This is a genomic window from Lactobacillus sp. UMNPBX1 (genome assembly GCF_002554085.1).
GTDB classification, from domain to species: Bacteria; Bacillota; Bacilli; order Lactobacillales; family Lactobacillaceae; genus Lactobacillus; species Lactobacillus crispatus.
This window is the reverse complement of sequence record NZ_PCZI01000012.1, coordinates 1-57,671: the sequence shown is the minus strand read 5'-3', so window position 1 is coordinate 57,671 and position 57,671 is coordinate 1. Positions and strand designations below refer to the sequence as shown.

Here is a 57,671-nt window from a genome sequence, read left to right as displayed (position 1 = left end):
GAGTATCGTGGCCAAGGTCATATTTCCCAATTAATGAAAGAAATTTTGCATGACTTACATAGGCAAGATATTCCGTTTGCTAACCTGGCACCATTTTCGGAGAGCTTTTATCGCCAGTACGGGTTTAGCAATAGTATTTATCAAAAAGAATATCGCTTTGATGGAAGCGCATTGTGTAGTTTTAAATTACCACGTTCTGGTCATATAGTGCGTGGCAAGTGGGACAATTTAGCTGTTCAAAATGGTGTGATTCAACTTTATGAACGTCAACTGCATACTGATGATGAACGTAACACGGTTATACGTGAGGCATGGTGGTGGAATAGACTTGATTCTTATTATCATCACCGCAATGTAGCCGTTTATTTTGACGCGGATGAGCGGCCAATTAGTTACTTGATTTATCGCATTAGAGACAATACTTTTTTAGCTGATGAAATGTACGCAATTACGCCGCAGGGATTACTGAGTATGTTTGGTTTTATGGGTTCGCACGCGGGCAGTGTTAAGCAATTTAAAATGAGCGTACCAGAGAAATCGTTACGAGCTGAACTTTTTCCTGAACAAAACGAACTCCAAGTTGATTTGCGTCCTTATATGATGAGTCGAATTATTGATTTTGAAAAAGTTTTGGCTTGTATGCGGCCAATGCAAGAAGGTGATTTTAATCTGGAAGTCAATAGCGATGAACAGTGTCCTTGGAATATTGGAGTTTGGCAATTAAGTAATCATGGACGTAAGGTAGCGGTAGAACGTAAGGAAGATGCATTGGTTGATTTTTCGGGATCAATTACCGCGTGGACCCAGGTGCTATTAGGTAGACTAACCATGAATGCTGCTGTTAAACTAGGATTAATTACAGATTACCGCATCAAAAAATTAGATTTCGTTAAAGGCGATGTATCATTTTATGATTATTTTTAGTTGTGAGGTTAAAAAATGAGTAAAGAAAAGAAACTCAATTTAATAAAATTATTTGGCATTGTAGTTAGTGGTTTGAATTTGATCTTTTTTGCCTTGATGGCACTTAATAAGCATGAAGATACTAAGGATAAAAGAAGAGTAGCAGAAGAAGGACACGCACCGCTGGATGAAAAATAAAATGACGGAATTAAAGATTGCATATTTTGACCAATTAGGTCGTAAGGAATTAGATCAGGCAGTGCAGCATTTTGTGTTAAAACATCCTAATGTAGATGTAAAACTACTTGCGACTAGTCATGATGGTGCTTTTGCAAAACTGAATGAAGATGAAGCAGACATAGCAATCAATGATTTGCGTGACGAGAATCTTAACTTTGATGAAACAGAATTGACTCAAGCTGGTGTAATGGCAATTTTGCCCAAGGGAATGTATCCTAATGGCATTCAAATGATTGAAAAAGACGAGCTCAATGATATGACTTGTTTTATTGTGGCTAAACCTGAAGAAGAGGTTAGTGAGCTACATTTATTTAAAGATTTGTATCAAATTGGCAGTCAATTCATCGCTTCTAACTCGGTTGAAGAAGCAGCACTGTTGGTCGCCTCTGGGTCTGGCTATTTTATTTTAAGTGAGAATACGGCTAGGTTAATTAATACTGCAGATTTGCAGCCACTTTTCTTGCTTGATCATGGTCAGTTAATAAAGCAAAAGATAATGGCTTTTTATAAGTCAAATTCAGCGTTAAGTAGTGAGTTTATAACGCTATTGCAGCAAGAATATTAATCTGTAAAGTTAAAAATATCTTGTCTAAGTACTATAAGATACTGTAAAATATATTATGAAAGCGGATTCATATATTTTATATTCTGGAGATGATTTTTATGCTAAAAAGAACTTTGTTATCTTTAACATCAATGGTACTTGTTTTAGGATTAACTGGTTTGGCTAGTCAAGTTGAGACTGTTGATGCTTCAACTTATGGTAATGGTGTACAGGTTACTATTCCAAAAAAGATGCAGGGTACTTGGTACTCTTATGATCGTAATGCACATAATGGCACAAAGATCACCTTTACTGAACATACTGTTAATGGCAAACCAATATTTACCCAGGAGGCTTCGACAATTAGTGATTACTTCAATGGTAGAATTGCTAACCAGAAGAACTTTGATAAGGTAACGCAAAACTGGATGTCTGGTAAAACTACCAAAATGAAGAATGATACATTCTATGAGATTGATCCGTGGATTACTTTTGAAAATTGGAGTCTTTATCGAGTGGTACCACAAACCATTAATGGTAAAAAGCATAACGTGCTGGTTTATTCTAGTAGATATGATGGTGGTAACTACTTCAGAAGCAAGAAATTAGCTAAAAAAATGAAGGACTACAAGTTTAAGAAAGTTAATTACACGTTATAGTTTTGTGACATCCCTTAACTAAGGGATGTTTTTTACTAATAGACGCGGTAAAATTTAGTATAATAGTGACAAAATTAATTCTTGGAGGAGAAGTTATGAAATTAAAACAAACACCAATTTTGCGTTTATATAAACTAGAAACTAATAAAGAGGATCATGCAAAGTTCGTTAAGGCAGGGCAACATAATATGCTTACTTCTCAAGAAAACGAACCAGGCACATTGTTTATGCAGACAAGTCATGACGAAGAAACTACTAATTTTGTAGTAGAATGCTATCAAGACGAAGCAAGTTATGATACTCATGCTAATTCAAAGCAATTTAAGGATTTTACTGACGTTGCTAAAGATATTTTAACTAGTCGAGTAAAGGTAGAATTGTTTCCGGAATTTATTTCTACAAAGGCAGAAAAACTAGCAGTTACCGGATCAAATGATTATGTTATTTATCTGACTGAAATTGGTGTTTCTTTAGGTAAGGGCGATGAGTTTGCTCATGCTGTAATGAAAGAAATGAAAACGGCAGTCGAAGAAGAAAAAGATATTTTGGCAATGATTGCAGGAACTGTTGCCGATCAACCAAATGAATGGTTAGCTATTGAAGTTTATCGTAATAATGAAGCTTACAAGCAGCACTTGGAAACTAAGAACTTCAAAGAGTATTTGAAAAATACAAAATATTGTGTTGAAAGTAAGAGTTTACGTAAGTTGCAACCAGATGTAATTGTTGACCAAGGTGCAATTTTCTACCAACCATAAAGAATAAGACGAAAAGAAGACCAGGCTATGTGGAGTACATAACCTGGTCTTTCTAGTTAGAGGGGAAAAAGATTTATTAACATATATTATTCTGGTTTTTAGTGGCGATGTTTTACCTTTGCTACTGCTGGTTTATTAATTAATACTGAGCTGATGGCCATTAAACCAAGCGTTAAAAATGATCCACCAATTAAGAGTAGTTTAATCAAGGTTCTCATTCCTTTCATCTTAATTGATCTTATAATAGCGAAATAATATTAAGAATTTATATGTAAAACCTAATGGATTAGTTAAGAAAATAAAACTAGAAAAAAGGCTGGTTAGCACGTAAAATAGAAATAGAGTCAAAGTCTAGTGCAACTGCGCATAAAATAAAGCAGTATCGATGGGATGTTGCTTGTTTTGGTTAAAAAATAGAGAATATGCTTGTAGCCCTTTTCGTAAATAGCGTTAATGTTGTAAAATGGAAAGTGCATTAAGTTTATTAATGAGAAAATTGATGTATTATTGCAAAAAAGGCCGTAATGGCCCTTTTTGTTGTGAAAAAACTAAAAGAATATAGGATTGGAAATGCCAGGAATAGTAGAGCAAACATTATTAGAACAACAAAATATTGATTTAAATGAAATGGTAACAATGAATCAAATGATTGATCAATTGTTGCCTAATGCAAGTAAAGAATTACAACAAAAACTAAAGATTAAAATTTATAACTTTGTGCGTACACGTAAACAACCAAGTATTACTGTGCGAAGAAGAAAATATTTTAAGCCGGCTGTTGCTAAATTAATTATTGGTAATGTACAAGATTACGCAGATGCAATTGAACGTCGTGCTAAGGAAGCCCCAGCTAAAGAGGATGCTACTGATAAGAAGCCAGCTTCTAAATCTAAGCGGGTTAGGACAATTACTAAGCGTAAGATTTTAGCTAAAGTTATAAAGAATGATAAGATTGATAAATCTATTCAAAAGAAATTAGAAGATAAGATTGCTTCAATTGTGAAGACCAACTTTATTAAGCCAGTTAACAAGCGGGGAAGTTTTTCGGTTGAAGATGGTGAAAAAGTTATAGCTGAACTTAGTCCTTTTTATCAAAATATCAAGATTGATCAAAAGTATCGCAAGAATGCTGAAAAAGCGGCTGAAAATAAGGAAACAGAAACTAAAGAAAAGCCTGAGCAACATTCTAAGGATCAGAATGAAAGTCGTGAAGGTCAATCTAAGGACTTTGAGCGTAAGAATAATCAGAAGAATAGCAATAATCGAAATAATAATCAAACGCAAAATCAACGTAAGCGACAAAATAAGCATCCTTTTGAGATCAGAAGAGAAAATAATAACCGCTCACGTAATAATCAGTCTAACCGCCGCTATAATAATCGAAATAATTATGAATTTGATGAAGCTAGCGGTTTGCGTGAACGCTACAATACAGTAATCAGAAATTACAATCAACTGGAGCAAAGATATAATGCTTTGCAAGATAAATATAATCAGGCTTTAGATGATAAAGCTAGATTGATCGAAGAAATGGGTAAGAAGAACGAAGACTTACGTCGTGTATTGATCGACGTTTTGCGAAAAATATAGTTTTTGGTAAAGAAAGAGACTAGTAGTCAATTTGAATTGATTACTAGTCTTATTTTATGTTTATGAAATATGATTTAGCTTAAAAATTAAAAAAATATGTGTAAAAAATTATTTTTGTGTGGTAATATTAAAGGACGATAAATATTTTTATTAATGATTAATGGAGGAGAAGTATGAGTTTAAAAGAGCTATTTAAAAGCAATGTGTTTCGAGCCTGCATTATTATCTTATTGTATGTTTTATACGCATTATTTGGGAGTTTTAGTGAATATTTATTTAAATATGCTCTGAATTCAATTACTGCTGGTAATTTTAATACATATGTTTATTGGCAAATAATGCAGTTTGTTTTAGCATTATTCACTTCGTTGCTTTTACCAATTACTACCGTTGTTTTCACTAGGCAGACGCAAAACTATCTGCATAAAATTCGGCAAGAAATCATGCATCATTACTATGATGAAAAAAGTGATGAAAAAGTCTCTAGTATGCAGAACCGATTAACAGCCAATTTAAAAATCTTATCAGATGATTATGCTACACCTTGGATTACTATTTTAAGTGGGATTTTAGAGATTGTGATTGCTATTGTTTTACTAGCAAGCATGAACTGGATTCTAATTTTGGTTACTGCCATTTTAGCTGTGATTACACTTTTTGCTCCTAAAATTATGGAGAAGAAAACATCAGCTGCCACAGATAAAGTAAATAAAAAGAATGAAAAGCTGTTAAATACAATTGCTCATTGGCTTGGTGGATTGCAGGAACTACGTCGTTATAGTGCATACAGTCGTTTGGTTAAGCAAATTCATCGATCAAGTAGTGATTATGTGGACGCAAGTAAGGGTAGTGCAAAATTAAGAAGTGTAAGTTATTTGATTAATGCTTTTAGCACTTCAATTGCACAAATTGGTATGAGCTTTATTGCTGGAATCATGTTTTTGCTTAATATGATTTCATTCGGTGATTTTGCAGTTGCTAGTGGTTTTGCATTTACGATTTTTTCAGCAATTTGGAATATTACTCAGTCGTTAACGCAAGTTAAGTCAACTAAGGCTTTACGCGAACAGATTACCGATTTAAGAAAGCAAGTTCCTGATGAAAATAAAGATAAAGTATCAGCCTACGGTCTTAAAGTTTCAGGATTGTCTGTAAAATACGATCAGGGGGAAACAATTTTTTATCCTGATTTTACAATAAAAAAAGGGCAGAAAGTTTTGCTTACTGGCGATTCAGGAACAGGAAAATCAACCTTGTTTAATGTTTTGTTAGGTAAGCTAAAACCTGAATCTGGTACGGTGACCTATCTAGATGAAAATGAAACTATCATTCCTGAAGGAAAAGCTAGAATTGGCAATATGCCGCAAAATCCAGTAGTTTTTCCCGCAACGATCAAAGAGAACATTACAATGTTTAACGAAAATTTGCAGGATAAGCTTCAAGATGTTGTTCAAGCAGTTCAACTCCAATCCGACTTAGCCAAAATGCCAGATGGTGTTAATACAACAATTGATCTAAAAAGTGAAAATTTGTCTGGTGGACAACGGCAAAAAGTTGTTTTAGCGCGAACGGAAATACACGAGCAATCGTTTGTTTTAATGGATGAAGTAACTAGTGCGATCGATCAAAAAGCTACCGAAAAAATCATTGATGAATTGCTCAAAACAGATCAAACTATTTTGATGATTGCTCACAACTTTACGCCAGAATTAAAAGCAAAATTTGATCAAGAAATTAAATTAAAAAGTAAGAAAGGGGATAAAGTAAGATGAATTTAAAAGCTTTTATTAAAACCAATCCAATTCGTTTCTGGTTAACTGCAATTGGTTGGATTATTATTCCTGCTTTATCAATTACCAATACTTACGTTGTACAAGAAGAGACGAATATCCTTTTAAGTCGTAATTGGACTAAGTTTATTTTAATCGATGTTCTTGCTTTTCTGATTATGTTAGTTGACTATGGTGTGAGTGCTTTAGTTGATTATCAGCAGCAGGCTCAGGTACAAGACTTAAATGATCAAGTTAGAGATAAAATTGTTAAGCGATATTATTATGACGGGAAAAAGCATACTGTTGCACAGATGCAAAATCGTTTGACTAATGATTTACAAATGCTTAACAATAACTACTTTATTAATGTCTTCTTATTGATTTATGGTGTGTCAACGATCGTTTTTGTTTTAATTTATCTTATTTTATTGAGTTGGCAATTATTGCTGGCTATTTGTTTGATGGTAGCTATTTCTCTTTTGCTGCCAAAGTTAACAGAAAAGCCGTTACAAAAAGCAACAGAATTAATTTCTGACAGCAATCAAAAATATTTAGATACATTAAATGATTGGTTATCTGGTCTGGATCAACTTCAACAATTTTTAGCTGGAGCTAAACTATTTTCCGTAATAGAAAAAACATCAAAAAAATTAGAAGATGCTAATGTTAAGCAAACGGCTTATATTAAACTGCTTAATGCTGTAAATGGAATTGTTTCCGCGGCTTTTGGTTTAGCATTGTTTGTGCTTGCTGGTTGGTTGGTTAAAAATCATCAAATTCCAATTGGTGCCTTATTGGTAGTCGGTAATTTTCGGTATTACTTAAATGGAGGAATTGATACACTTACTAACGGGTTAGGAGCAATGAAAGGTAGTAAAAAATTACTTGCCGAAGTTGATAAATCTGCTAGTGATATTCCGATGCAAGCTGAAAAAGATGTAGTTATGCCTAATGTAATTAAAACAAAAGATCTAGTTTTAAAGTTCCCTAATGGAGAAAAATTGACTTATCCTGATCTGGAGATTAAGCAAGGCGAAAAGATTTTATTAACTGGCGATTCTGGTACAGGTAAGTCTACTTTGTTTAAACTAATTTTAGGTGAACTTAAGCCTAGTGCAGGTAAAGTTGTTTATGAGGATAAGGCTGGTAAGAAAATTAATCCTGATTTGAGTAAGATAGGTTATTTACCGCAAGATCCAGTAGTTTTTCCAGCATCGATTGAAGAAAATATTACGATGTTTAATGAAAAACTGAATGGAAAAGTTAAACAAGTAATAAATGAAGTGAACTTTACTGATGATATCGCTAAGTTTACTGAAGGACTAGATGAAAAGATTAATCTTGATAAGCTGAATATTTCCGGAGGTCAAAGACAAAAAATTGTATTGGCTAGAGCAAAAGTTCACAATAGTGATATTATCTTGATTGATGAGGGAACTAGTGCAATTGATCAGAAAGCTACAATGTCGATTTTGAAGAATTTATTGAAAAGCAAAACGACGATTGTTTTTATTGCCCATAACTTTAATGAAGGAATGCATCAGTTGTTTGATCGAGAGATTCATTTGGTAAAAGAATAGTTGAAGAAAGACACCGCATTTTTAGGGATGCAGTGTCTTTACTTTAGTTTGGAAAGATGGCTTTAAACCTTTTATAGTTATTTCTAGGTAACTTCAAGGCACTTGAAAACGCTTTATAATATTATGTAGAAAGACAATAAGAAGGTGAGCACAATGAAAGACAGAATTATTGGTGGAACTCCTATTAAATTAAGTCACGTCTTAATTGGCATGATTGTAGTGATTTTTCTTTCACTGTTTTTAGCAGAATTTGGTTATCAACCTTGGTGGCTATTTCTTATTGTACTAATTTTAGGCGTATTTTTAACTTTACCTACCTGTTTTAGTTCATATTGGCAAATTGATAGTAAGAATATCACATCTATCACTTATGATAGCAACGATGCACTAAAATTGCTCCAGTTACTTGGTTTGCGTAAAAAAGATAAGCAAATCATTAATTTGTCAGAGATAAAGAATGCTTCTGTTGTTTATCTTAAAAATTTGCGTCTCAGTCCTATTGATTTTGATCTCGATTATCTAGATTTAATCTTAGATCTAAATAAAGGAACGAAGGTTACCTTATCACTTGGAAGTATTGAATATCACAAACTAGATTCTATTCTAACTTTGACGAAATAATTTCAGTAAAAGAATATCAATCTAAATCTCAACATTATTATCCATATAGCAAATAAGACTTCAAGTCATGATAGGTTAGAAGCCTTATTTTGAATGATACAATCTAATTTCTATGGAAGAGATTACCAAACCAACTATGGTTCTTTTTAGCCTCTTCTTTTCGTCGTTGTTCACGATCTTCTAACATTGCCTTAGCCAGCATATCAACTGTTTGAGTTAATTGTGCTTGATTGTCTCGTTGTTGCTTATCTCTAAATGAACTACTATTTTGATACTTATTCATTAACGTATCATCATCAAGCCATTTATCAAAGTTTTCCACGTCAAGGATAAAGCCAGTACTAGTTTGTTGTGATGCAATGTGATATTTTCTAGGCAAATATTTAAAGTAGCGATCAAGCATAGTAGAGCCACTGTTTTTCGCCGTTTGATCGGAGATTTTATTGAAAAGCTCTTTATTGATTTGAGCTTTTAGCCGGTCATCTTGTTTAATAAATAAGATATCGCTACCAATTTTTGCTTGATTGATTAACATTCCCCAGTCATTTCGACCAACGAATAGGGAATAATCGTAATTTTCTTCAAAATACTTGCTGACTTGGTTATACATATCAAATTTATCAAGTGCAGTTTTTAAAACATGCTTGATTGGATATAAGAAGTCTCTTTCAATCTTCTGCGCGTCTTCAACACTAACGTTAGTAAAGAATTTTGCTAATTCAACTTGACAATATTTAAAAAGATCATCATTTGCACGACTAAATAAGCTAGTTAATGCTGCATTACGTTGATCACTTTCACCTGAAAAAGTAGATTCAAAGCTTAAGTACCATAAACGACGCATAATTTCAGGCTTTAGAGAAAATTGTGATTTAATAGAGCTTTCTTGTCTATTCATCGTGAAAATGAATGCTGGTGAGGGATGAGTTAAATTACGATTGTTAGTAACTTCCTTGATGAATCTTTCAAAGTAAGTACGGGTTGTAAGCTCGGGACTGACATCATCAATCATTAATGGACTTACAGGACCATTTGTATATACATAGTCACTTAGCGTGTTGGTAATTGTCATATTGATATTACTCTTGCCAAAGGCATAATTCTTTGGATCCATCATTCCACTATCTAAGAAATTATGAGCACCAATTAATTTAGCGGCTAGTCTTTTCCCTAGGGTGGACTTACCAGTTCGACCTTGTCCGATTAGTGCTGTAGCAATAGGCACGTCCTCTCTAGATACGTTGCTTCCAGATAATTCATATAAATTGCGGATTTTCCAAAGCCATGGTGATTCATACAGAAACAACATAAAGTCACAAGCTTGCCAGCCTTCACCAACTTCTTTGTAAGTATTATATTCATGAGTGATATCACAGAAAAGCTGAAGTGCATTTTTTAATTGCTCTTCAGTTAAATCAGAAGTAATAACTTCAGAAGGGATGTTATCACCAATTTTAGAGGCTTGGAATAATTGACCATTATTGTAAAACTGAACAGGAACAGGGAAAAGATCTTCTTCTTTTTCAATTTGTGTTGTATCTGCTTTTGCCTTTTTGTCTTGACGAATAATGTGCTGAGTTAAGCTATATAAATCTTGCCCGATTGTATCTAGCTTACGTCTTTTATTGCCACCTTCACCAAATAAAGTAACTGTTTGTGAAGCAACAAGCTTTTCATTTTCAGATAATTTCTTTAATTCATCATCTTTGCTGTAATGGTCACGATACTTTTTGATCTCTTCAGCTGGAAGAATGATGATGTCTTTACCAGTTGAATTAGGACTATTTTTAATTTCTAGAGAAGAATCCTGCATCACATGAATGCGTAGCTCTTCTTTATCTTTGTCTTTTAAATAACCAGATAATTTTTTAGCATCAATGTATGTTGCAGCTTGATCAAGGTTATCCTGAAACATTTGTTGGTAGCAATTGAACAATGGATCAGAAGTATTGCCGTAGTCCCAAACTAATTGCTCCATATTTTTATTAACAGCCGCATCGGTAAGATTCATTGAACCCGAAAAGACGGAGTACTTGCTTTGATTTCTCATTAAATAAAGCTTAGTGTGAATCAAATTCTGTTTGGTGAAGAAAAGTTGTAAACTACCATCTAAAATGCGTTTAGTGAAGGTACTATCTTGGTGCTCGTAACTATATTCAATCAAATCACGACGCTTATTTAAAATTTGGTCAATTCTTTTGCCAATTGAATTTGATCCATTATCAGTTAGTCCAAGAATTAGTGTGATCTGGTCAAAACGTGGTAGAAGATTTTTCTCAATAAATTTAATGTTGGAAACAAAGGAAATACCTTTAAACTCAGAGAATTTATTTGATTCTCTTTGAAAATCAACTAATTGCCAAAAATCGGCATTGGAAATTAATTTTTGATCAGTATGATTGAGTATTTCTAATCCCATATGAAATCCTTTCGTGAGTATACAAATATTTGCTTTTAGTGTATCGTGAAAAATTGAATTAGAGCAAGGAAAAATTAATTTATCATTGAATTTATAAATTGGATTAAGTAAAATTTGATTCAAATAACGGTAGTAAAAAAATATATAATATGTTATTGCTTGGGAGACAATTATGACAACAGTATATTTTGTAAGACATGCTCAACCTGATTTATCAGTTCATGATGATTTAACACGTCCTTTGACAGAAAAGGGGTTGCAAGATAGAAAAAAAGTAACTGATTACTTTAGAGATAAACACATCGACCAAGCTTTTTCTAGTCCATTCAAGCGTGCAATTGATACAATTCAACCAGTTATAGACGAGAAGAAACTAACATTATCATCTATTTCTGACTTTAGAGAAAGAAAAATTGGTGATGAGTGGATTTCTAATTTTCATGAATATTGTGAAAGACAATGGGAAGATTTTGATTATAAGCTAAGAAATGGCGAATCTTTAAAAGAGACGCAGGAGAGAAATGTTGCAGCTTTGAAGCTAGTTTTGTCCAAATATCAAGATCAAACTATGATTATTGGTGGACATGGTACAGCAATTGGATCAGTAATTAATTACTATGATCCAAACTTTAAATATCAAGCCTTTGCTATGATCCAGCCAAAGAATCCATTTATTGTGAAAATGAGCTTTGATGGAGAAAAATATTTGGAGTATAAAGTAGTTACTTTTTAGTAAAAAGATAATCTCATAAAGTAAAAATGGTAAATCAAGGTACTAATAACCAGATTTACCATTTTTTTATTTGTTATATTATAGCTTATGTTAAATTTTATCCTGAGCAATGAAATTATCATAAATGGTTTTGATAACTACTTCTTCATCTTGCCGTCTGGTACCAATCATAATTGAGATTTGGGATGCACCCTGGTTAATCATTTGAATGGAGATGTTCTTTTTACCAAGAGGGTAAAGCAGGCTAGCACATAAAGTCAGCTTGTCCTTCATCCCTTCACCTACCACCATTGTGATCGCATAATCATCAATCCACTGCATTTGATCAGGATTTAGACTAGTTTGAATTTCATTACAGATAACATCAATTAACTGATCAGTTAGGACATCTTTTTTGAAAATAATGGTAATATCATCAATTCCTGATGGCATATGTTCATATGAAACGTGATGTTTTTGCAAAATTTCCATTAACTTCAAGGTGAAACCAGCACCTTTATTTAACATATATTTTCTTAAATAAAGGGCCGCGAAGTTTTTGCCTCCGGCAATACCTGTGATTGTGTGTTTAGGTATAAAGCCGTCCTCTGGTACGATCATTGTCCCAGGTTTTTCTGGAGCATTAGTATTTTTAACATTGACAGGAATTTCGCCTTGAATAGCAGGAATTAAGGCTTCATCATGAAAGACGGAAAATCCCGCATAAGATAGTTCCCGCATTTCTTGATAAGTCATTCTTTTAATTGGCTTGGGCTGATCAACGATATGGGGATTGGCTGAAAAAATAGCATCGACATCGGTGAAGTTTTCATAAAGATCAGCGTTTAACCCCCTAGCTAGAATAGCACCGGTAATGTCAGAACCACCGCGAGAGAAAGTAGCAATATGTCCTGATGGTGTAATGCCATAGAAGCCAGGAAAAATGATCTTTTCATCTTTTGCAGCCTTAATTCTTTTTAAGTTCACATAAGTTTCAGGATTGACTTCAGCATTATTAGAAGTGCCAGTGACAATTAAACCTACATCTTTTGGCTCTAAAAATCGTGCTTTAATTCCTTGATGATTTAAAATTTTAGCAATCAAAATTGCATTAAGACGTTCTCCGTGTGCTTTAAAGGTTGCCATGCGGTAGTCATTATTAGGGTAACTTAGCTTCGGCAATGTAAGTAGAAGCTGCTTAATATCCTCTAATTCTGCTTCAGGCAGCTCAAAATATTGGGCAATTAATTCATAACGCTTAAAAATACGGGTAGCGATGTCTTGATAATTATTACTCCTCAAGCTCATATATGCGTAAGTGATCATTAGATCGGTTACTTTAATATCATCCTCAGTTCTTTTGCCCGGTGCTGAGACTACAACGACTTGTCTTTCGGGATCGGCATTAATAATACTTAGGGCCTTATCTACGCTATTACCTGAGGCTAGGGAAGAACCTCCAAATTTAACAACTTTCATATCTATTTTTCCTTAACTATTATTTCAAATCTAAAATTGAACTGATTTCTTTTTCCATATCATTTGGTTCAATAATTTTTTCGGTCTTGGGTTCACGATCAAAAAGGGCACGCACACCGATTGATAATTGACCGCCTAATTCATCATGCAATTCTTTAATTGCACCGACGCCAGTTTGCATACTAGGACCACCAGTGATGGCTTCATACACCGTTTCTGGGAACTTATATGGACTGGCTGTTGAAACAATGACCATTGGGGTTTGATCGCCGGTCTTCTTTTGATATTGATTTGCTACAAAAGAGCCAACAGCAGTATGTGGATCAATTACATAGCGGTCATAATTGTAGACCCGTTTGATTTCTGATTTAACCTCTTCTTCTGTTGCAAAACCAGCTGCAAAATTTTTTTGTAATTTAGTGAAAACTTCACCGCTAACTTGATAATGACCGCGTTGAGTCAATTGATTCATTAAACTAGCGACTTCATAGTTATTTTCGTCATAAAGGTCAAATAAAAGTCGTTCCAAATTGCTGGAAACTAGGATATCCATTGCTGGTGCATTGGTTAAATGGAACTTACGTCGCTTATCGTAGACACCATTATTAAAGAAATCAGTCAATACATTGTTTTCATTAGATGCACAAATCAACTCTTTAATAGGCAAACCTAATTTCTTAGCATAATATCCAGCTAGGATGTCACCAAAGTTACCTGTTGGCACAGCAAAGTTAACTTCGTCTCCTAGTTTAATTTCTTGTCTGCGTACTAATTGTCCATAGGTGTAGAGGTAGTAAGAAATTTGCGGAACCAGACGACCAATATTCATCGAATTAGCTGAAGAAAATTGATAGCCATTAGCATTAAGTCGGTTTTTGAAAGAATCATCGTTGAAGATTTTTTTAACTTCAGTTTGAGCATCGTCAAAGTTACCTTTGATTGCAATTGCACGCAAATTGTTGCCGCGTTGGCTGAGCATTTGCTTAAGTTGAACAGGACTAACGCCACCTTCAGGATAAAAGACTATGACATCGGTACCCTTTTGATTAGCAAAGCCACGCATTGATGCCGTACCAGTATCGCCAGAAGTAGCGGTTAAAATAATAATATCTTTAGCAATCTTTTCAATTTGAACAGCTCTGGTCATTAATTGTGGCAACATTTGCAAAGCTATATCTTTGAAGGCAAGGGTAGGACCGTGAAAAAGCTCCATGTAAAAACGGTTATCGTGCTTTTCGATTGGAACAATGCTGCGATCATCCCATTGTTCACTATAAGCGCTTTGAACTGCAGTGGTGATTTGCTCCTTAGTAAAGTCATCAAAGAATAAGCTAATAACCATGGCAGCGATTTGCTTGTAGGAAAGTTTGGATAAATCTTCTAACTTAAAATTAGCTTGAGGAAAGGCAACAGGCACGTAAAGCCCACCGTCTTGAGCTAAGCCTTGAATAATTGCTTGAGGTGCAGTTAAAGTGTTTTCTTTTGAACCTCTAGTACTACGATATTGCATAAACAATCTTCCTATCTTGTGAAATATTAATATTATAACTATTGTACCTTGATTAGCACCTATGATACAATCGTAAAAATAAGAAAATCATTAAAAAGAGGATAAGATCAAATGGCCATCAAAATTGCATTGCTTGGATTAGGAACAGTTGGTTCAGGTGTTTTAAAAATAATTAAAAATAATAAAAAGAAGATTAGACAAACAAGTGGTGAAGAAATCATCATTGAAAAAGCTCTAGTACGTAATCCAGAAAAACATCGTAATTTAGCTAACGAAGTGATGCTAACTACAAATTTCGATTCGATTTTGCAAGATCCCGAAATTAAAATTGTAGTTGAATTAATAGGTGGGCTTCATCCTGCTAAGGAATATATTACTGCAGCAATCAATGCTGGAAAAAATGTAGTTACGGCCAATAAAGACTTAATGGCAACTTTTGGTTCAGAATTGATTAATTTAGCTGCAAGTAAAAAGTGTGATTTAATGTATGATGCTAGCGTTGCAGGCGGGATCCCTATTTTGCGGACCTTGGCTACCTCTTATTCCAGTGACATTATTTCCGAAATTCAAGGAATTATTAATGGTACGACGAATTATATTTTGTCACAAATGGGGGAAAAGGGACTAAGCTATGAGGAAGCGCTGAAAAATGCTCAAGAGCTGGGCTTTGCGGAGGCTGATCCCACTAACGATGTTACAGGTAAGGATGCAGCATACAAGATTGTAATATTAAGCAAGTTTGCTTTTGGTACTAAGATTAGTATTGATGATTTTACTATTCAAGGGATTAATAATCTAAAGGATTTTGACATTAAACAGGCTCAGAAGTTAGGCTATGTCATTAAGCTGATTGGGATTGCCAAAAATATTAATGGTAAATTATTTGTAGAAGTTGCTCCATGTTTGTTGCCAGAAAATGCGATTATGGCGCATATTAAAAATGAACTAAATGCTTTACAAATTAAGAGCCAAAGCCTAGGAACAGCAGTATTCACAGGCCCTGGTGCGGGTAGCTCTGCAACGGCTAATTCAGTCATGAGTGATGTGATTACTGAAATAAAAAACGTAGTGAAAAAGACCACCGGTCAGCCATTTAGTAATTTCTCCCATGTTATGCAATTAACAAGTTCGGAGGATGTGAAGTATTCCTATTATTTATCTTTCGAAGCAGAAGAGACCTTGTTTGATTTGAGTAAATTACTCTCTGATTTGGAAATTCCGGTTCGTGAGATTAAACAAGTACAATCAAGAATTGTAGTTGTAACCGAAAATATTAGTCGACAACAGCTCCAAGATTTAGCAATTCAAGATCAATATTTAAAAGCTAGCTATAAGATTTTACAGTAAAGGAAGGGAGAAAAAAATGATTATTAAAGCACCAGCTTCAACGGCAAATTTGGGCCCTGGCTTTGATTCACTTGGCATGGCTGTTTCACTTTATTTGGAAGTAGAAGTTTTAAGCTTAGCCGATCGCTTTCAGGTGGATCATGTGATGAAAGGAATTCCACATGATGAAAAAAACTTAATTGTTAAGACTGCACTAACAGTTTATCCAGGTTTACAACCGCTTCATTTACGCGTCAAAAGCAATATTCCGTTGGCTCATGGTTTAGGCAGCAGTTCAAGTGCTATTGCTGCCGGAATTGAATTGGCTAATCAAATTGGTAAGCTGGGACTATCAGATGAAGAAAAGGTTCAATTAGGAGCTAAAATCGAGGGACATCCTGATAATATTGCACCGACTATTTTGGGCGGCTTGGTTGTTGGGGCTGAAGTTAACCATCATTTTGATGCAGTTGAAGCACCACTTCCTCCATATGCGTTGGTGGCTTATGTACCCGATTATAATTTGGAAACTAAGACAGCTAGAGCAGTTTTGCCTAAAGAATTGGCTTTTGGCGTAGCTACGCATGGCTCAGCAGTTGCTAATACTTTAATTGCTAGTTTGTTTGCTCAAGACTACCCTAAAGCAGGAGAATTAATGGAACAAGATGTATTCCATGAAGTTTACCGAGAAAAACTAGTGCCAGAACTTGTAAAAGTGCGGGAGGTAGCTCATTCAAAACATGCCTTGGCAACTTATTTGAGCGGCGCAGGTTCAACGATTATGACGTGGATTGAAGATAAACATGTAGCTGGATTTTTGTCGGGCTTACGTAAACATGATTTAAAAGATGAGACATTGATCTTACATCCTGATGAACAAGGTATCCAAGTTATCCAATAAAAAAGACTGACCAAACGGTCAGTTTTTTAGTCATCAAAGGTTGCGGCAAAACTATCACCATCAACTAGCATTCTTTTAGCATTGACAGCATACCAATAAGGAATAACCTCAGTGCCATTTTCTTGCTCGAATTCGCAGTCGGCCATTTTTAAAATTTGATCTAAATTTTTAGCACTGACGTTAGGGTAGAGCTTCAGCAAAGCTTCTTGAGTAATGCCACTTTGCGTAAAGCCACTAGCGGGATAGTTGGCAGAAAAAATATCAGAAAAATCATCTAAGTCATATCTAGGCTTAAATTCTTCATCAAAGTATTTGATTTCGATGTTTTCAATTTCCATAAAGGCACCAAGCTGTTTTGCCATGTAAGGGAACTTATTAGCTAGTTGTTCAACAGTAAACCCATTATTTGCTTTAGCTTGTGCATTTGGATGCAATTTAAGCCAAGCTTCACGTATATTATGACTATCTTTTCTTTCAGTAAGAAGGTCTTTGACTTTTTGAATAGCTGCATTGTGTCTGTTCAAGGCTTTTTGCCAGTCTAGTCGATTAGGATATAGTTGTCTATAGCGTACAGACAAAGGATGGTTGATTGCGTTGTAGATAAAATTCAGCTTGTCAGTGGTATAAGAGGTTAGCTCATCGTCACGCCACATTAATTCATAGTAAGAACTCATGGAAAGACACCTTTCTATCTGGTTAGACTAATTAATAATTTAACTGAATAGTATCATTTTTGGCTCCATTTAACAAAAGTGATAAAAATGTCTATTTAGATTGGTCAGAAGCAAAACTTTTGTTAAAATTAATGTGTTTATTATTAGTATTCGCTCAAAGGACTTGACAAACTATGGATCAACTTGATAAGTTCAATCGACGCTACAATTTTCTTTCAAAATTGTCAGCTGCCTTCTTTTATTCAATTGCGGTTGCAGTTGCCCTGAACTTTTTTTGGACGCCGGGACATATGTACTCGTCAGGAATCACGGGTTTTGCGCAATTAATTAATACTGTAAGTGAAAGATATCTACCGTTTACATTATCAACATCAATGATGTACTTTCTTTTGAACTTTCCTTTATTTATATTGGCTTGGTTCAAGATAGGACATAAATTTACTTTCTTCACCATCGTTGCTGTTGTTCTAGGTTCTATCATGATGCACGCTATTCAACTTTGGCAGATGCACCTGGATCCACTGGTTTGTGCGATTTTTGGTGCTTCGATCAACGGTGTTGGAACTGGGATGGCATTAAAGAACGGTATTTCAACTGGTGGACTGGACATTATTGGTATTGTAATTAGGCAAAAAACGGGCATTAGTTACGGAAAATTTAATATTTTTATTAATTTGATTATTATCGCTGCTGCGGGATACATGTTTGGTTGGACACGTGCTCTTTATTCCGCTTTAACTATTTTTATTAATGGGCGAGTAATCGATGCGGTTTACACCCAACACCAGAAGATGCAAGTAATGATTGTTACTCAGCACCCACAGCATATTATCGATGGAATTCAGAATCGAATGCATCGTGGAATCACTATTTTGCACGATGCTGAAGGTGCATATAGTCATATTGAAAAGACAGTTTTGATTACCATTATTGATCGATATGATATGTATGATATTCGCCAAATCGTGCAAGGAGCAGATCCGTATGCTTTCATGAGTGTTAGTGAAGTTGAAAAAGTATATGGTCGCTTCAAGGAGCAAGAAATCGTTTAATGGATAGCCCTTAAACCTTGATATATAAGGATTTATAAATGAAATTTGAATCCTAGGGGCACTTTGGGAGCAAAACTATTCAAAAAGAAGCAGAAATGCTTCTTTTTTATTTGGAGTGGCTTTTTGTAATTATGGCTTTATTATTGGTCTTTGTTAAAAGTGATTAAAAATGATATTATTTCGATTGAGCGATGCTGATATATTGTGGATCATTTAGTATTCTCCACGTATGTGGAGGTCATCCCAGTTTAGGTACCATTTTTTGACGATCAAAATCGTATTCTCCACGAGTGTGGAGGTGATCCTGACAAGGTTGACCAAGCCGTTAAGACCATGCAAGTATTCTCCACGAGTGTGGAGGTGATCCTTAAAATAATTAAGGAGGGAACTCCAAATATCGGTATTCTCCACGAGTGTGGAGGTGATCCCAATTTCTTCCTTCGACATGTCCTTAAGAGCATGTATTCTCCACACATGTGGAGGTGATCCTGACAGCTCTGCTGTAGTGATCGAATCAGACAAGTATTCTCCACACATGTGGAGGCTAAATAGCTGCTCTGAAAAATATTTTCTATAGAGTGACTGTTTTTGTATATTATTTAAAAATATTGTTGATGGTGCACGGAGATTGCGTTCACTTATATAGTGAAAAGATGCTAAGAAATCTAAAATAGAATCGAGATGAATTGGTAATCTGGTAATCGTAAGAAGGACTTAGCTACTAATCGTTGTATTCAATTTTGATAACAAATTAGTTAAAGAGCAAAAAATATGAAGAATTATAAATTTAATAAGTTTATGTAAAAACAGTGTCATTAAGTTAGGCTATTGATTTTGGTGAAAAAACAATTAAAGCATCATTTGGCTTTAGACGGCCAGATTGATGCCTTTTTGGCATATTTTTCTAAATATCATTCGCGTTACACGTAAAAGCGTGTGTTGTATATAGTGAAAGGAGGCTAAGAGAATCGGAGCTAAGAGGTGACAAATATGCCGAAAGCCCAATTGCAAAGTGCAAAAGAAAAAACCACAAATCAAAGTTCACTTCAAGTTAAATCTTTGGATCCTGGTTTTTGAAATTTCCATTAATTTGGAATGAATAATTGAAGAGGGGGACCGGAACTCCCTTCCTTTTCTATATTTTCATTTTAGTAAATTGAAAGTATTTTTACAAATGAAAAATATAAAATTAACTCATACTGGCAAAAATACTAAATGGTCATTAAAGTTCTATCCTAAAAGAGCTTTGTTAACTGGTGTTTTGATTGTGATTGCTATAGCATTATTGAAAGTGATTTTTAATGGCTAAATATACAGAAGTAAATAAAAAGTGGAATGATAAAAATGAGGCCCGTAAGCTTTACATTAATAAGAGGTCAACGACGAAAAACTTTATTTTAAATCTTGCTATCGAAGATGATTTAGAACAGATTGAAAAGTATATTGAAGAAAGACGCAATAATTTGTAAAGAAATAAAATGGGATGCATCAGGTAATAAAAAGTGCATCTCATTTTTATTTGTATATAATACTAGTTAACTTAAAAAAACAATAAAATTCAAATAAAATGGAGGTATTTCAAAGAATGACAGAGAATAATAAACAAGCCGAAACCACTGATATCAAGGCAAAACCCAACTACGACACGGCAATCTTCGCTGGCGGTTGTTTTTGGTGCATGGTCGAACCTTTCGATACAGTTGACGGGGTAGAAAAAGTAGTTTCTGGTTATACTGGTGGTCATGTTGCTAATCCAACATATGAGCAAGTCTGTTCAGGTACGACTGGCCATACTGAAGCTGTTGAGATTACCTTTGATCCAGCAAAAATATCGTATGATCAATTGCTAAACTATTATTGGCAAGTAACTGATCCAACAGATGCGATGGGGCAATTCCAAGATCGTGGTGATAATTATCGACCAGTAATTTTTTATAATTCACCTGCTCAAAAAGAAGCAGCTGAAAAATCTAAGCAAAGATTACAAGCTAGTGGTAAATTTGATAAACCAATCGTAACTAAAATTGAACCAGCTAAGCCATTTTATCCAGGTGAGGAATATCACCAAGATTTTTATAAAAAAGATCCACTTAGATATGCAATGGAAGAAGCTGGTGGAAGAGCTAAGTTTATCAAGGAACATTGGGATTAATAAAAAGCAGATCATAACTGTTATAAGCTGTGACCTGCTTTTTTACTTTCAATATTTTAGATTATGTTAACTATTTCTTTAAGTTGCTTTTGATAACCTCGATTGGATTGAGCCAAGTTCCGTTGTTAACGTTCCAATTCTTACATGGAAAACCATATTTGTTTATGTAATCTTTATTTGTTTGAGTAACGCCAAGGTGTAAGTGTGAGCCAGTTAGCTTACCGATCTTTTGACCTAATTTAATCTTTTGACCAGTCTTAACATAAATGTCTTTTTTCTTATTAAAGCCTTCTTGGTAAACTTCAACGTAATTATCAGGACTAATAACCCAGATGAACCAGCCAAGGCCGTTGCCATAAGCAACCTTTTTAACAGTACCTTGATGAATTGCATATACGTTAGAATGCCCAACTTCTGAAAAACCAAAATCCCAACCATCATGAAAGTAGGAAGGTGGTGTAGTAGAACGCATATAGTTAGTTATGCCAAAAGTTTGTGCATTATACATTGGACGAACACCATTTTTCTTGTTGGCTTTAAACGGATAAGCCCACTTGAGATTCTTGGGTTGAACTTCAGTTGTATTTTGTGAGTCATCAAGCGTATCAGCAGAAGCAGTGGTGGTTGATAAACCAACGCTTGAAGTTAATAATGCAGTACCTAACAAAGAAATTATTAATTTACGAAATTCCATTATAAAAACAAACCAGATAAGTTCTGATTTTTATCTCCTCTCTTAATTCACCTAAGCTATTGTAGCTCAGCAGTTTTACGAGAAAGTTACAATTAAATTTCGATTAATAACAAAAAGTTAGTATGAGTATATGTGAATATGCTTTTGATTAGGCTAGTTAAAAGCGGATGATAAAGCAGTGTCATGGATAAAGTGTTTGGGTGAAATTCTTAATTGTGAGCAAGAAAGATTGGCAGACAAATAATATTTTTCTTTATTTGTTTAGGAGGAATCATAGCAGAATGATATTATGATTCCTCTTTTTATTTGAATATTATGTCCAGCAGATATTGTCTATTTAATAAAAATCGATATACTTGGTAGTAGGATCAAAGTGATGAAAAAATGGTGTTTGCGTATTTTCATTTGGCGCTATAAAGGGATTTGTTTACTGTATTCTCCACGTATGTGGAGGTGATCCCATGATTTGCTAGTTAAAAACATTGAAAATATGGTATTCTCCACGTATGTGGAGGTGATCCTCTTACCCTGGCGCTGGTATTAGCGATATTGCAGTATTCTCCACGTATGTGGAGGTGATCCCTACACCAGCCGCTATTGATACTAATGACGTTAGTATTCTCCACGTATGTGGAGGTGATCCTTAAGTCAAGCGATCGGAATTATCTGTGCTTGGGTATTCTCCACGTATGTGGAGGTGATCCCGATAATTATATATTTTTTGTTTGTCACGGTGTGTATTCTCCACGTATGTGGAGGTGATCCTAGGCGATTCCGCAATACTTGCGAACCTATCGCGTATTCTCCACGTATGTGGAGGTGATCCTACACCAAGGATACCAGTTTTGGTAACTTCAGTGTATTCTCCACGTATGTGGAGGTGATCCCATCACAACATTTTTAAGGAGTTACACCCATTCGTATTCTCCACGTATGTGGAGGTGATCCCACCGCCAGCATTAAACAAGGTACTCATTTTAGGTATTCTCCACGTATGTGGAGGTGATCCTAAACTTACTGGCGGAGATTTTTATTTTTGGAAAGTATTCTCCACGTATGTGGAGGTGATCCTCACTAGAATCAGATATAACTTTAACTGTATTTGTATTCTCCACGTATGTGGAGGTGATCCTTTTCGCTAGTTTTCTAAATAAGAAGCCCGTTAGTATTCTCCACGTATGTGGAGGTGATCCTGTTCGCAATTGCGAATTGCTGATCGGGCTCTTGTATTCTCCACGTATGTGGAGGTGATCCTTAAAAATCATTCATACATTGTGTGACTGCTGAAAGTATTCTCCACGTATGTGGAGGTGATCCTAGCTTGCTTTGTAGCTTGTAACGTTTTTTCGCGTATTCTCCACGTATGTGGAGGTGATCCTGCACTTGGTCCTTGCGCCTTTAAATTGCGACTGTATTCTCCACGTATGTGGAGGTGATCCCACAAAATCCAGGTACTACTTTAATCCATGGAGTATTCTCCACACATGTGAAGGTGATCCTAACTGATTTAGTGGGTGCAGTTATGGATTGAGGTATTCTCCACACATGTTGAATCTGTTACTGTCCTGGAACGTACAGAAAAATAGCTGATAAACCGCGTCACGACGGCATTTGTTAGTGATTGAAAGTGTACTTTTTTCTTTCTGAACGATTGGAATTAGTACACTTTTTCTATTTGAAGCTGGCGGGTCGAGTGTTCTATGTCCTATTTCGATAGTCGAGTAGACGATCGTTCAGTTTGGCAGGTCGTATTGATTATGGTAGTGAAAGTAGGAATAAAGATTGATATAACAGCATTTACAGAGGGCGCAAAAATCAGTCAATTTAGCGTTGAGAGTTGAGTTAACGAGTATGCTATTAAATTTTGACTGTTTCGATTAAAAAATAGAAAATCTGCACAACGGTAGTTTACTCGACGTATAATATTAATATTCCTGAAGATTATTAAGGCGGTAAACAAGATGGCAAATCGACAAATTGAAATAGAAAATAAAGCGATGAAAGAGATTCTTATCGCAATGCATAATTTGGGAGGTCAGGTTACGAGAAAACAAGTACTACAAGAACTTCGTGACGGCTCAGATGTGTTCAGTGAAAAAGAAATTGACGCAACCCGAACTTCGAAGAAAAGTGGAAAAATTTATCATCCGTTTCAATGGAAGTTTAACTTTGCGGTTAAGCATTTGATCCTTGCTGGATTCATTAATACGGAGAATGGACACGAGCTAGAACTGTCCAAAAAAGGACGCAACGTAGATATTAATAAATTTGATGCAAAAAAGGACGTCAGATCTATTTCAGAAGCTAAGTTTCCTCATCACAAATCAAAAAATGAAGTAGTTACTGATAAAATAGAAGATAATCAGGATGGCACAGATGAAATAGAAGAACCGTGGCGCCAACAGTTATTGGATGCATTAATGAAGATGAATCCCAGAAAATTTGAGCTCTTTTGCCGTGGGTTACTTACCAAAATGGGAGTAGATGTCGATGATGAAAAGGGTGTTCAATATGTAGCTGATGGTGGCATCGACGGTTTTGGTTATGTTCGTTCAGATGACTACCGGACTACACGGGTGGCCCTTCAAGCTAAGCGTTGGCAGGGTAAAGTATCGGCCCCTGAGATTGATAAATTCCGTGGGGCAATGGACAAGTTTAATGCTGAATTTGGTATTTTTATTACTAATTCCGACTTTACAAGGGAAGCAGTTAGGGTGGCTCGGGAAGGAACTCGTATCATCACATTGATTAATGGCGATCAGATCTGTGACTTGGTGGCAAAATACAACTACTATGTTGAACCAGTTACTACTTATCGATTGAAGGACTTTTACTTGGATCAGGATTAATTATGATTGTTTGGACAATGCGACCTTATAATGTTTATCTAGAAATTATGGATAAAGGTGAGTTTTTCTGCAATCTAGACCTTTCTATTAACTTAAAAGATGACAATGATTTTTTAAGAGCTTATCATTGGATGATTCAGCAAATGATCAAGAAAATTGGAGTACCTAGTAAAGGAGAAACGTACCCCATCTGGACCTGGTATCGGAGTCATGATTATAAACACCAACGTCCGGATTTTAGATGGGTTAGAGACTATATTTCTGGGCAAATAGAAATGGCGGAGGATAAAAAATCTCGGCTAAGACAAAAAAAGCAACGGAAATGAACCAAAAATACAGACGGAACTTGATAATTTAACTAAGCAATTAGATGAAGTATCCGCTCTTGTAACAGATAAACTCACTAAAAGTAAGGAACTCTTCAACCAGATGAGTAAGCTTAATGACAATCTGGTAGCAGCAGATGTAACCTTATCCAGGTATGAGTCGGTGAAAGGGCAATATGTTTCTGATATTAAAAGGTTAAGCTTCATTGTTGATGGGGAAGTTGCCTTTGAAAATATTGAAGAACCTTTACTTTGCCCAGTGTGTGGACAGCCAGTCATTAATGTAGAAAGCGAAACTAAGCACGTTGAAGCAGCTCAGAAAGAACTCTCTAGAACCCTAGCCTTACTAAACGATCTCGAGCAAGCAACATCTAGTCTTGCCGAGGAGAAGCTTTCTTTGCAAAAAAGATACGCTGAGCTGGAAAAGGAAAGTGATGCGATCCAAATAAAACTTAATGAGAAGCTATATCCACGCTTGGATAAAATAAAAACAGCTGAAAAAGATTATCGAGAACAGATAGAGGTAGTATCGAAGGTTAAAGTTTTTGATGACTTATTAGGAAAAAGGACATCGAAGATTAACGAATTAACGGATGAAGGAATACCATAAAAGGATGTTAAATTCAAGCCAAAACAAGAGCTGGGAGAAAATTTTTATGATGATATGGGCGATATTTTAAATTGTCTGTTAGAGAAAGGAAACTATCCTAAACATCATGTTGCCACCTTTGGTCAAACTTCATTTGATATCATGATCAATGGTAAAAAGAAAGCAGTTAGTCATGGTAAAGGTTTCAGATCATATCTGAATTCTGTTACAGTTATGGCCTTGAGCAAATATATAAATGAGAATGCCTTATACAAACCAGAGTTTTTAATTATCGATACACCACTTGAGGGGCTATCAGAGAAATATAGTGACAATCCTAATGAAAGTATGAAGCATGGTATTTTTAAACTTTTTATAGAACGAGGCAAGAAGTACCAAACAATTGTTGTTGAAAATCCGGATCATTTACCAAGTGATATAGATTTTAAAAGTGAAGATATCAATATGATTAGTTATGAAAATGAAGAAGGATTTTTAAAAGAAGTCTAGGAGGTCCAAATGCAAATTAGCTATAACAAGCTATGGAAGCTACTAATTGACCGTGGCATGAAGAAAAAAGAACTGCAAGAAGCTAGTGGCGTTAGTGCTGCTTCAATTGCTAAGTTAGGCCGTAATGGTAATGTTACGACCGAAGTATTATTGAAAATCTGTATCGCCCTTGATTGCGATATCAGTGATATTTGTGAAGTTGAAAGAAAGTAAGGGGTGAATTCCCATAACAGAAGAAAATGAAATCTCATTGTTTGATGAGCAAGAATTCACGGTAGAAGCAAAACAATATGAGTTACAAGAAACAGCCGAATCCACGGAATTAATTAAATCAAAAGAACGAGTCCAGAATCATGGTGAAGTTTTTACCCCAAAATGGATGGTGCAAAAAATGCTAGCCGAGCCAGCAATTCAGGAGAAGATTAAAGATATACATGCAACATTTTTAGAACCCAGTGCTGGCGAGGGCGCATTTTTAGTTGAAATTTTGCACCAACGATTAACTTATCTTGATCAGCGGGTTAGTAAGGCTAGCTGGCCCAAGCAAGCAATCTGGGCATTGATGAGTATTTATGGGATTGAACTTTTGCAAGATAATTTGCTTAAAGCAAGGGATGCAATGTTAGAAGTGGTGATTAACCACTACCAAGCAAAGCTACAAAAGCAACTGAGCGTCAAGACGGAATTCTATAAGGCAGCTAAGTTTGTGATTGCAACTAATATAGTCCAAGGAAATACGCTTGAGTACACTACGAACGAGGACCAGCTGATTGAGTTTAGCCATTGGTGGCCAGTTGATGAAAAGGTTCAACGTGAAGTCTTTACCTACAAGTCATTATTCAATAATAGTGATGCTGGCGATGTGGGAGCTGCAGAGGGACAACTTAGTTTGTTTGATGAGTTAGAGACAGAAGCTGAAAAAGAATACGCATTATGTGATGTATTGAAAGTCTATAAGGAGGAACGGGAAAATGAGCGGAGAAGATAAGCAATTTAAATTCGATGTGGTGATTGGGAACCCGCCATATCAGGAAGAAACTTCTGAGTTAAGTAAGAAGAATGGTCAGAAAAGCGTAAAAAATATTTTTCAATTGTTTCAGGAACAAGCTGATAAAGTAACAAGAAAATGTGTTTCTCTAATTTATCCAGGTGGTAGATGGATTCAGCAATCTGGAAAGGGAATGAAGAATTTTGGATTGAGCCAAATAAATGACCCTCACCTAAAAGAAGTAACGTTTTATCCTGATGCAAATGAAATTTTCGATAAGGTCGGAATTGCTGATGGAATTTCTATAGTTGTAAAAGATATGAATAAAACTACCTCTGGGTTTAAGTACATTTACTCTAAGTCAGGTAAAACTAAAAGATTAGATTTAGATAATCCTGGAGAACAAATACTTCCGTTGGATCCAGCCGATTTATCTATGATTACAAAAATATCAACGTTTGTAAAAAAGTATTCATTAAATTATTTACATGATGAGATACTTCCAAGATCGCTATTTGGAATTGAAAGCAGTTTTGTAGAGGATAATCCTAACAAAATTCACCCTTTTAAACGAAATTTCGATACTAAAAAATATGTAAAGTTATTTTCTAATGATAAGGCTGGTAAAGCTGGAAGAGCTACATGGTTTTTAGCTGATTTAGACTCTATCAAAAAAAATAAGGAATATATTAGTAAATTTCAAGTGGTAGTTTCGAGTGCAAATGCCGGTGGTCAGAAGCGTGATAACCAAATATCTATTATGGATAATTATTCGGCTTTTGGCAGATCAAGAGTAGCATTGAGGTCATTTGATACGTTGAATGAGGCCGAGAATTTTATGAAGTATGCTGAATCTAAAGTAATTAAATATACTTTTTTATTAACAGACGAGGCATTATCGTCTCTCGCAAAATGGGTTCCTGATGTACTAGATTATACAAATAACAATAATTTGATTGATTTTACTCAAGAAATTGATAAACAACTTTGCGATCTCATAGGTTTTAGCCAAGAAGAATTCAAATATATAAATGATAGAGTAAACAGTATACGGGGTGACAAATAATGAAAACACCAACAATTAAATCATTCAAAAAGATCATCCCCATGATTTATGCTTATACCACGCCTAATGATATCTCTCACCGGGGATGGACGAAGATTGGCTATACCGACCGTCAATCTGTTGAAGATCGAATTAAGCAACAAACCCATACGGCGGATGTGAAAGCTGAAATTCTCTGGAAAGGTAACGCGCGTTATCAAGATGGCTCAGATGAGACTTTTACTGATCATGATTTTCACTATTACTTAACCAGTAAGCAACATGTTGAACGCAAGCCAAAAACCGAGTGGTTCCATGTTGATGGTGATACTTCCCATCGGTATTTCTACAAGTTTACTGAACGTGATTTTAGTGATATTCAAGGAACTGATGGTACTCAGTATGAATTACGCAAAGAACAGCAACAAGCAGTGGACCAAACGGTAAGCTACTTTCTTAAACACGGCGAAGGCAGTGAGTTCTTGTGGAATGCGAAGCCTCGCTTTGGTAAGACCTTAACCACTTACGATTTAGTTCGTCAGATGAACATGCAAAATATCTTAGTGGTAACTAATCGACCAAGCATTGCCAATTCTTGGTTCGATGATTTTGATAAGTTCATTGCATGGCAGACGAACTTTAAGTTTGTGAGTGAAACTGATGCTCTGAAGAAGCGGCCTGTACTTTCAAGAAGTGAATTCATCGACACAATCTCTGATGGCAAGGAGTACGGTCAAATTGCCTTTGAAAGTTTGCAAGGGCTAAAAGGCTCGGTCTACTTTGGTGGTAATTACGATAAGTTGAAATGGATTAGTGACCTTGAGTGGGATTTGTTGGTAATTGATGAGGCCCATGAAGGAGTAGATACCTATAAGACCGATAAAGCTTTCGATAAGATTAAGCGCAAGTACACCCTGCATTTGACTGGGACACCATTTAAAGCTTTGGCAAAGGGTAAGTTTGCTTCAGACCAAATCTATAACTGGTCATATGCGGATGAACAACAAGCCAAACTTGACTGGGATGAAAATCAAGAAGGTAGTAGCAATCCTTATGAAGTGATGCCTCAATTGAACATGTACACCTACCAGGTATCAGCAATGATGGCTGACGAGTTAAAGGGGAAGGTTAAGCTCTATGATGGTGATCAAGTCGACCCAGCCTTTGACCTTAACGAGTTCTTCAGAACAAAGGAAAATGGTAAATTTGTTTACGATGAAGCCGTCGACCGTTTCTTGGATGCTCTGACCAAGCAAGAGAAGTATCCCTTCTCAACACCAGAGTTACGCCAAGAACTTGCTCATACTTTCTGGCTATTAAATCGAGTCGACAGTGCCAAGGCCCTAGCTAAAAAGCTAAAGGTTCACGATGTCTTTGGTGAATATGAAATTGTCTTAGCTGCCGGCGATGGTAAGCTTGATGATGATCAATTAAATGAAGATCAACTAGAACAAGCCAATGAAAAGTCCTTCGATAAGGTCCAGCGAGCAATTGCAACTCATGATAAGACAATCACTCTCAGTGTAGGACAACTAACAACTGGGGTAACTATCAAGCCTTGGTCAGGGGTACTAATGCTCTCTAGTATGAAGAGTCCTTCGGAATACATGCAGGCTGCTTTCCGGGCACAAAATCCATACACTTTTGACCGGAACGGTGAACTGGTTCAAAAGCAAAATGCCTATGTCTTTGACTTTGACCCTACCCGAACCCTGACAATTTTTGATGAATTTGCCAACAATCTACTAGAAAAGACAGCTAATGGTAAGGGAACTGCTGAGGAACACGAAGCTAATATTCGCCAGTTATTGAACTTCTTCCCAGTCATTGGGGAAGATGAAGATGGCAAGATGGTAGAATTAGACGCTAAGCAAGTGATGTCAATTCCACGTCATTTGAAGTCACAAGAAGTGGTTAAGCGTGGTTTCATGAGTAACTTCCTCTTTACTAATATTAGCCGCATCTTTAGTGCACCGACTGAAGTGCGTAATATTTTGGATGGCTTGGTAACTGCTAAGGAAGAAAAGGGTAAGCGAAGCCAGAACGCAATTGAGGGTGCAGAAGACGTTGCTGTTAATGATCAAGGCGAAGTTGAGATTCCTAAGGAACGTGTGATTGGCAAGTCTAAGGATTTGTTTGGTGATAAGGTTTATAGTGATATGGGTCAGCAAGTTGCCGATGCTGTTACCAATACAGATCAAACTGACTTTAAATCTGCTGCTAAAGAAATTGCTAAGCAGTTGAATGATTCTGTCGGTAAGGAAGTCGTTAACCGGGTTAGTGACGATTATGGTTTGAGCAAGTCTGAGGCTAAACGTTATCAAAAGCAAGTAGAAAAGGATACCGAGCAAGCCTTCCATCAACTTGCTGACGAACTAAATGATAAGAAGAAGTTAGCTGAAGTTGACTACAAGCAGAAACAAGCGGCTGCACGGAGCGAAGATGAACTGCATGAGGCAGATCAGGAATATGAAGCAAGGTCGGAAGCTATCTTACAAGAGTTTACTGAGAAAGCTCGCCAGCAAGTTCAAAAGACTGTTGCTGATACGCCTGCTAATGTAATCGAACGAGTGGAAAAGCATCAAGAAGAGCAAAAGATGAAGAATGTCGAAGAGGATGCGCGGGCTCACTTACGTGGCTTTTCACGGACCATTCCAAGCTTCATTATGGCTTATGGTGATGAAAACTTAACCTTGCAGAACTTTGATGATTACACCGAAGATGATGTCTTTAAAGAAGTAACAGGTATTAGTGAAGATCAATTCCGTTTTCTTCGTGATGGTGGCGACTATGTTGACGAAGCTAGTGGTGAGAAGAAGCACTTTGATGGGCACCTCTTTGATGAAGTAGTCTTCAACGATTCCATTCAACAATTCTTGGAATTAAAGGAAAAGCTAAGCGACTACTTTAATGAAGATAACGATGAAGATATTTTCGATTATATTCCGCCGCAAAAGACCAATCAGATTTATACACCGAAAGCGGTAGTTAAGCACATGGTCGATGATTTAGAAGCTAATAACCCAGGAATTTTTGCTGATCCTAATAAGACTTTTGCGGACCTTTACATGAAGTCTGGGCTCTACATTACGGAAATCGTCAAGCGCCTTTTCCAAAACGAGAAGATGAAGGAATTATTCCCGGATGACCAGGAACGTATCGAGCATATTATGAAGCATCAAGTTTATGGTCTAGCTCCAACTCGGATCATTTACTTGATTGCAACTAATTATATTTTTGGTTTTGACGAAAGCTTAAAGAATTCAGTACTTGGTAAACATTTCAAGCAAATTGATGCTGCCGAATATGCGAAGAATGGAACGCTAGAAGAGGTAATTCAAAAAGAATTTGGAGGTGAGAAATAAGGTGAAAGCAGACAGTATTCATTTGTTTGACTTCCTTGAAAATGGAAAGACCATCTTTGAAATTCCTGTTTTTCAACGAAACTACGAATGGGATGAGCAGCAATGTAGCCAGCTGTTTAAGGATCTGACCATTGCCGTTGAGGATGATCAAGATCATTTTATTGGGGCAATTGTCTATGTTGCTGAAACGGGTCGGAAGCTGAGTCATATTTACCGAATCATTGATGGTCAACAACGGTTAATGAGTTTAATGCTTCTTTTGAAGTCCTTAGCTGATGTAAATGACCAAGTGCGGGCAGAGATTCAAGAGCAGTATTTGACCAATAAATATCTGGAAGAAAATAATCATCTCAAGTTGAAACCCGTTGCTCATGATATGGAAGCCTTTGAGGCCGTGATGAATGACCGACTCGATCAGTATAATGATCCTTCTAAGGTAGTCAAAAACTATCAATATTTCAAAAAGCGGATCCAACAATCCGAATTCTCAAGTACGGAACTCTATGAGGCCTTGAACCATTTCAATATGGTTTATATAGAGCTGACCAATGATGTGCAAGATGAGAATCCGCAGGTGATTTTTGAAAGTTTGAACTCGACAGGGGTATCCTTGTCTGCATCCGACTTGGTGCGTAACTTTCTATTAATGAAGCTAGATTCAGATAAACAATCTCGCCTATACCAAGAATACTGGGTTAAAATGGAGAGAATTTTCACAACCAATACCTTTGCAGATTTCATCAGATTTTACTTAACGATGAAGATGCACAAGATGATTAATAAAGCTAAAATCTACCCGCTTTATAAAGAGTTTTACTATGGACAGGGGTTGGACTCTGAAGAAGCCCTAGCTGATCTGTATCGGTTTGCCATTTTTTATGATCAATTGATCCATGCTGAGACCGGAATTCAGGAGTTAAATTCAATTTTGCGTCATATTAATGCCATGGACAGTCGAGTGGTTTATCCTTACTTTTTCATGATGCTGGAGATGGCTTCAACGGGTGAAGTTAGTCAGGATGATGTGGTTGAAGTTGCTCGGATCATGGAAAGCTATCTTTTCCGACTGAAGGCATGTCAACTCCCTACTAATGGGTTAAATCGTATGGTAATTGCCTTATGTGATAAGACAAAGGCAGCTGGCGATTATCGGGCAAGGTTAGTTTCATTACTGAATACTTCCTTCCCGGATGATAAAAAATTTGCAGACAGTCTGATGAATGTTAACTTGTACAGTCTACGAAATAATTTAGCCAAATTAGCGTTAGTGGTTCTAGAGGAGTCACGGACTAAGGAAACCATCGACTTTGACGATGCCCAGGTTGAACACATTATGCCACAACGGCTAAACAATGATTGGCGAATTGAACTCCCTAATGCTAACCGGATCAATGAGGAAATGGGTGGTGTGATTGGCAACTTAACGTTAACTAAGTATAACCAGGAAATGGGTAATAAAGTGTACAGTGAGAAGAAGGAAGTTTACCAAACATCCAATGTCAGTTTAACGCGAGAAATTGCAGCCGAGTATCCAACTTGGAATAAAGAAAGTATCGTTAAGCGAACAGAACAACTTGCCCAAGAATTAATCTCAATTTTTCCTAGACCGGTTGATACGCTTCAAGTGGAGGATATCTCTGGAGAGCACACAATTACCGAGTCAATTGATATTACTGGTAAAAAGCCAACTAGATTAACTATCAGTGACGAAGATATTTCACTCGATTCTTGGCGCAAGATGTTGATTAGTTTTATGGAGTATATTTGGCAATTGGATAGTCGCAACTATGAGAAGATTAAAGGTGACAGCTCATTGAATAAGATGCTGTTTGCTAGTCAACGGGTGCCAGAAATATTGGACAATGGAACTAGTATTGAAACCAACTTCTCAGCTAATGTGGTTTTAGCCTTGATTTCTAAGATTGCCGAAATCTGTGACATTGCGGATGAAGTATCGTATACGATTAAGTGAGGTGTTTAACATATGGCTGAGATTATTGAAAAAATGGTGCCCCGAAAATTTGTTGATAAATTCTGTGATTTAATGGCGAATCAAAACATCCACAATATTTTGATAAGAGGGTACTTTGACGATGATAAAGTATTATTAGCTTTCGGAATTTTAAATGATTTGCCAAATTACCAAAATGGTACACTCGTAATAGGCAATACAAGAGTACAGGATGAAAAAAGGTTTTTGGAGCAAGGACTTCGCAAACCATTACCTCGTTTTAATTTAAAAGATATTTTCAAAATTAACGGTTTGAATATTCAGTTCACGCAATGGAAAAAACATAGGGACTTTCGATTTAATGACAATAAGGACTTTGCTATCTTTCATCCAGTCCAAACAGTGATAAGTGATATTTCAGAACTGGATAAATTTAGAAAAGTATTGACAAACTCTAAGGCTAGAAAGAACATCCTGATAACCACCAATGATTTTAATAATAATCCAGAAAAAATATATGATATTGTTGATGCAGTGCTAATTTTGGATACAACAGCTTCAAATGAAGAGAATAAACAAACCTATGACACGATAAAAGCAAATTTAGCAGCTGATGGCAAGGAAGAGCCATATTGAGTGTGTAGTAAGTTTTGCTGATTGTTTTTAGATTACGTAGCAAAAATCAAGGTAGGTTACCTGTATTTGGCACTGATGGTTAGAATATCAATGTTCAAAGAAAACTAAGTAGCCTTAAAGATAGCTGCTTAGCTACTTAGGCTACTAAAAGATCGTCCGCAACTGGCCAAAGTTAACGGGACGGTCTTTTAGTATGTGCAGAATGTGGACAATAGGGTGGCATTTCCGCTACTTTTGGGGCGCCTTTTTAGCTAACTCTTCTCGACGTTGCTTGATGGCTTCTTCAATCTTCACTAGATCTTCTTCCTTAGCTAAATTAAGAATGTATTGTTGAGCTCGAAAAGTCTCTGAAGCATTGTTCCATTTACTGATTAGTTTAAACATACTCATTGCTATTTCACTCCTTGTAGTATTCAATAACTAAATTATAGCATCGATCCCTTGAACCATTGTTATAACGCACTCGACAGGCACCAAGTACGCTATAACATAGTATCGTTTATTGAGTTCCCGTTAGTTAATGAAATGCTAAAATAGTGAGACTAGGTATGATAAGCAAGCACTCATCTTAGTTAAATTGCTGTAAAAATTAATCCTTAGAAAGTAGCGACGAACTGCACTGTCTCAGCGTTTGAGGCAATGTGTGATTGGGATGAGTCGGACAACACATGTCGAGTCCGTAACAGTCCTTGAACGTACAGAAAAATAGGTTATAAATGCCGGCGTAACGGTATTTTTAGGTGATCGGAAGTGTACTAATTCCTCTTTTGTTGATTGGAATTAGTACACTTTTTGCTTGTTGAGCCAGAGGATCGAGTGGACAACGTGCTGGATTTTTAGGTTGTGTAGATAAGTGTCCGTTTTGGGGAGTTTAGTTGGTTAAGTTGATGAGAGAAGCAGTAATGGTTGACTATATTGCAAAAATTAAACCAATAAATACGGATAAAATTGAAACACAGGCGCATCGAATAGCAACATTCAGTGAAAATGGTAATAGCCTTCATATTCATGTGGAAATGTTTGATACGCCTGCCAATATTGAACATTGGGAACATTTCCATGGATTTCCAGATGGGAAACAAGCTCATGTTCCGACGCTAATGCATGACGTGAATCATGATGGCTTTATTGATTTACCTGAAACAAAGGCAGTATCTGGGACAACGATGGTTCCTTTTGATGATGCACCACAAGAAATGAACATTCCCCATGATGGCTACCCAGTTACAGATAAATACGGTCATTATGAATATGATAAGGATGTTCCATTAAAAGATTTACAAGCAAAATTTAAGCAAGCATTTGGTAGTGACGATCTTCAATTGGATAAACGAGTAGTTTATGTTCACGGCGTACCAGCGGATCTTAAATTACCATCTAGCGTTGCCGGTAATGTTATGAGTTATGATGCATATACAACTTTGCCAATTGCTGCTGGAGAGATTAAATTGGCACATTAATTTTTATAGAACTGAAATTTGAAAGCTAGAGTCTATGCTTTTTGCATGGTTTCTAGTCTTTTTTTGTATGTTCTCCCTTTTATTAAACGAAATTTACACGATAAAACTGTGATTTTTTGCTTAAAAGATAAATATAAAAAGATACTAGTATCTTGATAACAGTCAAGTCACCTAAATTGTTTTTTACCTATAATGTGTAGTGTCAAGAAAGGAAGAGGTGAAAAATGATTAAGTTACAACAATTTTTTATGAGGTACAAAAAGCAGCTTTTGCTTGTCAATACTATTCTGCTGTTGCTTGCTGAAGGATCTAAATGGCTATTGCACATGAATTTACCATACCAGGCTTTAATGCTTATCGTGGGGATTGTCGGAGTGCTTCCAATTGCTTTGACGGCTATTTCATCTTTAAGGGTTAAATTAATTTCTATTGATGTTTTAGTATCGCTGGCGGTAATCGGTGCCTTCATTATTGGTGAATTTAATGAAGCAGCCATTGTTACTTGGTTATTCATGTTAGGAGATGTACTGGAAGAATTAACCCTAAAGAAAACGCGGTCAGCCGTTGCTGATTTAACCAAAATGGCACCACAGACTGCGTTAGTTGTTCAAGATGATGGCTCAACTGAGAAAGAAGACGTCGATTTCATTGATCCTGGTGAGAAGATTTTAGTTAAAACTGGTGATCAGGTTCCAGTCGATGGCAAGGTTATTTCAGGTTCTGGTTATCTTAATGAAGCCAGTGTTAACGGTGAATCTAAATTAGTTAATAAAAAAGCCGGTAATGAAGTATATGCAGGAACTATCCTTGAAAACGGTACATTGACTGTCGAAACTACCGCAGTCGGTGAAGATACGACTTTCGGTAAAATTATTGAAATGGTTGAAGAAGCACAAGATACAAAGTCACATACAGAAAAGTTAATTAACCGGTTTTCCAAATATTACACTCCTGCCGTACTTGTAATTGCGATTGCTGTGGGCCTAATTACTAAAGATCTTAAGTTAGCTATTACGGTCATGGTGCTGGGCTGCCCAGGTGCTTTAGTTATTGGTGTGCCAGTATCTACAGTTGCTGGTATCGGTAATGGTGCTAAAAATGGCATTATGTTTAAAGGGTCGCAAGTAATGGATCAAACTCACCGGATTGATGAAATTGCTTTTGATAAAACCGGCACTTTGACTGTTGGACATCCAGAAGTTAGTGCAATTGAGGTATTAAATGGGCCCAAAGATGAAATTATTAAATTAGCTGCTCAAATTGAGCGTCAAAGTAACCACCCCTTAGCTCAGGCAATTGCCAAATTAAGTAAACAAAAGCCAGCTTCAATTAAAGTGGAAACTGTTAAGGGTAAGGGAATCATCGCCACTTTAAATAATCAAAAATATTATTTAGGTAACCAAGACTTAATCGTTGAAAATACCCGTACCAATGCAAAATTAGATAAGACAATTAATCATTTGAGTCAATTAGGTACTTCAATTGTCGCTTTTGCTAACGAAGACCAAAGTCAATTAGCTGTTTTTGGCATTAAAGATCAATTGCGCCCAGAAGCTAATGATGCTTTAACCCGCTTAAAAGAATTAGGGGTTAAAAAGTTAGTTATGCTTTCTGGAGACAATCAAGAAACTGCTGAACGAATTGCGGCGAAGTTGTCAATCGATGAAGTTCATGGTCAAATGTTGCCACAAGACAAGGCTGCTTTTGTTAAAAAAGAAAGAGCCAAGGGACACCATATTGCTTTTATTGGTGATGGGATCAATGATAGTCCGGCCTTAGCTAATGCTAATGTGGCAATTGCCGTTGGTAGTGGGACGGATGTTGCCATTGAAGTTTCAGACATAGTTTTAGTTAAAAATGACTTGCGGAAGATAGCTTATGCCCTTGGCTTATCCAAAAAGACAATTTTGAACATGAATGAAAATATCGTGATGGCTTTACTGACAGTCTTATTGTTGTTCTTCGGTTTGTTTGCGGGTTATGTTGAAATGGCAAGTGGGATGTTTATTCATGAATTTAGTATCTTAATTGTTATCTTGAACGGGATGAGATTAATCAAATTTCAGCAAAAAATTGACGATCATCAAGTTTATAATCAACAAAACAAAGTAGCATTAGATATGTAAATTAATAAGGAAGGGTGAATCTAATCATGAAAAAAGTAATGATGAAATTATCTGGCATGACCTGTCCTTCATGCTTAAGCAAAATTGAAAGGGCGGTTGGTAGTTTGGATGGAACCGACCAAATCAAAGTTTTATTCAATGCAGGAAAGCTAAAATTTACACTGGATCCTGATAAGACTAAAACTGTTGATGTCAAGACAGCTATTGAAAAAATGGGTTATGAAGTACAAGGAATTAAGGAAAAGGAGCTTAACTGATGAATGCAGAAGAAAAATACCAGGCGGAATTGAAGCAAAGCGACCTTGATCACCATCAGCCAACTGCAGCTGCCATGACTGGTCACATTATTTCTAACTTGTTAATCCATTCTTTAAAGATTAACCAAGCTAACTTATTTGCTAAAGGATCTGCTAGTCTTTTTTTAGCCGAAAAAGCTGCTGGTTGGATTGCTTATGAACGTCAGGAATTTGACCAATTGAATCACTTATTGGTTAATAATGGTGAAAGTATTCCAACAATTACAGCTCAATTTAAGGAATATACTATGCTAGAAGAAGATGGCAGTAGTAAATATTTAGCAGGTGATAAGCAATTATTTGCCTTGGTAAAAGATTTTGATACGCAAACGCTCTTCATTAGTAAGGCAATTGCTTTAGCTAATAATGAAAGTTGGCCAGAATTATCTGCTAATTTAACTAATTTAATGGCTTGGATTAAGGAGCAAATTCGGGTAACTCAAGACTTCTTAGGTCATGAACTAAAAGAAGGATTGTATGTCGAAGACGACGATGATGACTTTTAATTAAAGGACGATGAATTTAATGGCTGATTTATGTGTTAACTTAGTACCACTATTTAATGCTTTACCTCAGGATGAGAAGATGCAAATCGAAAAATTAGTTCAGCATAAAAACTATCAAAAGGGTGAAGTAATAATTGATCCAACGATAAATGATAATTTAGTAATTATCGCTGATGGTAACGCTAAGCAGTACACCTTAGATGAAAACGGCTATGAGAATGTTTTGCAAATCTTGCATACGGGTGATTATATTGGTGAGGATTGGCTTTTTGGTCAAAAAAATATCAATAATTACCTCGAGGCTACGGAACACAGTGAAATTTGTTTATTAAAACGGCAGGATTTATTGAAGTTGATGCATAAACAGCCAGAATTAAGTATTCGATTATTGGAACTAAATATTGTTAAAGTTTCGGAAATGCAAAAACAAATTCACTTGTTGGCTTTGCCGAAGGTTGAAGACCGGTTATTAAAGTATTTACAAACATATGCAGATGAAATTGGTAAAAATAATTTTACCTTACCCTTAAAAATGAAGGACTTAGCCTTATACCTTGGAACAACACCTGAGACCCTGTCTCGTAAATTTGCTTTATTAGAAAAGCAAGGTCAACTGAAGCGTCAATTACGTCGAATTGAATTATTCGAAAATTAGTTTAATTAGGCAATGATTGCTTAGTTGATAATATACACGTTATATCATTATGTTAATTTGGGGATGCATGTTTCCACTAATTCAAGGTAGTGATATTTGGTCATCGATAGTGGGGATGTTATGGATTGGCGCTTGGATACTAATGGGACCGTTGAAAAAGGGATTAACTATTAAATTTGTTACTCCTAAACTCGATAAGAAATACCCATTAACAATCAACCCCATTGATAAGAATCAAGAATAACGGAATTTTTCAGGAAGTTTAAATACCAGCAATTAATTGTGATTAGGGACAACGGCTCTTTGTCAAATCATATTGATGGATAAGTTTAATGAGGAATTAAGCAGCGAAGAAAAAGCTTGATTCCTTTTCTTTTACAATATTTTCTTCAAGTCTAATTAAGAGATGACTAAAATTTCTATAGCCATAAGCAGTACGTTCAATTTGTTTAATCTTACGGTTAACTCCTTCAAGACAACCATAAAGTCTTGCATAACCCAATAAGTATTTTCTAAGGTTTGGTCACAATCTAAACCATCTAAGACAATATGTTCCTGAGTTAGATAGTCTTTAAAGTGCCAATCGTAATATGGAGTAGTCCTATTAAGCCTGTCATACCTCATGAGATAAAGCTTCCAAGGAGACTTTAAGAGCTTATATTCACGGCTGCTTTTATTAAATTGCTTCATGATTTGAACTCTAAAAATATTAAACGATCTAGTAAGCATTTGAACCATGTGAAAACGATCAATACTAGCGATGCAGGTCATTGAGCGATCTTCAGTAAGAGCAGAAAGTATTTTTCGCTTAGAAGTGTTAGAGATATAGCAGCCTTTATTAATAAGATTAGATTGAGCCATCGATCTTTTAAGGCAATCATTGCATAAAACGCGCTGCTTTTTAAGTCTGATTGTAACTGGATGGCTAGCATCAGCAGTTCCCAAGCGACAGAATATCTTATACACAGCGCTTTTGGAAGATTTGCTACAGATGGCCACTAATGGTAAAATATGAGTGCATAGAAAAAGCGAGCCGCTTTAAAGGCGGTCGCTTGGTTACATGTTATCTAATAAAAGATCGTCCGCAACCTGCCAAAGTTAATTGGACGGTCTTTTATTATGCACAGAACGTGAAAATAAAAATCAGCAAAGCAATTATGAAGGTTGCGAATGCCAACATTAGCATGAGTGCCTGGTAGACGTTCACGGGCTGTAATCCTTTCTAAAGAATAGTCCATTGGAACCCCCCATTTCAAGAAGACAGCCACCGCCCATAAAACTTCTCGCAACGAAGATTATACCATACGGAGACTATTGATTGGGTTCTTTTTTAGCTAACTCTTCTCGGCGCTTCTTGATGACTTCTTCAATTTTGACTAGATCTTCCTCTTTAGCAAAAGTAAGGATGAATTGCCGAGTGCGAAAGAGCTCACCAGCTTTATTCCACTTGGATACAAAACTAAACATTCCCATTAAATTCCCTCCACGATGTTCGATAACTAAATTATAGCACCGATTTTTGAACCATTGTTGTAGCGCATCGACAGACGCCAAGTACGCTATAACATAGTAGCGTTCATTGAGTTCCCGTTAGTTAATAAAATGCTAAAATAGTGAGACTGGGTATGATAAGCAAGCACTCATCTTAGTCAAATTGCTGTAGAAATTAATCCTTAGAAAGCAGCAACAAACCGCACTGTCTCAGTGTTTGAGGCAATGTGTGATTGGGATGAGTCGGACAACACATGTGGAGGTGATCCTTTGAGCGTCAAGTTTGGCAATTTTTGAGTTATTGTATTCTCCACACATGTGGAGGTGATTAAAAAAAGTGATAACTGTGTTCTGATATTCATTGGTATGAAGTAAACAAGTATACGAATTCTAATATGTATGAATTAAAGATTGTAAATTATACGAGAGAAAAGAATGATGAAATTAAAATATATAGGTGAAACTTTAGTAGTAACTGGCTTAACAAATGGCAAAATCTATGAATGTATAGCTGAAGAAGGACCTTTTTATAGAGTCATTGATGACAGTGATGAAGATTATTTATATTCCCAAACCAATCCAGCACCACTTGATGGTTCATCTAAGGGCGGAAAATGGGAAGATTTTAGCATTTGGTATTATGATAAATATGATCAAGTAATAAAAGACATCGATTATTCTATGTATATAAATAAAAATAGATTGTAAAATAAAAAGTAATTATAAATATTAGATTAAGTAGATAGTATAAACTAAGGAGAAACATGACAATTTTATCAAATACCACCCTGTCTTTATGGGGTAAAAAGAATATTAATAAAGATAGCGAAGAAGGATGGTTACCCTTAATTGCTCACTTAATTGACACAAAAAATGTTATTGGATGGTTATATAATCATTGGCTTAATGACGGCCAAAGACGCATTTTGAGTCAGGGATTTGAAAACTCAAATGAAGTTCAGAATCTTGTTGAATTTATTGGATACATTCATGATATTGGTAAGGCTACGCCTGCTTTTCAAATTAAGCAATCGTTTATCCATAATGAAGATTTAGACCAGGATCTGTTAGAGAGATTATTACAAAATGGATTTGATAATTTAGAAGAATTAAAGGCAAATATGGATACTAGACACTGGCTCCACGCTCTGGCTGGTGAAGTGATCTTAGAAAATAGTGGGCTAAATGAAAGTATTGGCGCTATAGTTGGCGGGCACCATGGTAAACCACAAAATAAGTATTTTGACTATGAAGATCAACTGATGGATGATACTTCTAAATATTATCAATCAGATTCTTGGGCCGAAAATCCAACTAGAGAAAAATGGGAAAATGTACAAAAAGAGATCATCAATTATGGTTTAGATTTGTGTAATTTTAAAAATTTAGAAGATATACCTACAGTTACTGACTCACAAGCAGTAATTTTAGAAGGCCTAGTCATTATGGCCGACTGGTTGGCATCTAGTGAATATACAATTAAAGATGGTAAGCGTGTTAGCATGTTTCCATTAATCTCGATGGATCAAGGTTTTAGCGATATTGATATGACATCAAGATATCAACAAGGAATTTTAAATTGGCTTAAAACAGATTCCTGGACGCCTCAATTGATAGTCGATACTAAAGAGCAATATCAAAAACGCTGGAATTTTGATCCAAGACAAGTTCAGGAACAAATGTCTCAAGCAATCGGAGATAGTGTGGATCCTAGCATGATTATCGTTGAAGCCCCGATGGGTATTGGTAAAACTGAAATAGCTCTAACTGCTGTTGAGCAATTAGCTGCTAAGACCGGTATCAATGGCCTGTTTTTTGGCTTGCCAACCCAGGCTACTGCAAATGCAATGTTTGATAGAGTAGATAACTGGTTGGGGAATATTGCCAAAGAACAGAGCGAAAATCTTTCTATTAAATTGATGCATGGAAAGGCACAGTTTAATCAAAAATATCACAATATTCCTGATGCTGATGATATTGAAACCGATGAAGGTGCAGTTGTTGTTAATCAGTGGTTTAATGGTAAAAAGTCAATATTAACTGACTTTGTAATTGGAACTATTGATCAATTGCTTTTGATGGGCTTGAAGCAAAAGCATCTGGCCTTAAGACATTTAGGGCTAAGCGGAAAAATAGTTGTAATTGACGAGGTTCATGCTTATGACGTATATATGAGTTCCTATCTTGAAAAGGCAATAGAGTGGTTGGGGGCATATCATGTACCAGTTGTTGCTTTGTCGGCTACGCTTCCAGTTGATAAAAGAAATGAACTTCTTACAGCATATTGTAGAGGAAAATATGGCAGTGAAAAATTTAAAGCTCAAAATACTAATTGGCAAACTTGTCAAGCATATCCCTTGTTAAGTATTTTGGATGGCAAAATTTTAAAACAAAAGTCAGATTTTTCTACTCAAGCTGATGATACTACAGTTAAAGTTACTCGCTTAAGCATTGAAAATTACGATTTAATTGAAAAGATTAATGATCAAATTGAAGATGGCGGTGTCGCAGGTGTCATAGTTAATACGGTAAAGCGAGCACAAGAATTGGCAAAAATTGCTGAAAAAGAGTGTTCTGAAGATACGCAAATTTTGGTGCTTCATTCCGCATTTTTGGCTAATGATCGTAGTAATTTAGAGTCCAAATTGGAAAAGTCAATTGGAAATCACCAAAAACGTCCAAAGAAAATGATAGTAATTGGCACGCAAGTGCTCGAACAATCTTTGGATATCGATTTTGATGTTATGTATACGGATATTGCACCAATAGACTTGATTTTACAAAGAGCGGGGCGTTTGCATCGTCATCAAATTAAGCGTCCAGACAAATTAATTGAGCCTCAGCTATTCATTATGGGTATTAATTCTTATGGGGACTACGGGGATGCAAATCAAGCAATATATGAGAAATATCTTTTAATTAAGACGGATCATTTCTTAAAAGACAAGATTAAGTTACCTAGTGATATTTCTAATTTGGTTCAAAAGGTATATTCAGCGGATACTGATAGTGAAGTGCAAGATCTTCAGGAAGCGGAAGTTAAGTTTGGAATAGATCAAAAGAAGGCAAAACAAAAATCGAAAGGGTATCAAATTAGAGCCCCAAGAGTTGAAAAAACTTTACACGGTTGGCTTGATAATGATAGTGACACTGATCTAAATGATGTTAAAGCAGAGGCTGCTGTCAGAGATACGAATGAAACAATCGAGGTTCTTTTGCTAAAAAAAGATGCCGATGGATTTTATTTAATGGATGGGCGAAAAGTGGATGAAGAAGTTCCTGATAGCGTTGTTGCTCAGCAGTTGATTAGGCTGCCCCATGCATTAACGATGGACATAAACCAATCTATACGAAATTTGGAACGAGATACTATTAGTAATTTTCCTGAATGGCAGAACAGTTCCTGGTTAAAGGGCTCGGTAGCTTTAATTCTTGATGCCAATAATGAGACAGAATTTAATGGATATAAAATTAAGTATTCATCTGACTTGGGGTTATCGTACGAAAAATAGTAAACTGTATTAAGTGTATTCCTCACTTAGGTGAGGGTGATCCTGTTGATTATTTATTTATTAAAGTAATCCCCATAAAATGGGCTGAGCGGTTTTATAATATGAAACCGCTTTTTATTTTGCTAAAAAAGTATTGTAAATTAAAAGAATAAGCATTATTATTAATATAATGTTGATTATTTATTTATAAATACGATTGAAAGAGATGGTGATATATGAGTAATGATTTAAGTTTCAATCTGGTTACTGATCCTTGGATTAAAGTCCTGAAAAAGGATTATACCGAAAGTGAAGTCTCTTTAAATGAACTTTTTAGTAATTCTGAAGATTATCTTCAGCTTGCCGGTGATATGAAATCGCAGGACTTAGCGATTCTCAGATTATTGTTGGCTATCTTACTGTCAGTTTATACTAGATTCGATGCAGATGATACGCCATACTCATGGCTGGATTTAGATGACAAATGGCGAGTGACTCGGACAGATAATGATGGCTTCAACTCTCAAAAACTAAAACTGGAAAACACTTGGAGAAGTCTATATGATCAAAAAGCTTTTTCAAAAAAATTATTTGATTATCTAAATCTTTATCAGACTAAATTTGATTTATTTGGTGAAGATCCTTTTTATCAAGTTAATCGTCAAGTCTATGACCAAAATGTGCCGGAAAATAAAAAGGTAGCTAAAGGTGCGGGTACAGTATCAGTTAAACAAATTAATCGACTTATTTCTGAAAGCAATAACAGCCCGGCACTGTTTTCACCTAAATCAGGTATTGAAAAAGATAGTGTTAATAATGCGGAATTAGTTCGCTGGTTAATTACTTACCAAAACTTCACAGGTGTTACTGATAAGACCAAAGTTAAGTCAAAGGATAAGTTCTCTGTTTCTCCTGGTTGGTTGTATTCAATTAATCCTGTTTATATTAAAGGTAAAACTTTATTTGACACGTTGATGTTAAATCTAAGCTTAGTTACCAATGATTCTGCAGATGGAACAAACTGGCTAAACTCACAAAGACCAGTGTGGGAATACGATGATATTAATGATTATCTTCAACAAAGATTGAATGGAGTATATCCTGACAATTTATCTGAATTGTACACTGTCTGGTCTAGAATGATTCATATTGATTGGCAAAATGGTCAGCCAGTTATATTTAGCGCAGGACTGCCTAAGTTAGATAGTAAAAAACAATTCCTAGAGCCAATGACGACTTGGCGTAAAAATAAAGATGGTGTTGTATATCCAGCTGCCAAGAATAAAAATAATATAAATGTCGCTATGTGGCGTAATTTTGGTCAGTATATAAGAACTAAAGCTAACGAAGATGAAAAAAGAATTCCAGGAATTGTTAGTTGGATTCAGGAATTGAAAAAAGAAAAATACATTTCTAAGCATACTAACATCAATATAGTTACAGTAGCTATGATAAGTGATGGAAATGCTACATCTCAATCACCTTATGCGGAAATCACTGATAATATGCAAGCTAAGGCAGGAGTTCTTTTTGATGATGAGCCTATGCTTGAAAATCGGTGGCAAGATAGAATTGAAAAAGAAGTATTATTAACACAACAAGTTGCAAATTATTTCTATTGGTTTGCAAAAGACATATCGAACATTCAAACCCATAGTGAGAAGAAAAAAAGTAATGATGATTGGGCAAGTCGAAAGGTAGCACAATTTTATGATGAATTGAATCAGCCATTTTATACTTGGCTTTCTGGGCTAGATTTAAGTCAAGACCGTGATGCTAAAACCAAAGAATGGCGTGAAACTTTAAATCGTTTTGTTGCGACGCAAGCTAAAAATATTTTTATCAATGCAACTGCTGATGAAATCATTGGCGGGAAGGAAGACAATATTTTTACAATTTATAATAAACTACGCAGAAACGTCTATGTTTGTCTCGGATTAAAGTAAGGAGAAAAAGATGAGTGATGCTTATACTGCTACGGCACGAATAATTAATCAGCTGTATGGTGATGGAACTCCTGATAAAGGTGCTTTGGCTGAACTTAGAAGGACAACAGCTATCGCCGATAAAGGCGCTGAAAAAATCTGGCCTTTAATTTTTTCAGCCGTGCCTAAATTAAGTACAAATGGAAAACCTACAAAGCTTGAAACAGCAGTTTATACTGCTCTTCACTGTTATGCTGCATTTCAACAAGGGAATGATTCATTTGTCTTTGGTCAAATTCCTAGATCAAAAGATAAGGAAGAATCTGGAGAAAATGGTGTATCTCTTTTTACTGCACTGAGGAAAATGAAAATAAACGACTCTAACGAAAAGAAGGCTTTAGATAGGCGAGTAACAGCTTTATTAGCAACTACAAATATCAGCAGTGCCACCAATTCAATTAATCATCTAGTAAGTATTCTTAAAGGAAAGAAAATGGGTGAAAAGATTGACTTTGCTCAATTGGCGGAAGACTTGTATAACTTTCAGTGGAGTACGAAAAATGCAAGATTCGTTGCCTTGAAGTGGGGAAAAGATTACTACTGGAACGTTTATAAGCTGGCATCAGACAACGATTAGTGAACAAAAAGCAAGGAGAAAATCAAAATGAATAAGAATCTTTATATGGACATTAATGTATTGCAAACTGTACCATCATCAAATATCAATAGAGATGACACTGGTTCACCTAAAACAGCTATTTATGGTGGCGTGACTCGGTCAAGAGTTTCTTCACAAAGCTGGAAGAGAGCAATGCGTTTAGCCTTTAAACAAGACTCAGAAAATGAAGAATGGCTTAAGAGCTATAGAACTTTGAAAACAGCTAGTCTTTTGGCGAATAAGTTACAAGAACTAGATTCAAATTTAAGTGAAGAAGATGCTTTAAAGAAAGTTGAAGAAGTCTTTAAAGTAGCTGGAATCAAATTAAAAAAGGACAAGAAAACGGGCGAAATGTTAACTGGAGCACTACTACTAGTAAGTGAAGGGCAACTCGAAAAGATCGCTAAACTTGCTTTGTCTGTTGATCAAATAGATAAAGATACAGCTAAAGAAATTAAGAAAAATTTGATGGAAGATCAATCTCTAGATTTAGCTTTATTTGGAAGAATGGTGGCAGATAATCCAGAATTGAATGTGGATGCTTCTAGTCAAGTGGCTCATGCAATTTCCACTCATGAAGTTACTCCAGAATTTGATTATTACACTGCAGTTGATGATGCAAATGCGAAAAGCCAAACAGGTTCTGCAATGCTTGGTACGATTGAATATAATTCATCTACTTTATACAGATATGCCAATGTTAACATTCTTGATTTATTGCACAATCTTGGTAATAAAGCTTTGACTATTGAAGGAATTAAGCTCTTTATCAAAGAATTTGTTTTGACAATGCCGACTGGTAAGGAAAATACTTTTGCTAATAAAACACTCCCTCAATACGTTATGATTAATGTTCGTACTGATACACCCGTTAACCTAGTATCTGCATTTGAAACACCAGTTAGATCTGAAGGCGGATACGTTGATAAATCTATCGATCGATTAGAGGATGAATATAAAAATTCCTTGAAATTTGTAGATAAGCCTGTGTTTAATGTCGAATTGACGAATAGTGAGAATATAGTCGACAATCAGGCTGAAAATATTGATGATTTAATTAATCAAACTGCTGAATTCGTAAAACAGGAGTTAGAAAATGAAGACAGCAACGATTAGATTGACTGCGCCACTTCAGTCTTATGGTAATTCTGCATCTTTTAATCAAAGAACTAGTGATAGTTATCCAACCAAAAGCGCTATTGTAGGTATGATTGCAGCTGCATTGGGCTACTCAAGAGAAGATAATGAAAAAATTTTGGAGCTAAATAATTTATTATTTGCTGTTCGAATTGAGCAATCAGGCAAAATGTTGACAGAGTTTCAAACAGTGGAATACAGAAAGAGTGCAAGCAAGACTGCTCGAAAGTTAACGTATCGTGATTTTATTCAAGATGGAGTTTTCATGGTAGCAATTGGCAGCGATGATGATCAATTGATCGAAAACATCAAAGAAGCACTTGAACATCCAAAATTTCAGCTTTATTTAGGAAGACGGTCTAATCCGCCAGCTGGTCCACTTAAAATTGATATTTTTAATGGAAGAAATCCCTTACAAGTACTAGAAGATTTGCCTTGGCAAGCTTCAGATTGGTATAAGAGGAGCTTTAAGACGTCACAATTTCTAACTAGAATAATTGCTGATGCTAGTTTAGATTCTGAAAGTACCCCCTTAATGAAAAAAGATAAAGTGGGCTCTTTTGATCAAAAAGATAGATATTATCAATATCGTCCTGTCGTAATCAAAAAAGCAGTTAAACTTAAAAATTCAGAAAATAATCAGACAGCAGATAATACTGATTGGGATTTTTGGTCATTTGTGTAGGAGGGTAGAATGTATATTTCGAGAGTTGAAATTGATACTAACAACCGACAAAAAATTAGGGATTTGTATCATTTAGGTGCTTATCATAATTGGGTTGAAAATTGCTTTCCAGATGAATTAAAGAAAAAAGTAAGATTACGCCATTTATGGAGAATTGATGAATTAAATGGTAAAAAGTATTTACTTGTTTTAAGTGAAGAAAAGCCAAAATTAGATAAGCTTGAAAGATATGGTCTTGCCAATACGGCAGAGACGAAAGACTATGATCATTTTTTAAGTAGTTTAAATCAAGGAAAAAAATATCGCTTTAAACTAACGGCTAATCCTTCATATAGAATTACAGATGCAAAAACCGGTAAATCAAAAGTAGTACCGCATATTACTGTTTTGCAGCAAACTAAGTGGTTATTAGATAGATCAGAAAAATATGGTTTTGATTTAGTTAAATCAGAAGATGACGAAGAAACATATGAAATGAATATTACGTCAAGAGATTGGCCACGATTACGCCGCAAGGGCAATAAAATAGTAAAATTAAGTCGTGTTACTTTTGAAGGCTTATTAGAGATTAAGGATTTGCAACAATTTAAGCAGGCAATGGTAACTGGTATAGGGCGTGAAAAAGCTTTTGGGATGGGACTACTCACTGTAATTCCAATGGAATAATATAATGAAAAATAATTATGGTGCTAAGAAACCAGAACGTCAGGAATTAGGACGAGTTTCGGATAGAATAAGTTTTATATATGTAGAACATGCCAGAATAAATAGACAAGATAGTGCAATTCAAGTAGTTGATTACCGTGGAATTATTAATATTCCGGTTGCTTTAGTAAGTGTGCTTTTACTGGGACCAGGAGTTGATGTTACACATCGTGCGATGGAACTAATGGGAGATTCCAGTTTAGCTGTTGTTTGGGTTGGAGAATGTGGTGTACGTCAATATGCACATGGTAGATCGCTGAATCATTCTTCCAGATTATTAGAAGCACAAGCTAAGTTAGTATCTAATCGAAGAAGTAGATTGGCTACAGCTCGCCAGATGTATGAGATGCGCTTCCCAAATGAAGATTTTTCTGATTTAACGATGGAAGAATTGCGTGGTAAAGAAGGTTCTCGAGTTAGGCGGATATATCGTGAACAATCTAAATTAACTGGTGTTAGCTGGAATAAGAGAGAATATAAAGTTGATAATTTTGAGGATGGAACTCCTATCAATAAGGCGTTGACAGCAGCACACCAGGCTTTGTATGGCTTAAGTTATAGTGTTATCGTAGCTTTAGGTGCTTCACCAGGTTTAGGATTTATTCATACAGGTCATGACTTAGCCTTTGTTTATGATTTTGCAGATCTATACAAGGCTAAGTATTCAATTCCAATTGCTTTTAAAATGACTGCTAAATATGGAAATCAAGATATTGCCACACATACTCGGATTGCAATGAGAGATGAGTTTAAGAAAGGTAAACTATTGGCTAAAATGGTAAAAGATTTGAAAAGTCTTTTATTAAAAGATAGTACTGCCGATATTGAATCTCCTCAAGTAATAATGAGTTTGTGGGATGATCGTGAAGGCCTACAGAAATTTGGCGTTCAGTATCATGAGGCACAGTCATGATTGTGATTACTTTAAGCAAAACTCCACAATCTTTACGTGGAGACCTAACTAAATGGTGTCAAGAAGTTCAAACGGGTGTTTATGTTGGAAACTTTAGTGCACGTATTCGTGATCTTATATGGCAAAGAATCATATCTAATATTGGACAGGGTGAAGCAACGCTAATATATAGTACTAATAATGAATTAGGCTTCGACTTTAAAACTACGCGTCAAGATAAAATGGTGGCTGATTTTGATGGCATACCGCTGATGGTGCATTTAAATAGTCAAAATAAGTTATCTAGCAAAAAGAAATTAGGGTTTAGTAAAGCAGCACAGCATCATAAAGTAAATACTTTTCGATCCCAAGTCCAGGATAAAGCAGATAGTTTAACTTCACTAGCGGTTCTTGATATAGAAACAACAGGACTTAATCTTGAAAAAGATAAGATTATATCAATTGGTGCTATAAAATATCTTGAAAATAATGATTGTGAGAAATTTTATCGATTAATCAAAGTTGATACTGAAGTGCCTGATAATATAGAAAAAATAACCCAGTTAAATAAGGGAGTATTAGCTAATAAAGGAATCGATATCAAAACTGCTTTGCTAGATTTGAGAAAGTTCTTAGCCGATAGGATTGTTGTTGGTTATAACTTACCATTCGATATTAATTTCTTGAATAGAGATTTCAAAAAGTATTGTCATTATTCGTTATTGAATGAATGTGTTGATTTGCTTTCTGCAGTTAAAAAGAAAAATGTCTTTTTAGATAATTATCATTTGAGTACTGTGCTAGAAAATTACAATATTAAAAATTCAAATCCACATAATTCGTTAGCTGATGCTGTGGCCACAATGGAATTATTGAAAAAGCTAATTAAAAATGATAATTATAAGATAAAATAATCATTACAAAGTGAAAAAACGGTGCTAACCTTAATGGCTAGTACCGTTTTAATTATGCCTATTGAAAGTATCTATTATTACTTAGCGTAATCATCAATGCCCAAGTGCTCCAAAATAAGTGCGGCAGTTTCTTCAATGGAGCGGTGAGCAACATTAATTACATAGCAACCTAATTTTTTATAAAGTGCTTGTGCTGATTCAAGCTCCTTGTTGATTGAATCCATATTAGAATAAGTAGTATCAGGATTCAAACCATAAGCGATCATTCTTTGACGTCTGATTTCGTTTAATACAGATGGATCGTTAGTCAAGCCAATAATTTTCTTAGGGTCAATTTCATAAATTTCCTTTGGAATATGTGTTTCAGGAACAAGTGGTAAATTAGCTACCTTTAAGTTTTTATTGGCCAAGAACAAAGAAAGTGGAGTCTTAGAAGTTCTTGATACCCCAAGTAAAACAACGTCAGCTTCCAAGAAACCTTTAGGATCTTTACCATCATCGTACATTACAGCAAATTCCATTGCAGAAATTCGGTCAAAGTACTTTTGATTTAAGCTATGCTGTGCACCAATTTTTTGATCTGGGGTCATATGAGTAGTTTGTTGAATTGCTTCAACTACAGGTGAGAAGATGTCAACACATTCAACATTATGCTCACGGGCAAATTTGATAACTGGCATTTGCATTTCATCTTTAACCAAACTATAGATAATTACCAAGTTTGGATATTTTTCAATTTCTGTTAAAACTTCGTCCAACTTCTTTTGGTTAGTGATAAAGGGGTAACGACGATAGTTGATATTGCAGTTAGGAAATTCTGCAGCTGCAGCTGTGGCGTTACTAAAAGCAGTGTCACCAGCCGCATCAGAAATAATAATAATGTTTAATTCATTTTGGTCTTTTGTTTCTACCATATTAAGCTCCTCGTGTATTATTAAATATCTTTCTGAAAATAATTATACTATTAATGAAAGCGGATTAACAATAAAAACTCAGCTCTTTTATTAAGGTAAAGTAGTCGGTTTATTTAACTTAAAAATTTATCAAAAAGTTTTTGAATTGTATTGACCCTAAAGATTAGTTTGGTATAATTTAAGTAAATGTATGGCGTAACGCCAAGAAATGGAAGGAGGGATCACACATGGCTAAGACAATCGTTCACGAAAACGAGTCTATTGATGATGCTCTTCGTCGTTTCAAGCGTTCCGTTTCAAGAAGTGGTACCTTACAAGAATACCGCAAGCGCGAATTCTACGAAAAACCTAGTGTTCGTAGAAAGTTGAAGTCTGAAGCTGCACGTAAGCGTAGACATTATTAATAAACTACTGAGAAAGCTACCTGTTTTTGGGTAGCTTTTCTTTTTGACTTCTTGAAGCATAATTTTGATTATGTTAAGTAAATATTTGTTAGTTTTATTTTAGTTAAGAACATAGTTTGTTATAATACTATTGGGTTTTTAATAGAAAGAAGGATATTAGATGAGTTTGTCAGATCAAATCATGGCTGATATGAAATCAGCTATGAAGAATCACGACAAGACAACTCTTAATACTGTCCGGATGATCAAATCGGCCTTAATGAATGAAAAAATTAAAGCAGGACACGATTTAACTCCAGATGAAGAATTAACTGTTCTTAATCGTGAAAAGAAGCAAAGAGAAGAATCGATTGACGAATTTATTAAGGCTAATCGTGATGATTTAGCTGAAGAAACCAAAAAAGAATTAGCAGTTGTAGAAAAGTACATGCCTAAGCAAATGAATCAGGATGAACTTAGAGCAGCTGTTAAGGAAACAATTGATGAAGTTGGTGCTAAAGGTAAGTCTGACTTTGGTAAGGTAATGAAAGCTTTAATGCCAAAGATTAAGGGACGTGCCGATGGCAAGGCTGCTTCGCAAGCAGTTCGTGATCAGCTAAATTAGTAGTAACAAGAAGGAGCGGGTCTATTTGGCTCAAACAACTTTTACACCTCAAAGACCAGAAAATATTCAAAAACTAGTTGGAGTTAATGATGGAAATTTAAAGCTTCTTTCTGAAGGTTATGATCTTTCTGTGTCAGATGTCGGTAATGAGATTGTCATTGCAGGAGACGATGAAGAGAAGATCAAGAAGGTAGTTGCTGTTCTAAAGGCACTCGATAGTGTTGTGAATACTGGTGTTAACATCGGTGCGCCCGACACAGTAAGTGCGATGAAGATGGCTGACAAGGGTACCACAGAGTACTTTGCAGACCTATATAAAAAGGTTTTGATTAGGGATGCTAAAGGTAGACCTATCAGAGTCAAGAATATGGGACAAAAGCGTTATGTCGAAGCTATTGATAAATCTGATGTTGTCTTTGGAATAGGACCAGCTGGAACAGGGAAAACATTCTTAGCCGTAGTTTGTGCAATTGCCGCCTTTAAGAAGGGAGAAGTTTCTCGAATCATTTTGACTAGGCCAGCTGTTGAAGCTGGTGAATCACTTGGATTTTTACCTGGTGACTTGAAAGAAAAAGTTGATCCATATTTGAGACCAATTTATGACTCCTTGTATGCTATTCTTGGGACTAATACGACTGACCGTTTGATGGAACGAGGCGTAATTGAAGTTGCTCCACTTGCTTATATGCGTGGACGAACTTTAGATGACGCTTTTGTAATTCTTGATGAAGCCCAGAACACTACAGATGCCCAGATGAAGATGTTTTTAACTAGACTTGGATTTAATTCTAAGATGGTCGTAAACGGTGATATGACACAGGTCGATTTACCTGGTCGACAGCATAGCGGGTTAATTGATGCTAGACATATCTTGAAGAATATCGACCAAATTAAATTTATCAACTTTTCTGCTAATGATGTTGTTCGTCACCCTGTAGTTGCGAAAATTATTACTGCTTATGAAAAAGAGGACATTAAACACTAAAAATGGATCCAATTGATATTACTTATAATGATGAAGTTGGCTTTTTAGATGATGAAAAGCGTAACTGGCAAGACTGGATTATGAAACTTTTGTTGCTAGCTAAGAAGGAAATTGGCAAAGATAACAACTTAGAGATGAGTATTAACTTTGTTGACGAAGATCGTAGTCATGAAATTAATTTAAAGTATCGTGACAAAGACCGTCCTACTGATGTAATTTCCTTTGCAATTGAAGATGGTGAGGATTCAATTGATCTTGCAGCATTTGCAGATGATCCAGACTTTCAAGAGGATATCGGTGATCTATTTATGTGTCCTAGTGTGATTAAGCGTCACAGTAAAGAGTATGGTACAGGTTTTGATCGAGAATTTGGATATACAATAGTCCATGGCTTTTTACATTTAAACGGCTACGACCACATTAAGCCGGATGAGGCCAAAGAAATGTTTGGTATTCAAGGAAAAGTGTTAGAAGATTATGGTTTGCCATTGTATCCTGATCAATTAGATGAAGGCAGAGGTAAATAATGGAAGAAAAAGAGTTTAAGTCTGGCTTTGTTGCTTTAGTTGGTCGTCCCAATGTTGGAAAATCAACTTTAATGAACTATTTAGTTGGTCAAAAAGTTGCCATTACGTCTAATAAACCACAAACGACTCGTAATCGCATTTCGGGTATTTATACTTCAGATGAAATGCAAGTTGTTTTTGTAGATACGCCAGGTATTTTTAAGCCTCATTCAAAACTTGACGACTATATGGATAAGGCTAGTGTATCTAGTTTAAATGACGTTGATTTAGTTTTATTCATGGTTGAACCTGAGGAAATGGGTAAGGGCGATCAATACATTGCCAACTTGTTAAAAGAAGTAAAAGTTCCTGTTCTTTTAGTAATTAATAAAGTTGATGAAATTCATCCTAATAAGCTTTTGCCAATTATGGATTCATATCACAAACTTGAGGGCTTTAAAGAAATACTACCGATTTCTGCTACTCAAGGAATTGGGATTGAAGATCTGCTTAAAACAATTAAGGAATATTTGCCAGTAGGCCCACAATATTATGGTGCTGATCAGATCACAGATCGGCCTGAATATTTTGTGGTAGCCGAGTTAATTCGTGAACAAATTCTGCGACTGACTTCACAAGAAGTACCACATGCTACTGCTGTCGCAGTTGATCATATGAATACTCATCAAAATGGCAAGCTCTTGATTGAAGCGACTATCTATGTTGAGAAAGACGGTCAAAAAGGCATTATTATTGGTAAGGGCGGTAAGATGCTCAAGCAGATTGGGATTAATTCACGTCAAGAGATTGAAAGATTGCTTGGTGAAAAGGTCAACTTGCGTCTTTGGGTTAAGGTCCAACATAACTGGCGTTCTGACCCTAACTTTTTGAAGCGAATAGGCTATGACAAAAAAGAACTTTAGTTGAATTACTGTTGTATAAGCGTTGTCGAAAGATGACGTCTTTTTTGTATGTTTAGGGAGACAAGAAAATTCTATTCGTTGGATGACTAATGAGACAGAAATAGATACAATAGTAATTGACAAAGTGATGAAATTTTGGGATCTATTGTTTTGTGATTGTTGTTATATTGGGATTTGTTTACTGTATTCTCCACGTGTGTGGAGGTGATCCCGTCAATTAGATATGAGTATTATTGGTCAGCAGGTATTCTCCACGTGTGTGGAGGTGATCCCATGTAAGTCCTTTGCTAATTCTTCTGCAGGTAGTATTCTCCACGTGTGTGGAGGTGATCCCAGTGACACCGCCGCCAAACAATACAAAACTAGGTATTCTCCACGTGTGTGGAGGTGATCCTTACGTGAACGCTAGGATCTGTCATTGTTTTTAGTATTCTCCACGTGTGTGGAGGTGATCCCTTTCACTCAGTTTCTGCTGCTGATAAATCATAGTATTCTCCACGTGTGTGGAGGTGATCCTAAGAAACGTCAACTTTCAGGCGTTGAATCATCGTATTCTCCACGTGTGTGGAGGTGATCCCGAGCTGTTGATCAAATTATGCTCAAACATGGTGTATTCTCCACGTGTGTGGAGGTGATCCTAACGATGCTTTTTATAAGTCCAAAGAGTGGCGGTATTCTCCACGTGTGTGGAGGTGATCCCGTGATTTAAGAGAAACGTTCGAAACCAAGAAAGTATTCTCCACGTGTGTGGAGGTGATCCTAAAGTTCGATTGAGATCATCATCAAATTTACCGTATTCTCCACGTGTGTGGAGGTGATCCTAAAATAGACGTTAACCTAGTCCCAAACATTTGGTATTCTCCACGTGTGTGGAGGTGATCCTGGGAACGTGGTGGATTCGATGCACAACATGCAGTATTCTCCACGTGTGTGGAGGTGATCCTATGACTACGCTTACCGTTCCGACCGTGAAGTTGTATTCTCCACGTGTGTGGAGGTGATCCTGTTTGTGTTATTGTAGCGGTGTTAATCGCTGCCGTATTCTCCACGTGTGTGGAGGTGATCCTAAAGCGACTGTATGAGGTTATGATCTATCTTAGTATTCTCCACGTGTGTGGAGGTGATCCTGATGTTCCGCAGAATGGGCAAAAACGAATTTTGTATTCTCCACGTGTGTGGAGGTGATCCTCAGTATTTGACAGAATGCAAGAACAAGCTGAAGTATTCTCCACGTGTGTGGAGGTGATCCTGACACTGACACTACGGCTGGCGGTTTTGCAGGGTATTCTCCACGTGTGTGGAGGTGATCCCCAGCCAAGAATTAGCCGGTATTAACAATATTCGTATTCTCCACGTGTGTGGAGGTGATCCTTTATCGTTCTGATGGAAAAGGAGATATTGTTTGTATTCTCCACGTGTGTGGAGGTGATCCTGAACATATGTTAGGTGTTTGGGACTTTGAAGAAGTATTCTCCACGTGTGTGGAGGTGATCCTGTAAAAATTTACATGCTGGGTAACACAGTAAAGTATTCTCCACGTGTGTGGAGGTGATCCCTCATCAAAAATAATTGTAGTTACTTTGGGATAGTATTCTCCACGTGTGTGGAGGTGATCCTATATGTTTCTCGTATGATATTTGCTAAAGATAAGTATTCTCCACGTGTGTGGAGGTGATCCCCATCACAAAACATAGTGAAGCAGTTACACCCAGTATTCTCCACGTATGTGGAGGTGATCCTATCTCTAGTAGCTCCTACAAAAACATCAATATGTATTCTCCACGTATGTGGAGGTATTGCTATATTGGGATTCCTGAAGAAATCATGAATGTAATTATACGAGACCACAAGGAAAAATTTTAAAATCTCAGGCTTCTAAAAAGCAAAAAGAAATTTTTAATAGTTGGCAGGAAAAATGAAAGAAAATATGTAAAGACAACTAAAATAATCAACAGAGCTGCTCTTGGAATATTTATTGTTGCAGTAGTAATTTTTTATTATAGGGTTAGTGAAGTAAAATGACAGTTAGTGAAGCACAAAAAAAGACGACTAAAAAGTGGGATACCAAAAACAAAACTCGAAAACAGTATTTAAATCGGTTACTAAAAATTTTATTTTGAAAGAAGCCACCACAGAGGACCTTGAACAAATTAAAAAGTATTTTGGGCAAAGAAAACACGGAAAAGATTGATTGTGGTAGAAAACGCTGCATGAATAATTGTAATTTTTAGTAAAAAGTTTTGGAGGTACTTTTTAATGATTGATTTAAATAGTTCAGATATTATGGACGCACAAGAAGCTTCGAAAATTTGGTAAGCAATGGGTGAAGGCATGGAAGCTATTACAGGTGTTAAAGATCTAAGAAAAAATAAATAATTCATTAACCATTGCCTTTGGTTTGTATTAAGTCATTAGTCTTCTTCCATAATTATGTGAATATGGGTAATGCGCTATTTTTCATTAAGAACGCTAGTAGAAAAGTTTTAATGAAAAACGCCCGAAAATCCCCGTATTTTAATGCGGGGATGGATAGGGCCAAGCTGACCTAG

At 35.9% G+C, this 57,671-nt stretch carries 56 protein-coding genes, 1 pseudogene and 2 CRISPR repeat arrays (1 of these 59 running past the window's edge); of the genes and pseudogenes, 46 read left to right on the top strand and 11 right to left on the bottom strand.

Going from position 1 to position 57,671, the window contains the following annotated elements; genetic code table 11:
- The 5 genes from eis to CP352_RS07325 form a co-directional block, all read left to right on the top strand.
- A protein-coding gene (gene eis / locus CP352_RS07345; RefSeq protein WP_089143267.1) for an enhanced intracellular survival protein Eis crosses the window boundary here: on the top strand, positions 1-924 show its 3' portion. The gene continues 243 nt to the left of window position 1, outside the view; only the last 924 of its 1,167 coding nucleotides appear in the window; its start codon lies beyond the left edge, outside the window; it ends in the stop codon at positions 922-924.
- Positions 925-939: 15 nt separating this feature from the next.
- A complete protein-coding gene (locus CP352_RS11185; RefSeq protein WP_005719234.1) occupies positions 940-1,101 on the top strand; it encodes a hypothetical protein in 162 nt (53 codons plus the stop codon).
- On the top strand, positions 1,091-1,708 hold the full coding sequence (locus CP352_RS07335) for a LysR family transcriptional regulator substrate-binding protein (protein WP_089143268.1): 618 nt from the start codon (positions 1,091-1,093) through the stop codon (positions 1,706-1,708). The genes CP352_RS11185 and CP352_RS07335 overlap by 11 nt, the downstream gene beginning before the upstream one ends.
- An 89-nt stretch (positions 1,709-1,797) precedes the next feature.
- Complete coding sequence (locus CP352_RS07330) at positions 1,798-2,346, top strand: hypothetical protein (protein ID WP_089143269.1); 549 nt, start codon at positions 1,798-1,800, stop codon at positions 2,344-2,346.
- A 95-nt stretch (positions 2,347-2,441) separates the two neighbouring features.
- Complete coding sequence (locus tag CP352_RS07325; protein WP_054832952.1) at positions 2,442-3,104, top strand: putative quinol monooxygenase; 663 nt, start codon at positions 2,442-2,444, stop codon at positions 3,102-3,104.
- Between the two features lie 98 nt (positions 3,105-3,202).
- Here the strand turns inward: CP352_RS07325 and CP352_RS11480 are convergent, their stop codons facing one another.
- Positions 3,203-3,331: a hypothetical protein gene (locus CP352_RS11480; RefSeq protein WP_005719230.1), complete on the bottom strand. Its 129-nt coding sequence runs from the start codon at positions 3,329-3,331 to the stop codon at positions 3,203-3,205.
- 343 nt (positions 3,332-3,674) lie between these two features.
- On the opposite strand from CP352_RS11480, the gene CP352_RS07320 reads away from it, so the two are divergent.
- The 4 genes from CP352_RS07320 (at position 3,675) to CP352_RS07305 (ending at position 8,667) form a co-directional block, all read left to right on the top strand.
- Entirely contained in the window at positions 3,675-4,694 is a 1,020-nt protein-coding gene (locus tag CP352_RS07320; protein ID WP_089143304.1) for a hypothetical protein, read from the top strand.
- A gap of 173 nt (positions 4,695-4,867) precedes the next feature.
- Complete coding sequence (locus CP352_RS07315; protein ID WP_065991051.1) at positions 4,868-6,466, top strand: ABC transporter ATP-binding protein; 1,599 nt, start codon at positions 4,868-4,870, stop codon at positions 6,464-6,466.
- Entirely contained in the window at positions 6,463-8,046 is a 1,584-nt protein-coding gene (locus CP352_RS07310) for an ABC transporter ATP-binding protein (RefSeq protein ID WP_089143270.1), read from the top strand. Before CP352_RS07315 ends, CP352_RS07310 begins: the two co-directional genes overlap by 4 nt.
- 153 nt (positions 8,047-8,199) lie before the next feature.
- A complete protein-coding gene (locus tag CP352_RS07305; RefSeq protein ID WP_013086461.1) occupies positions 8,200-8,667 on the top strand; it encodes a hypothetical protein in 468 nt (155 codons plus the stop codon).
- Between the two features lie 103 nt (positions 8,668-8,770).
- Here the strand turns inward: CP352_RS07305 and CP352_RS07300 are convergent, their stop codons facing one another.
- Entirely contained in the window at positions 8,771-11,086 is a 2,316-nt protein-coding gene (locus CP352_RS07300) for a phospholipase D family protein (RefSeq protein ID WP_065990553.1), read from the bottom strand.
- A gap of 172 nt (positions 11,087-11,258) precedes the next feature.
- On the opposite strand from CP352_RS07300, the gene CP352_RS07295 reads away from it, so the two are divergent.
- Entirely contained in the window at positions 11,259-11,819 is a 561-nt protein-coding gene (locus CP352_RS07295; protein WP_089143271.1) for a histidine phosphatase family protein, read from the top strand.
- Between the two features lie 90 nt (positions 11,820-11,909).
- On the opposite strand, the gene CP352_RS07290 is transcribed toward CP352_RS07295, so the two are convergent.
- Together CP352_RS07290 and thrC are read right to left on the bottom strand one after the other, a co-directional pair.
- Positions 11,910-13,277, bottom strand: coding sequence for an aspartate kinase (locus CP352_RS07290; RefSeq protein WP_054833014.1), 1,368 nt, complete (start codon positions 13,275-13,277; stop codon positions 11,910-11,912).
- A gap of 19 nt (positions 13,278-13,296) precedes the next feature.
- Positions 13,297-14,787 (bottom strand): threonine synthase, encoded by a 1,491-nt coding sequence (gene thrC / locus CP352_RS07285; protein ID WP_098034900.1) that lies wholly within the window; start codon positions 14,785-14,787, stop codon positions 13,297-13,299.
- A gap of 111 nt (positions 14,788-14,898) precedes the next feature.
- Here thrC and CP352_RS07280 point away from each other — a divergent pair, with 111 nt between their 5' ends.
- Positions 14,899-16,134 (top strand): homoserine dehydrogenase, encoded by a 1,236-nt coding sequence (locus CP352_RS07280; protein ID WP_089143273.1) that lies wholly within the window; start codon positions 14,899-14,901, stop codon positions 16,132-16,134.
- Between the two features lie 16 nt (positions 16,135-16,150).
- Positions 16,151-17,014, top strand: coding sequence for a homoserine kinase (thrB, locus tag CP352_RS07275; RefSeq protein ID WP_089145500.1), 864 nt, complete (start codon positions 16,151-16,153; stop codon positions 17,012-17,014).
- A 26-nt stretch (positions 17,015-17,040) separates the two neighbouring features.
- On the opposite strand, the gene CP352_RS07270 is transcribed toward thrB, so the two are convergent.
- The gene (locus CP352_RS07270; protein ID WP_089143274.1) at positions 17,041-17,688 is read right to left on the bottom strand and encodes a temperature-sensitive replication protein; all 648 of its coding nucleotides are present in this window, start codon (positions 17,686-17,688) and stop codon (positions 17,041-17,043) included.
- A 173-nt stretch (positions 17,689-17,861) separates the two neighbouring features.
- Here CP352_RS07270 and CP352_RS07265 point away from each other — a divergent pair, with 173 nt between their 5' ends.
- From CP352_RS07265 to msrA, 3 genes are all read left to right on the top strand, one after another.
- Complete coding sequence (locus CP352_RS07265; protein ID WP_061204761.1) at positions 17,862-18,740, top strand: YitT family protein; 879 nt, start codon at positions 17,862-17,864, stop codon at positions 18,738-18,740.
- A 1,301-nt stretch (positions 18,741-20,041) separates the two neighbouring features.
- On the top strand, positions 20,042-20,209 hold the full coding sequence (locus tag CP352_RS11180; RefSeq protein ID WP_165518613.1) for a hypothetical protein: 168 nt from the start codon (positions 20,042-20,044) through the stop codon (positions 20,207-20,209).
- Positions 20,210-20,325: 116 nt separating this feature from the next.
- On the top strand, positions 20,326-20,892 hold the full coding sequence (gene msrA, locus CP352_RS07260; RefSeq protein ID WP_089150918.1) for a peptide-methionine (S)-S-oxide reductase MsrA: 567 nt from the start codon (positions 20,326-20,328) through the stop codon (positions 20,890-20,892).
- 70 nt (positions 20,893-20,962) lie between these two features.
- Here the strand turns inward: msrA and CP352_RS07255 are convergent, their stop codons facing one another.
- A complete protein-coding gene (locus CP352_RS07255) occupies positions 20,963-21,586 on the bottom strand; it encodes a M23 family metallopeptidase (protein WP_089143276.1) in 624 nt (207 codons plus the stop codon).
- 432 nt (positions 21,587-22,018) lie between these two features.
- Positions 22,019-23,146: a CRISPR direct-repeat array (repeat unit 28 nt; unit sequence GTATTCTCCACGTATGTGGAGGTGATCC).
- 437 nt (positions 23,147-23,583) lie between these two features.
- Between CP352_RS07255 and CP352_RS07250 the strand changes: the two genes are divergently transcribed.
- The 10 genes from CP352_RS07250 to CP352_RS07205 all read left to right on the top strand — a co-directional run bounded on the left by CP352_RS07250 (position 23,584) and on the right by CP352_RS07205 (position 33,845).
- Positions 23,584-24,435: a restriction endonuclease gene (locus CP352_RS07250; RefSeq protein ID WP_369823552.1), complete on the top strand. Its 852-nt coding sequence runs from the start codon at positions 23,584-23,586 to the stop codon at positions 24,433-24,435.
- Between the two features lie 2 nt (positions 24,436-24,437).
- Positions 24,438-24,761: a DUF3841 domain-containing protein gene (locus CP352_RS07245; RefSeq protein WP_087712730.1), complete on the top strand. Its 324-nt coding sequence runs from the start codon at positions 24,438-24,440 to the stop codon at positions 24,759-24,761.
- A 103-nt stretch (positions 24,762-24,864) separates the two neighbouring features.
- A complete protein-coding gene (locus CP352_RS07240) occupies positions 24,865-25,371 on the top strand; it encodes a hypothetical protein (protein ID WP_087712731.1) in 507 nt (168 codons plus the stop codon).
- Positions 25,372-25,425: 54 nt separating this feature from the next.
- A complete protein-coding gene (locus tag CP352_RS07235) occupies positions 25,426-25,860 on the top strand; it encodes a hypothetical protein (protein WP_087712733.1) in 435 nt (144 codons plus the stop codon).
- Positions 25,861-25,869: 9 nt separating this feature from the next.
- A complete protein-coding gene (locus CP352_RS07230) occupies positions 25,870-26,073 on the top strand; it encodes a helix-turn-helix transcriptional regulator (RefSeq protein WP_087712734.1) in 204 nt (67 codons plus the stop codon).
- Positions 26,074-26,110: 37 nt separating this feature from the next.
- A complete protein-coding gene (locus CP352_RS07225) occupies positions 26,111-26,848 on the top strand; it encodes a methylase (RefSeq protein ID WP_232457425.1) in 738 nt (245 codons plus the stop codon).
- Positions 26,832-27,914: an Eco57I restriction-modification methylase domain-containing protein gene (locus tag CP352_RS07220; protein ID WP_087712737.1), complete on the top strand. Its 1,083-nt coding sequence runs from the start codon at positions 26,832-26,834 to the stop codon at positions 27,912-27,914. Before CP352_RS07225 ends, CP352_RS07220 begins: the two co-directional genes overlap by 17 nt.
- The gene (locus CP352_RS07215; protein WP_089143277.1) at positions 27,914-31,258 is read left to right on the top strand and encodes a DEAD/DEAH box helicase; all 3,345 of its coding nucleotides are present in this window, start codon (positions 27,914-27,916) and stop codon (positions 31,256-31,258) included. Before CP352_RS07220 ends, CP352_RS07215 begins: the two co-directional genes overlap by 1 nt.
- 1 nt (position 31,259) lies before the next feature.
- A complete protein-coding gene (locus CP352_RS07210) occupies positions 31,260-33,230 on the top strand; it encodes a DUF262 domain-containing protein (RefSeq protein ID WP_089143278.1) in 1,971 nt (656 codons plus the stop codon).
- A gap of 12 nt (positions 33,231-33,242) precedes the next feature.
- Entirely contained in the window at positions 33,243-33,845 is a 603-nt protein-coding gene (locus CP352_RS07205; protein ID WP_087712741.1) for a hypothetical protein, read from the top strand.
- A gap of 228 nt (positions 33,846-34,073) precedes the next feature.
- Here the strand turns inward: CP352_RS07205 and CP352_RS11175 are convergent, their stop codons facing one another.
- Positions 34,074-34,235: a hypothetical protein gene (locus CP352_RS11175; protein ID WP_179210807.1), complete on the bottom strand. Its 162-nt coding sequence runs from the start codon at positions 34,233-34,235 to the stop codon at positions 34,074-34,076.
- Positions 34,236-34,747: 512 nt separating this feature from the next.
- Between CP352_RS11175 and CP352_RS07200 the strand changes: the two genes are divergently transcribed.
- The 6 genes from CP352_RS07200 (at position 34,748) to CP352_RS11075 (ending at position 39,132) form a co-directional block, all read left to right on the top strand.
- Positions 34,748-35,305, top strand: a complete 558-nt coding sequence (locus CP352_RS07200; protein ID WP_089143306.1) for a hypothetical protein — start codon at positions 34,748-34,750, stop codon at positions 35,303-35,305.
- 224 nt (positions 35,306-35,529) lie between these two features.
- Positions 35,530-37,431 carry a heavy metal translocating P-type ATPase gene (locus CP352_RS07195; RefSeq protein WP_089143279.1) on the top strand — a complete coding sequence of 634 codons (1,902 nt, stop codon included), beginning with the start codon at positions 35,530-35,532 and terminating at the stop codon, positions 37,429-37,431.
- Between the two features lie 26 nt (positions 37,432-37,457).
- On the top strand, positions 37,458-37,688 hold the full coding sequence (locus CP352_RS07190) for a heavy-metal-associated domain-containing protein (RefSeq protein WP_057726630.1): 231 nt from the start codon (positions 37,458-37,460) through the stop codon (positions 37,686-37,688).
- Positions 37,688-38,233, top strand: a complete 546-nt coding sequence (locus tag CP352_RS07185; protein WP_089150712.1) for a DNA-binding protein — start codon at positions 37,688-37,690, stop codon at positions 38,231-38,233. The genes CP352_RS07190 and CP352_RS07185 overlap by 1 nt, the downstream gene beginning before the upstream one ends.
- 19 nt (positions 38,234-38,252) lie before the next feature.
- Positions 38,253-38,888 carry a Crp/Fnr family transcriptional regulator gene (locus CP352_RS07180; protein WP_061204756.1) on the top strand — a complete coding sequence of 212 codons (636 nt, stop codon included), beginning with the start codon at positions 38,253-38,255 and terminating at the stop codon, positions 38,886-38,888.
- A gap of 67 nt (positions 38,889-38,955) precedes the next feature.
- Positions 38,956-39,132: a hypothetical protein gene (locus CP352_RS11075; RefSeq protein WP_158227345.1), complete on the top strand. Its 177-nt coding sequence runs from the start codon at positions 38,956-38,958 to the stop codon at positions 39,130-39,132.
- 96 nt (positions 39,133-39,228) lie between these two features.
- On the opposite strand, the pseudogene CP352_RS07175 reads toward CP352_RS11075, so the two are convergent.
- From CP352_RS07175 to CP352_RS11170, 3 genes and pseudogenes are all read right to left on the bottom strand, one after another.
- Positions 39,229-39,917 (bottom strand): annotated as a pseudogene (locus CP352_RS07175) (transposase); the annotation flags it as partial.
- 88 nt (positions 39,918-40,005) lie between these two features.
- Complete coding sequence (locus tag CP352_RS11565; RefSeq protein WP_353479492.1) at positions 40,006-40,068, bottom strand: hypothetical protein; 63 nt, start codon at positions 40,066-40,068, stop codon at positions 40,006-40,008.
- A 131-nt stretch (positions 40,069-40,199) separates the two neighbouring features.
- Entirely contained in the window at positions 40,200-40,361 is a 162-nt protein-coding gene (locus CP352_RS11170) for a hypothetical protein (RefSeq protein ID WP_198563853.1), read from the bottom strand.
- Positions 40,362-40,814: 453 nt separating this feature from the next.
- On the opposite strand from CP352_RS11170, the gene CP352_RS07165 reads away from it, so the two are divergent.
- The 9 genes from CP352_RS07165 (at position 40,815) to cas2e (ending at position 50,786) form a co-directional block, all read left to right on the top strand.
- Positions 40,815-41,087: a hypothetical protein gene (locus CP352_RS07165; protein ID WP_198995331.1), complete on the top strand. Its 273-nt coding sequence runs from the start codon at positions 40,815-40,817 to the stop codon at positions 41,085-41,087.
- 56 nt (positions 41,088-41,143) lie between these two features.
- Positions 41,144-43,891 (top strand): CRISPR-associated helicase/endonuclease Cas3, encoded by a 2,748-nt coding sequence (locus CP352_RS07160; protein WP_098034899.1) that lies wholly within the window; start codon positions 41,144-41,146, stop codon positions 43,889-43,891.
- A gap of 215 nt (positions 43,892-44,106) precedes the next feature.
- Positions 44,107-45,816 carry a type I-E CRISPR-associated protein Cse1/CasA gene (locus CP352_RS07155; protein WP_089145599.1) on the top strand — a complete coding sequence of 570 codons (1,710 nt, stop codon included), beginning with the start codon at positions 44,107-44,109 and terminating at the stop codon, positions 45,814-45,816.
- A 10-nt stretch (positions 45,817-45,826) separates the two neighbouring features.
- Entirely contained in the window at positions 45,827-46,432 is a 606-nt protein-coding gene (gene casB, locus CP352_RS07150; RefSeq protein ID WP_065990606.1) for a type I-E CRISPR-associated protein Cse2/CasB, read from the top strand.
- 27 nt (positions 46,433-46,459) lie between these two features.
- Complete coding sequence (gene cas7e / locus CP352_RS07145) at positions 46,460-47,569, top strand: type I-E CRISPR-associated protein Cas7/Cse4/CasC (protein ID WP_013086436.1); 1,110 nt, start codon at positions 46,460-46,462, stop codon at positions 47,567-47,569.
- Complete coding sequence (gene cas5e, locus CP352_RS07140; RefSeq protein ID WP_089143285.1) at positions 47,550-48,275, top strand: type I-E CRISPR-associated protein Cas5/CasD; 726 nt, start codon at positions 47,550-47,552, stop codon at positions 48,273-48,275. Before cas7e ends, cas5e begins: the two co-directional genes overlap by 20 nt.
- A gap of 9 nt (positions 48,276-48,284) precedes the next feature.
- Entirely contained in the window at positions 48,285-48,941 is a 657-nt protein-coding gene (gene cas6e / locus CP352_RS07135) for a type I-E CRISPR-associated protein Cas6/Cse3/CasE (protein ID WP_061204750.1), read from the top strand.
- Between the two features lie 4 nt (positions 48,942-48,945).
- On the top strand, positions 48,946-49,893 hold the full coding sequence (cas1e, locus tag CP352_RS07130; RefSeq protein WP_057726620.1) for a type I-E CRISPR-associated endonuclease Cas1e: 948 nt from the start codon (positions 48,946-48,948) through the stop codon (positions 49,891-49,893).
- Entirely contained in the window at positions 49,890-50,786 is an 897-nt protein-coding gene (gene cas2e / locus CP352_RS07125) for a type I-E CRISPR-associated endoribonuclease Cas2e (RefSeq protein ID WP_057726619.1), read from the top strand. The genes cas1e and cas2e overlap by 4 nt, the downstream gene beginning before the upstream one ends.
- Positions 50,787-50,863: 77 nt before the next feature.
- Here cas2e and CP352_RS07120 read toward each other — a convergent pair whose 3' ends face one another.
- Positions 50,864-51,700, bottom strand: coding sequence for a pyruvate, water dikinase regulatory protein (locus tag CP352_RS07120; RefSeq protein WP_005719759.1), 837 nt, complete (start codon positions 51,698-51,700; stop codon positions 50,864-50,866).
- Between the two features lie 227 nt (positions 51,701-51,927).
- Between CP352_RS07120 and rpsU the strand changes: the two genes are divergently transcribed.
- The 6 genes from rpsU to CP352_RS11560 all read left to right on the top strand — a co-directional run bounded on the left by rpsU (position 51,928) and on the right by CP352_RS11560 (position 57,484).
- Positions 51,928-52,104, top strand: a complete 177-nt coding sequence (gene rpsU, locus CP352_RS07115) for a 30S ribosomal protein S21 (RefSeq protein ID WP_002880182.1) — start codon at positions 51,928-51,930, stop codon at positions 52,102-52,104.
- A 160-nt stretch (positions 52,105-52,264) separates the two neighbouring features.
- A complete protein-coding gene (locus CP352_RS07110; protein WP_013086431.1) occupies positions 52,265-52,708 on the top strand; it encodes a GatB/YqeY domain-containing protein in 444 nt (147 codons plus the stop codon).
- A 25-nt stretch (positions 52,709-52,733) separates the two neighbouring features.
- Positions 52,734-53,693, top strand: a complete 960-nt coding sequence (locus CP352_RS07105; RefSeq protein WP_005723097.1) for a PhoH family protein — start codon at positions 52,734-52,736, stop codon at positions 53,691-53,693.
- Positions 53,694-53,695: 2 nt separating this feature from the next.
- Positions 53,696-54,220, top strand: coding sequence for an rRNA maturation RNase YbeY (gene ybeY, locus CP352_RS07100; protein WP_005719727.1), 525 nt, complete (start codon positions 53,696-53,698; stop codon positions 54,218-54,220).
- Entirely contained in the window at positions 54,220-55,122 is a 903-nt protein-coding gene (gene era, locus CP352_RS07095; protein ID WP_005719725.1) for a GTPase Era, read from the top strand. The genes ybeY and era overlap by 1 nt, the downstream gene beginning before the upstream one ends.
- 183 nt (positions 55,123-55,305) lie before the next feature.
- A CRISPR array of direct repeats spans positions 55,306-56,922; the repeat unit is 28 nt; unit sequence GTATTCTCCACGTGTGTGGAGGTGATCC.
- A 469-nt stretch (positions 56,923-57,391) separates the two neighbouring features.
- Positions 57,392-57,484: a KxYKxGKxW signal peptide domain-containing protein gene (locus tag CP352_RS11560; protein ID WP_131501341.1), complete on the top strand. Its 93-nt coding sequence runs from the start codon at positions 57,392-57,394 to the stop codon at positions 57,482-57,484.
- The last annotated feature ends 187 nt before the right edge of the window (positions 57,485-57,671 follow it).

Coding starts and splice junctions, on each gene's coding strand:
- CP352_RS11185 (WP_005719234.1), top strand. CDS start 940: ATGAGTAAAGAAAAGAAACTCAATTTAATAAAATTATTTGGCATTGTA.
- CP352_RS07335 (WP_089143268.1), top strand. CDS start 1,091: ATGAAAAATAAAATGACGGAATTAAAGATTGCATATTTTGACCAATTA.
- CP352_RS07330 (WP_089143269.1), top strand. CDS start 1,798: ATGATTTTTATGCTAAAAAGAACTTTGTTATCTTTAACATCAATGGTA.
- CP352_RS07325 (WP_054832952.1), top strand. CDS start 2,442: ATGAAATTAAAACAAACACCAATTTTGCGTTTATATAAACTAGAAACT.
- CP352_RS11480 (WP_005719230.1), bottom strand. CDS start 3,331: ATGAAAGGAATGAGAACCTTGATTAAACTACTCTTAATTGGTGGATCA.
- CP352_RS07320 (WP_089143304.1), top strand. CDS start 3,675: ATGCCAGGAATAGTAGAGCAAACATTATTAGAACAACAAAATATTGAT.
- CP352_RS07315 (WP_065991051.1), top strand. CDS start 4,868: ATGAGTTTAAAAGAGCTATTTAAAAGCAATGTGTTTCGAGCCTGCATT.
- CP352_RS07310 (WP_089143270.1), top strand. CDS start 6,463: ATGAATTTAAAAGCTTTTATTAAAACCAATCCAATTCGTTTCTGGTTA.
- CP352_RS07305 (WP_013086461.1), top strand. CDS start 8,200: ATGAAAGACAGAATTATTGGTGGAACTCCTATTAAATTAAGTCACGTC.
- CP352_RS07300 (WP_065990553.1), bottom strand. CDS start 11,086: ATGGGATTAGAAATACTCAATCATACTGATCAAAAATTAATTTCCAAT.
- CP352_RS07295 (WP_089143271.1), top strand. CDS start 11,259: ATGACAACAGTATATTTTGTAAGACATGCTCAACCTGATTTATCAGTT.
- CP352_RS07290 (WP_054833014.1), bottom strand. CDS start 13,277: ATGAAAGTTGTTAAATTTGGAGGTTCTTCCCTAGCCTCAGGTAATAGC.
- thrC (WP_098034900.1), bottom strand. CDS start 14,787: ATGCAATATCGTAGTACTAGAGGTTCAAAAGAAAACACTTTAACTGCA.
- CP352_RS07280 (WP_089143273.1), top strand. CDS start 14,899: ATGGCCATCAAAATTGCATTGCTTGGATTAGGAACAGTTGGTTCAGGT.
- thrB (WP_089145500.1), top strand. CDS start 16,151: ATGATTATTAAAGCACCAGCTTCAACGGCAAATTTGGGCCCTGGCTTT.
- CP352_RS07270 (WP_089143274.1), bottom strand. CDS start 17,688: ATGAGTTCTTACTATGAATTAATGTGGCGTGACGATGAGCTAACCTCT.
- CP352_RS07265 (WP_061204761.1), top strand. CDS start 17,862: ATGGATCAACTTGATAAGTTCAATCGACGCTACAATTTTCTTTCAAAA.
- CP352_RS11180 (WP_165518613.1), top strand. CDS start 20,042: ATGGCTAAATATACAGAAGTAAATAAAAAGTGGAATGATAAAAATGAG.
- msrA (WP_089150918.1), top strand. CDS start 20,326: ATGACAGAGAATAATAAACAAGCCGAAACCACTGATATCAAGGCAAAA.
- CP352_RS07255 (WP_089143276.1), bottom strand. CDS start 21,586: ATGGAATTTCGTAAATTAATAATTTCTTTGTTAGGTACTGCATTATTA.
- CP352_RS07250 (WP_369823552.1), top strand. CDS start 23,584: ATGAAAGAGATTCTTATCGCAATGCATAATTTGGGAGGTCAGGTTACG.
- CP352_RS07245 (WP_087712730.1), top strand. CDS start 24,438: ATGATTGTTTGGACAATGCGACCTTATAATGTTTATCTAGAAATTATG.
- CP352_RS07240 (WP_087712731.1), top strand. CDS start 24,865: ATGAGTAAGCTTAATGACAATCTGGTAGCAGCAGATGTAACCTTATCC.
- CP352_RS07235 (WP_087712733.1), top strand. CDS start 25,426: ATGGGCGATATTTTAAATTGTCTGTTAGAGAAAGGAAACTATCCTAAA.
- CP352_RS07230 (WP_087712734.1), top strand. CDS start 25,870: ATGCAAATTAGCTATAACAAGCTATGGAAGCTACTAATTGACCGTGGC.
- CP352_RS07220 (WP_087712737.1), top strand. CDS start 26,832: ATGAGCGGAGAAGATAAGCAATTTAAATTCGATGTGGTGATTGGGAAC.
- CP352_RS07215 (WP_089143277.1), top strand. CDS start 27,914: ATGAAAACACCAACAATTAAATCATTCAAAAAGATCATCCCCATGATT.
- CP352_RS07205 (WP_087712741.1), top strand. CDS start 33,243: ATGGCTGAGATTATTGAAAAAATGGTGCCCCGAAAATTTGTTGATAAA.
- CP352_RS11175 (WP_179210807.1), bottom strand. CDS start 34,235: ATGAGTATGTTTAAACTAATCAGTAAATGGAACAATGCTTCAGAGACT.
- CP352_RS07200 (WP_089143306.1), top strand. CDS start 34,748: ATGGTTGACTATATTGCAAAAATTAAACCAATAAATACGGATAAAATT.
- CP352_RS07195 (WP_089143279.1), top strand. CDS start 35,530: ATGATTAAGTTACAACAATTTTTTATGAGGTACAAAAAGCAGCTTTTG.
- CP352_RS07190 (WP_057726630.1), top strand. CDS start 37,458: ATGAAAAAAGTAATGATGAAATTATCTGGCATGACCTGTCCTTCATGC.
- CP352_RS07185 (WP_089150712.1), top strand. CDS start 37,688: ATGAATGCAGAAGAAAAATACCAGGCGGAATTGAAGCAAAGCGACCTT.
- CP352_RS07180 (WP_061204756.1), top strand. CDS start 38,253: ATGGCTGATTTATGTGTTAACTTAGTACCACTATTTAATGCTTTACCT.
- CP352_RS11075 (WP_158227345.1), top strand. CDS start 38,956: ATGTTTCCACTAATTCAAGGTAGTGATATTTGGTCATCGATAGTGGGG.
- CP352_RS11170 (WP_198563853.1), bottom strand. CDS start 40,361: ATGGGAATGTTTAGTTTTGTATCCAAGTGGAATAAAGCTGGTGAGCTC.
- CP352_RS07165 (WP_198995331.1), top strand. CDS start 40,815: ATGATGAAATTAAAATATATAGGTGAAACTTTAGTAGTAACTGGCTTA.
- CP352_RS07160 (WP_098034899.1), top strand. CDS start 41,144: ATGACAATTTTATCAAATACCACCCTGTCTTTATGGGGTAAAAAGAAT.
- CP352_RS07155 (WP_089145599.1), top strand. CDS start 44,107: ATGAGTAATGATTTAAGTTTCAATCTGGTTACTGATCCTTGGATTAAA.
- casB (WP_065990606.1), top strand. CDS start 45,827: ATGAGTGATGCTTATACTGCTACGGCACGAATAATTAATCAGCTGTAT.
- cas7e (WP_013086436.1), top strand. CDS start 46,460: ATGAATAAGAATCTTTATATGGACATTAATGTATTGCAAACTGTACCA.
- cas5e (WP_089143285.1), top strand. CDS start 47,550: ATGAAGACAGCAACGATTAGATTGACTGCGCCACTTCAGTCTTATGGT.
- cas6e (WP_061204750.1), top strand. CDS start 48,285: ATGTATATTTCGAGAGTTGAAATTGATACTAACAACCGACAAAAAATT.
- cas1e (WP_057726620.1), top strand. CDS start 48,946: ATGAAAAATAATTATGGTGCTAAGAAACCAGAACGTCAGGAATTAGGA.
- cas2e (WP_057726619.1), top strand. CDS start 49,890: ATGATTGTGATTACTTTAAGCAAAACTCCACAATCTTTACGTGGAGAC.
- CP352_RS07120 (WP_005719759.1), bottom strand. CDS start 51,700: ATGGTAGAAACAAAAGACCAAAATGAATTAAACATTATTATTATTTCT.
- rpsU (WP_002880182.1), top strand. CDS start 51,928: ATGGCTAAGACAATCGTTCACGAAAACGAGTCTATTGATGATGCTCTT.
- CP352_RS07110 (WP_013086431.1), top strand. CDS start 52,265: ATGAGTTTGTCAGATCAAATCATGGCTGATATGAAATCAGCTATGAAG.
- ybeY (WP_005719727.1), top strand. CDS start 53,696: ATGGATCCAATTGATATTACTTATAATGATGAAGTTGGCTTTTTAGAT.
- era (WP_005719725.1), top strand. CDS start 54,220: ATGGAAGAAAAAGAGTTTAAGTCTGGCTTTGTTGCTTTAGTTGGTCGT.